This is a genomic window from Chryseobacterium sp. C2(2020), from assembly GCF_014218915.1.
Taxonomy (GTDB): Bacteria; Bacteroidota; Bacteroidia; order Flavobacteriales; family Weeksellaceae; genus Chryseobacterium; species Chryseobacterium mucoviscidosis.
The window spans coordinates 36,497-82,870 of the sequence record NZ_JACLCT010000018.1; the positions used below are offsets into that span (position 1 = coordinate 36,497).

Here is a 46,374-nt window from a genome sequence, read left to right on the forward strand (position 1 = left end):
ACCGCGGGATGGAGCAGTAGGTAGCTCGTCGGGCTCATAACCCGAAGGTCATCGGTTCGAGTCCGGTTCCCGCTACTATTTTAAAAGAGTATTGCAGATTTTTGCGATACTCTTTTTCATTTATGCGAGCCGGCAAATGCTTTTGTGGCTTAATTTGTGCAGGTATTGTGATACACTTAAATCATTATATTATGTATAAAAAAATTCTCGCAGGTTTGGGCGGAGCAATCGCATTGAACATTCTGCACGAAACCATCAGGAAAAATTTTGATAATGTCCCCGAAATCAATAAAGTGGGAGAAGAAGCGTTAAATAAAACTCTGGCGAAAGCTGATGCCGAAATTACAGATCATGATAAGCTGTATGCTGCAACCTTAGCCGGAGATATTATTGGCAACGGAATGTATTATGCAACTACTGCCACTACAGTTTTTAATATCGCTTCCGGATTGGCGATGGGAATCGGAGCCATTACACTTCCTCAAAAGATAGGTCTGGATGAAAATCCTGTTGCTGAAATTACCCAAAAGAAAGTAATGACGGTGGCTTATTATCTTTTCGGAGCCATTGTGACTAAATTTATTTACGATAAAATAAAATAATCTACTATAAAAATTTTAAAGCGGTTTCAAAGTTAAGGCAATGCTGAATTATACTTTTGAAACCGCTTATTTTTTACATTTTTTTCAGGGAAGAAGCTTTGTGAACGGCTGATTTTCCTGTTTTTTCGCTCATGACTTCGTATTGTGGTTCATCCTCTGTCGCTCTTCTCTGCTTATCCATAAATACAAAGTCTTTTTTATGAATTTTTGTAATCTTTCCGTGAGTTTCTCCGTTGCTGGAATTCCATCTCACCATGTCTCCTTTTTTTAATGTGCTCATTTTTGTTTGGATTTGGTTGTGATGTACAATTCACTTATTATGCCATATTTTAAAGTTTATAAGAGGAAGATTTGGCTGCGCTTATTTAAATCAGATAAGTCACATAAGTTTTGTGAGTTATTTAAAAATAAGGATCACATAATAGAAAATCAAAGATTTTCAAAAACTAATGTGTTCTTCTATGCTGTATGCCGATCAATAAGTTCTCATGTGACTTATGTGTTAAATTGAAATATTTCAAATTTTCAAAATAATAAAAGTCAGAGCTTTAAAAATTAATATGTTCTTCTATGCTTCATGCCGATCAAATAAAAACTCATGTGACTTATTTATTTAAATTAAAATTTACCTCCGAACCTAAAACTTTGGATTGTAAATTCATCATTAAACAAAAAAATCCCGCTTAAAAAAGCAGGATTCCGTATCATTTAATTAAAAAATAAATTATTGTGCTAACTGATTGAAAGGTGTAAGTGCATTATCATCTGCCATTGTCTGCCCGATAAAATCTTTCTTCTGATTTCCTTTCATTCTGTTGGCTGCATCATTTCCGTTAAAGAAAGACTCGCTTAGTTTTGTGGTGATTTCAGAAGGGTTAAACTCAAATTTTGTATCGCCGTCCACTCCAAGATATCCGTTCTTTCTTGTAAGATTAGTGATGTAGTTGTTATAGTTGATCAAAGTACCTCTGAACATATTATTGTGATATTCCATACACTTCTTCGCTTTTTTGGAAGAATTGTTCAGGATGCAGTTATTCATATTTCCTCTGTACAGTCTCCATTCAAGCTCTACTTTTCCGTATTCTTTTGCCAGAGCGGTTTTGCCGTTAGAAAGAATATTCGGATTGCTTTCTTTTTCACTGATCTCTTTTAAATGCTTGATCACTAATGGAACGGTATTTTCGATTTTAGTTTTAGCTTCACCTACCGCACTGAAATCTGCTGCAGGAGAACCTTTCTTTTGAGCGGTAGTAATGTTAAAAATAAGTAATAATAGTACAATTAATAAATTATATCTTTTCATGAGAAATTTTTAAAGCACTAAAATAAATATAATTTCCCGGTTTAGACAAATACATTTTAAATTTATTTAATAAAAATTAACAATTTTATAACGTAAGTGGTTCATTATTGTTAAAATGATGTTTTAAAACTTTTTATGAAAGTCATTTTTTATAATCATTCCCCAAAATTCTTATATATTTTTAATATCTTTAAGGTACACAACACATGATACTAAAATCACATTTTAAGGCTATGAATCATAAGATTGTTGCTTTTACTCTATTACTTACCACGAAGTTATTTTGTCAGCAGCTTACCTTACAGCAATGTATAGAAAAAGGAAAGCAGAATAATGTTGCTGTAAAACTGGCGGAACAGTCTTTGGAAACAAGGCAGAAAATAGCACAGTCCAGCAAAAACAATATTCTTCCCAAAGTCGATTTTCTTGGCGGATACAACTACATTGGAGAACCCATCAGAGTAAATCTTCAGCAGGTAAAAGACGGAATTGTGGAAGGTTCAGCCAGTCAGAGTGCCTATTCTGCCAATGCGGCTTATCAGCAGATCACAGGAAATCCGCTTCCGCAGCAGGTTCAGAATGTTATTTATCAGACTTCAAAAGACATCATCAGTGCGGTGTATCCCAATTACAATCCTGCCATTGCCAAACAGAGTTATTTTCTTGCCGGGATCCTTGTAAGACAGCCGATTTATCTCGGTGGAAAGCTGAATGCTTCCAGAGAACTTTCGAAACAGCAGGTGGAAAGCGGGAAAGCCAATCTGGAATCTATTCAGAATCTTAATTCTTACAATATTTCGCTCAACTATATTCAGATCATGTACCTTAATTCCATGATCAAAAAGCAGGAGAAAATGGCAGAAGCTCTGGAAAGCAATGAAAAGTATGCGCAAAATCTTCTGAAAGCAGAGATCATCCCGCCTTATCTTAAAAACTGGTCAGATATTGCCAAAATTCAGGGCGAAACTACTCTTAAGAATTTACGGCTTGAAAAGGAAAATACATTACTGACTTTAAAAGATCTGATGGGAATTCCTCTTGATGAACCTTTAGAAATTAATGAAGAATTAAATGAAAATATTGAAGTCACCAGTTTTGGTTCCTCAGATAAAAATACCGATCTGAAATTATTACAGAGTAAGAAAAAAGAAGCACAAACCACGAACGATATTACAAAATCTCTGTCTAAACCCAATATTTTTGCCATTGGAAATTACCAGTTTTTCAGAAATGATCTTCCTTTAATCACGCCGCCGTGGTTAGTGGGCGTAGAAGTTCAGTGGACACTTTTTGATCCTGAAAGAAGATCCAGAAATCAGGCTTCTGAATCTTTGGTGAAAGAGGCAGATCTTTTAATAGATCAGAAACAGAAATCGGTGGATCTTGCCGTCAGAATTTCTGAAAATAAACTCATCAGTTTTAAAGAGCAGAAAGAAACTTTGGATCTTGCGAGAAGACAGGCATATACTACCACAGAAATGGTGAGAAAAAGAATGGAAAACAGCCTTTCTTCCGTAAAAGATGTAAACGATGCTCTGCAGCTTCAGTATGAGGCAGAGAAATTGTATTACACATCTCTGGTGGCTTATCAGACGGTGGTGGCAACCTATTTTTATATTACAGGAAACGTCGAAAATATTACCAATTACATTCCCTAAACAAGATGAAAAATTTTATAAAAAATTACTGGGCAGTATGTATTCCAATTGTTGTATTAGTCATCGCGCTGATTTATCTTCTTCAGAACAAATCTTCCGAAAGCAGCAGCAAAGATGCGGTTATAGGAATGGTAGATGCTGAATTTGTGGACGTTTCGGCTTCACTTCCGGGTAGAGTTTTGGAGCTTTTGGTAAAGGAAGGCGATGATGTAAAGGAAGGACAGATTATTGCACAGATGAAAACCTCCGAGATCGAAAGCATACAGTCTCAGGTTTCAGAAGCGGTAAAAATTGCACAGAATCAACTGGATAAAGTGAATCGCGGAGTAGAACCGGAAGTGTTGAAATCAGCCGAGAATTTACAGCAGATTGCACAACAGCAGATGGATCTGATGTCTAAAACGTACAGCCGTTTTCAGAATTTATATGCAGAAGGAGTGGTTTCCGGACAGGAACGCGACGTCATTTATTTCAAATACAAAGCAGCCCAGAAAGAACTGGAAACCGCCAATCTTAATGTTCAGCTTTTGAAAAGAGGAAACAATGAAGAGCTTAAAAATTCGGCACAGTCAGTTTTAAATCAGGCAAAAAGCGCAGATGAACTTACGCAGGAAATAAAAGACAATGCTTCTATAAAAGCACCTGCTTCCGGAATAATTTCTACGGTAATTGCCAAAAAAGGAGAAATGGTAAATGCGGGTTATCCGATGATGACAATTCAGAAAGATCAGTCTTTTTTTGTCAAATTTAATCTCCACCAGAATCAGATGACGAAAATAAATAAAGGAAGTCTGGTAACCATGAAAATTCCCGGCTGTACGCCTGAAAAAGTTCAGGGAAGAGTGGCAGAACTGGCTCCGGCTTTAGGCTACGCAGACTGGGTTCCGGAAAAGCAGAACGGAGAATTTGAACTCAGAACATTTCAAATCAAAGTAAGACCGGAAAATGCAGGTTCCATCAAAGGACTTCGTTCAGGAATGACGGCACAGCTTATTTTTCAATAATTTAATTCACAAGAAGAACCTTGAAAACAATCAGCCAGATTATCATTCGGGAATGGAAACGGATTTTTTCGATTCCGAATTTCTATGTGGTTTTACTGGTCATTCCGCCCATAATATTTCTTTTTTACGGATTAATTTACCAGAAGCAGTTTGCAAAAGAACTTCCGATGGCAATTTGGGATGAAGACCAGTCTTCTGTTTCCAGACAGCTTACGGATATGATGGATCACAGCGATCTTATTCATATTACACAAAAAGTTTCAAGCAATGCAGAAATAGAAAAATTAATGAAAGAAGGAAAGATTTTCGGAGCCGTACATTTTCCTAAAAATCTGGAGTCGGATGTTAAAAAAAATCATCAGTCAAACATTACTTTGTATACCAACGGAGCGTATCTGGTTCCTGCAAAAATGATTTATAAAGGAGCCGCCGAAGTCATTATAAAAGGTGGTCTTGCCGTAGTTCTCCAGAAAGCGGAAAAGCAGGGAATGCCTGCTGAACAGGCAACAGCTTTGGTTCAGCCGATAAAACTGAATACCACAACGCTCTACAATCCGGATTTTAATTATCAGATGTATTTAACGCCCGGACTGATTACGGTTGGTCTTCAAATGGCTTTGGTCGTAGCTTCTGTTTTAATTTTAAATCTTGAATTTAAACGGAATACGGTTGATGAACTGTTAAAAATTTCTTCTTCATCGTCACAGATTATAGTCGGAAAAACGCTTGCACATCTTTGCATTTCATGGATTCTTTTTGTATTGGTCGCTTACATTGTATTTCCTGTTTTTGAACTGGGAAAACCGCAGACCGATTTCAATTTTTTCCTGATCTATACTTTAATGTCTTTAGCCTGCATCGGCATCGGAATGATGCTTTCTGCAATATCCAATAATCTGCTTTTCGTAACCGATGTGGCTTTGTTTTTTACTTCTCCAGCTTTTGTTTTCAGTGGTTTTACATTTCCGCGATGGGCAATGCCGTGGTACGATCAGTTTTATGCAGACATTATGCCTTATACGCACTTTCTGGATGGTTTTATTAAGCTTTATTTCATGGAGCTTCCATTATCATATGCCATGCCTGAGATTTTTAAACTGCTGATTTTTTCCGGAGTGACCTTTCCTTTAAGTATTGTGTTTTTTCAGAGAAAAATTAATAACTATCTTAAAGAAAAGAGCGTATGAAGGAGATTATTCAGATATTTAAAAGAGAGCTTCGGAATGTTTCGAAAGATTCGAGTCTGTTTCTGATTCTGCTTCTCGCTCCGATTCTGTACGCGTTCATGTACGGAAGTATTTATTTAAACAAAGGTGAAGAAAAGGTAAAACTGGCGTTAATTGATGATGACGGAACCTCCATTTCCAGAACATTGACGCAGCAGTTTAATTCCACTTCCATGATTGAAATCGTTCCGGCTTCAAATATTGCGGAAGGACAGGAAAAAATGTATCGGGGTGAAGTTCAGGGGTATTTTTATATTCAGTCTGGATTTGAGAGAAATATTTTATCGCAGAAACAGGCAAATGTGAATATGGTTCTCAATGCCTCTCGTTTTTTACCTTCCAGCGATTTACTCAGCACTGCGACCAAAGTATGTTTAACGGTTGGAGCAGGAGTGAGGAAAACGTACTTTAACAAACAGGGAATGGGAGAAGACGAATCCATGAAAATGACCAATCCCATCAATATGGATTACCGTCCGCTTTACAACGCAAGTATGACGTATGGAGGATTCCTGTTGCCCGGTTTATTGGCGATTATTCTTCAGCAGACACTTCTGATTGGCGTTGCGGCCGCTTTTACTTCAGAAAGAGAAGAAAATAAACTGCTGAATCTTTATGAAATTTCAAAACAGAGCATTTCTAAAATAATTTTTGGGAAAAGCATCCTTTACTTTTTTGCTTTTATGATTTTCGGATTGTTTTTCGCTGTAGTGAATTTCTCTGTTTTCGGGGTTGAAATTCGCGGAAACGCCATTGATCTTGCGGTAATTTTTGCGTTATTTATTTCTACAATTATCGTTTTCGGAATGTTGATCGGAAGTTTTTTTAAGACGAAACTGTTTGCATTTCAGGTTCTTGTATTTTCTTCTTATCCGATATTTCTGATTACGGGATATTCAATGCCGTATCAGGCGCTGCCGAAATTTGTTCAGTTTTTGTCTGATGCTTTGCCGACGTCGCCGTTTTTAAAGACCTTTATTTCTATTGTACAATCCGGAGGTTCGCTTTCAGATAATCTTCCGTCGGTCATTCATCTTATTATTTTATGGATCATTTTTGAAGGTCTTCTGATTCTGAGAATAAAATATCTGGTCAGTTCATCAGTAACAGAAAATAAAAGACAGGAGTGATCTTTATGATGGTTTGAGGATTTTTAAAACCAGGCAAATAATCATACCAAAATTTCTTTAACAAATTTTAATAAAATTTATTTATTTGATTATCAAATACTTATGTGTTTTAACCTTTTATCACTAAAAAAATAGTTGTTTGGATGGATTTTATTTCTACATTTGTATAACTAATTTCTTAGTGATATAAAATTTTCGTGAATATTTTTATGTCACGTTTAATGATAAAAATGAAAAGGATATGAAAATTCAGACTTTAACAAAAGCAGAAGAACAGGTGATGCAGTATTTATGGAAACTGGAAAAAGGATTTCTGAAAGACGTTCTTGATCTTTTCCCTGAACCGAAGCCTCACACCAATACCGTTTCTACCATTTTAAAAGTACTGAAAGAAAAAGAATTTGTAGACTATAATGTATACGGAAGACAGCATGAGTATTTTCCGTTGGTTTCCAAGGAGCAGTATTCCGGAAAAACCATTAAAAGTCTGGTGAAAAATTATTTCAAAGGATCTTACAAAAGTGCCGTTTCTTTTCTGGTCGAAAAAAATGAAATGACGGTGGAAGATCTTGAGATGCTGTTAAACGAACTTAAAAAGAAAAACTAACCATGGAAACTGTACTTCTCTATTTCGGAAAAGTTATTTTATGTTCCGGTGTAACGTTTCTGTATTATCAGTTGTCTTTAAAAGACAAGACGTTTCATCACTACAACAGATTTTATCTTTTGTCTGCGATGCTCATTTCTTTATTGCTTCCTTTAATAAAGGTTGAAGACTTTACCATTGAAGTAAGCAATGACTTGTATAAGTTGATAGATCAGGTACAGAATTTTAATACAATTAAAAACTCAAACAATGATTACATTTATTTTAGAATTATTTTTTCGGCTTTGGGACTTGTTTCTTTCTATTTTTTAGGAAGATTCGTCTATGGGATTTTCAGAATCCAAAAGCTTAAAAGTCAGTTTCAGAAAGAAAGTTTCGATGGGATTAATTTTTACCATACAAACTTATCCGAAGCTCCTTTTTCTTACTTTAAAAATCTTTTCTGGAAGAATTCCATCACGCTGAATTCTGATCTCGGGAAACAGATTTTGAAGCATGAAATGGTGCATATTGAACAGAAACACTCCTTCGATAAAATTTTTATTGAGATTATTACCTCTGTTTTCTGGTTCAATCCCTTTTTTCATCTCATCAAAAAAGAAATTAGTTTAATTCACGAATATCTGGCTGATAAAAAAGCCGTAAAACAATCGGACACCAAAGCATTTGCGCAGATGCTTTTAGCAAGCCACTTTTCCGGAAACCAGTTGCCTGCAACCAGTCCGTTTCTTAGTTCAAATCTAAAAAAACGATTAAAAATGTTACAAAAACCTAAAACCAAATTCGGGTATGCGCGTAGAATTTTTGCATTGCCGGTAGTATTTTCTGTTGCGTTTGCTTATTTGGTAAATGCTAAAAACCAAGAAATTAAAGCAACGAATATAGAAATTGAGAAAGCCGTTTCTCAGATTAAAAAAGGAGATCAAATTGTTATTAAAAAAGATACGATTACTCCAGATTCAAAAGATCGAATTGTCGTAAGTCCAAAAGTGTATAAAAAATCTGAAGACGACAAAAAAATAGCAGATTTAAGCAAAAAGATTCAGGAAAAAAGCCAGAATCTGAAGAATTTTAAGCCTGAAAGTGACGAGTACAACAAAAACCTCGAAGAAATCGGAAAACTATCCGGAGAAATCGGAAAAATTGCAAGCTCAAAAGATTTTCTGAAATCGGCAATGGTGATCCGAATGGACGGAAAGGATGTTAATATCAACGATTATTTTAAATCCAAAGAATGGAAAGATCAAATGAAAGAGCTGGAAGAACTTAATATTGAAATTCCTGATATTCCAGAAATGAATTTTGATTTTCCCGATGCACCTCCAAGTCCGCCCAATGCACCGAAAGCGCCAAACGCTCCAAAAGTAAAAGTATACTCTTTCCGTGATTCCAGAGACATGAAATGGTCGCCGGAATCTGAAAACAGCTTCAGTTTTTCCGAACCAAAAGTAAAAGAATCTGCGGCAATGGCTAAAAAAAGAGCAAAACTTGAGAAAGAAAGAGCAAAGCTGGAAGAAAAAAGAGCCAAATTAGAAGGCGAAAGAGCTAAACTGGAAGCAGAACGAAGAGCTTTGGACGGAAACAGAAAAGTGTACATTTATGGCAATACTTTCAGAGGTTTCCCTGATGAAAAAGTGTTCAGAATCCATGCAGACAATATTAAAATCGATAATAAAAATCAATCTGTTGTTGCTTCGGGCATCAAAAATCTAAACGGAGCAGGAGATATGAAGATCTATATTAACGGAAAAGAATCTACCAATGAAGAAATGCAGGCTCTGGATTCTAAAACCATTAAAAGAATGGATGTAAACAAAAGAAACATCGACGGAAAAATGCAGGGCGAAATCCGAATTCAGACTAAATAATCAAGTTTTTTAAACTCTGCTGATTATTTCAAAGCTAAATAACAGCAGAGTCTTTTTTAAAATGCAGCTTATGAAATATAAATTACTCCTCTTTTTATTGGCGGGAATTCTTGCCGATGCACAGATAAACCGTTTTTTCTATGATTACAAATTCATTCCCGATTCCAATAATAAGGAAGACGTGAAAAGCGAAATGATGTACCTTGATATTGATAAAAACGGTTCGAATTATTACAGCAGAACAAAATTTGTTGCCGATTCCACTTCCAGAGCAGAACTGGAAAAGCAGATCAAATCGTTTTCCGGAAATATCAGTGTTAACAGAAGAGAAAATCCGGGACAGGTTTCATTCAAAGTAACCAAAAGTTATCCCGATTTTAAAACATATCTTTTCAGAAGTGTTTCTTCGGATCAGTATAAAATCAGAGAAGATCAGAAACCAGAATGGAAAATTTTATCCGACAAGCAGAAAATCGGGGAATACAATACGCAGAAAGCAACCACAAGCTTTGGCGGAAGAGAATGGATTGCGTGGTTTTCTACGGATATTCCTTTTCAGGACGGACCTTATAAATTTTACGGTTTACCGGGACTGATTGTTAAAATTGAAGATACTACAGGTTCCCACATCATGACTTTGGTCGGAAATAAAAAAGTTGCCCAAGCTGCTGCTTCAGAAAAAGAACCGGAACTTCCGCAAAACATCAGGGTTTTCGGAATGGGCGGAAAAGAGCTTGAAGTAACGGAAGATCAGTTCAGAAAAGCGTGGAAAGATTATGTAAATGATCCTGCTAAAAACATGAGGGAAATGATGATGAGGAATACTGATAATTCTAAGATGACTTTTAAAGTAAAAACTTCAGACGGAAAAGAAATCTCAGATCCTAATCAGGTTTTCAGGGAAATGGAAAAGAGAACAAAAGAATCTCTGGCAAAATATAACAATCCTATTGAGCCGGATCTGGTAAAATAATAGGTTAAATATTTCTTAAAACAGGGCAAAAGTAATTTTTGCCCTGTTTTGTTTTTATTATCTTTAGAACTGCAAATCATAAAATATGACGGAAAAGGAAAAATGTGCAAAAGGACTTTTGTATAATGCCAATTACGATCAGGAACTTATTGAAGAAAGAATTAAAGTGAAAGATCTTTGTCAGGAATACAACCTCCTGAAAAATTCTGATGCTGAAGGAAGAGCGGCACTGCTTAGAAAGATTTTAGGCAAAACAAAACAGAATATCTGCATAGAACCCAGTTTCTGGTGCGATTACGGATACAATATTGAAGTGGGAGAGAATTTCTATTCGAATCATAATCTGGTAATTCTGGATTGTGCGAAAGTAACTTTCGGAGATCATGTTTTTGTTGGTCCCAACTGTAGTTTTTATACCGCAAATCATCCCATAGATTTTAAACAAAGAAACGAAGGTCTTGAATCTGCTCATCCCATTACAGTAGGAGATAACGTCTGGTTCGGAGGAAATGTAGTGGTTCTTCCCGGAATTTCTATCGGCAATAACTCGGTGATAGGAGCGGGAAGTGTCGTAACCAAAGACATTCCGGACAATGTGGTTGCAGTGGGAAATCCTTGTAAAGTGGTGAAGAATATAATGAATTAAAAATTTAAACTAAATAAAAAATATTAATGAAGAAGATCATTATTGCGTTTGCGTTGCTATTGGGAATGTTCTTTAATGCTCAAAATAAACGTTTTGTTTATGAGTACAGATTTGTTTCAGATTCTACAAAAAAAGATGTATCGATCACAGAATCCATATACCTTGATGTTTCTAAAAAAGGTTCGAAATTTTACAGCAGAGACAAATATATTTCAGATTCGTTGATCGAGGCTCAGTCGAAACATCAGAACGGAGATTTTTCTAAAATTAATTTCGGAATGGTTCCTTATGTTGTTCAAAAATCTTATCCCGACTATAATATTTTGTTTTTCAATCGTCTGGATATGGATGAGTACAAAGTTTCCGATGACAGGAAAATGGAATGGAAAATTTTACCGGAAAAAGAAAAAGTGGGTGAATTTAATGCACAAAAAGCAACCACGGATTTCGCCGGAAGAAAATGGACGGCTTGGTTTGTTGCCGATATTCCGATTCAGGACGGGCCGTATAAATTTCATGGATTACCGGGATTAATTGTAAAGCTGGAAGATCAAACGAACTCTCATTCTTATGTTTTAAAGGAAATTATAGATTTAAAAGATCGGGAATGGAAAAGTCAGGAAGAAAATCACAGATTCGGAGCATTGGTTCCTTTAAATCAGGAAAAATATAAAAAACAGTTTCTGGATTACCGGATCAATCCTACAAAAGGAATACGGCAGATGCTTTCAAGCGGAACTAAAATCATGATGACCGACGAAAAAGGTAATAAGCTGGATGTGGAAGACATGATTCGAGAGCGTGAGAGAAAAGTGAAAGAAGACAATGCAAAAGACAATAATCTTCTGGAACTGGATTTACTGAAATAATAATTACGGCGCGGAAACGAAGTTTCCGCGCCGTAATTATTATGAAATATAAAGATATATTAAGATAATTTTTGAGAATCTGCAACAAACTGCGCCAATCCGCTGTCTGTTAAAGGATGTTTCAGTAAACTCAAGATCGGAGGAAGCGGTGAAGTAATTACATCTGCTCCGATTTTAGCACAGTCGATAATGTGCATCGAATGACGGATAGAAGCTGCTAAAATTTCAGTTTCATACATATAATTATCAAAAATCAATCTGATTTCCTGAATCAGATTTAATCCGTCAGTTGAAATATCATCCAGTCTTCCCAGGAAAGGAGAAACATAAGTTGCACCCGCTTTTGCAGCCAAAAGGGCCTGTCCCGGAGAGAAAATCAACGTACAGTTCGTTTTAATTCCTTTATCTGAAAAATATTTTAACGCTTTGATTCCGTCTTTGATCATCGGAATTTTCACCACGATATTCGGGTGGATTGCTGCCAATTCGTCCCCTTCTTTAATCATTTCTTCATACGTTGTAGAAAGTACTTCCGCAGAAATATCTCCGTCTACAATTTCGCAGATGGTTTTGTAATGATTTTTAATTGCTTCAGCTCCCTGAATTCCTTCTTTTGCCATTAAAGACGGGTTGGTTGTTACCCCATCAAGAATTCCAAGATCTTTAGCTTCCTTTATTTGCTCTAAATTAGCAGTGTCAATAAAAAATTTCATTTGTTTTACAGATTTATTTTTTACAAAGATAATCATTCCTTTTTGAGTGGAAAATTAATTAAAGATGAGATTCTGCATTCAGGAAGAGTTTCTGTTTAATCAAAAGTTAAATAATAGAGAAATACAATTCCCCTCTTTCGGAGGGGTGGCAAAAAATCAAAAAATTTTTGATGGGGTGGTTAAAGATTTACAGTTTTAAAATAATCACTAATTTAGTTAGCAATAAAGTAGTAATGAAAAATCATTTCACCGCGAAACTCGAAATTATCGGAATTAATCCGTTTGTTTTTCTTCCTGAAGAAATTCTTGCCGCCGTATTGGAAAATTCAGGCAAAAATAAAAGTCCGATTCCCGTAAAAGGAACAGTGAACGGCAAAGAATTTAAGCAGAATTTAATGAAATACAAAGGAGAGTGGCGTCTTTATATCAATATGATGATGCTGAAAGATTCACCGAAAAGAATTGGCGAAACGGTAGATGTTTTTATTGAATATGATAATTCCGAGAGAAAAATTTCTATGCATCCTGACTTGGAGAAAGCCATCAGCGAAAATCCTGTTGCTTTAAGAAACTTTGAAAATTTAACCTCTTCAAGAAAATCAGAGCTGATAAAATATATCAATCATCTGAAAACTGAAAAAAGCATCCAGAGAAAAATTCAGAAAATCATTCAGCATCTGAAAGGAGAAACAGACTTTTTCGGCAGGAAAATTTATTAAAAAGAAAAAAGATCCGAAGAAATTGTCTTCGGATCTTTCACAACTATGAATTTAAAGCTTTGCTTAACTTTACAGCATCCTGATTGGTAGGATCGTACTGTAAAGATTTGGCAATATGCTCCTTTGCTTTATCAGGATTGCTCTGCTGTTCAGAGAACGCTACGTAAAAATAAGCGTATGCCAGATTTTTCTTATTCTGTTCCACCTCTTCAGGTTTTACCGTTGCAATATACTTTTCATAAGCTAGTTTTGCATTGGCATCGTCTTTCGCAGACTGATAGGCATAAGCCTGACTATAATAAGATGGCGCCCAATCCGGTACTAAAGCCGAAATCTTTTTCCATGTATCAATTGCGTTTGTCCAGTCTGAAGCATCCTGATACGCTCCGGCTAATTTTGCCAAAGCTTCGGTATCTTTCGGGTTGGCTTCGATCTGTTTTTTTAGACCGTCAATCGTTGGATTTCCTATCGACTGAGCGGTTGTTGTGGTTGTTTTTGCAGCAGTTGTACTGTCTGTCTGTGTCGTCTGCGCATTTACAAAACTTGCGGTTCCTATAAACATCAAACCTAAAAACAGGTTTTGGATATTACTTTTAATCATTTTCATAATCTTACATTTTTCAAGTTGATAATTAAAGTTCAATTATAATTCCATAAACGATTAAATTTTAGAACCTTTAAACTTTTTTGCAAAATATTAACGGGATTCTATGTTTTTTTATCATTATTTTTGATTCGCTGCAGATTCGGTTATCTTTGTAACACAACGATTATAAGACAAATTATCCGTTATGAATATCATTTTGGCATCAACTTCCACACTCTTTGGTGGAGCATATCTGGAATATCTGAGAGAAGAATTAATCAAATTATATGATGGAATCGACGAAATCATTTTCGTGCCTTTCGCAAGACCGGGCGGAATTTCTCATGACGATTATACAGCAAAAGCACGTTCTTTTTTTGAAACCATAAATATTAAAGTGAAAGGTCTTCATGAATTTGAGGATAAAACACAAGCCATAAACAGCTCGAAAGCATTTTTTACAGGAGGCGGAAATACTTTTTTACTGGTAAAAACCTTACATGAAGAAGACTTGATGAATGTTTTGAAAGAAAATGTTGAAAGCGGAAAACCTTATCTGGGATGCAGCGCAGGAAGCAATATCGGCGGACAGAATATGAAAACAACGAACGATATGCCGATTGTATATCCTCCAAGTTTTGATTGTATGGGGTTGGTTCCGTTCAATATCAATCCGCATTATCTTGATCCGAATCCTGAACTTAAACATAATGGTGAAACCAGAGAAACCAGAATCAAAGAATTTTTAACGCAGAATGATCTAAAAGTTGTCGGACTTCGTGAAGGAAACTGGATCAGAAGAATGAGCGATAAAATTACCGTTGAAGGAACCGAACTCACGAGAATTTTTGAGAAAGGGAAGGAACCTTATGAAATCGAACCCGGAACTGAACTGTAAATTTTATTTTAATTATATTTGAATTGAAGAATTTGATTTTGAATTCATATGTAAATGAAATCAGATGTTTCGCAGGTTTAGCATGATATTTCTAATACTAACTGTTTTATTTCAATAGTTTATTTGTAGCAGTGTCATGCTGAGCTTGTCGAAGCACATCAATAAAGCGATCAAAAGAATAAAAATCAAAGCTTTTTAAAAACTATGGTGAGCTTTTTCATTTATAATGATCAGCTTTAAATAAAAGTTTAGTTCTTCTTTTGTGACTTTTGCGGTTAAATAAAAGTTTAGACAGACTTAAAAACATGCTGAAAAAATAAAGCAGATTCTTCATTTCTAAAAAGACAATAAAAAGTTTATAAAAAAACGCAATGAAAAAAACATTGGCTGTTCTTACATTATCCACGCAGATTATTTTTGCCCAAAATATTACTCAGAAACTGGATGAGGCAACCAAAAACCTGATGAATTCTTCAGGGGCAATTTCATCTAACTTATCATTTTATGTTTCCGATGAAAACGGAAATTTTATTTACGAATATCAGGGAAATAAAGGACTTTCCACAGCTTCTACGCAGAAAATATTTACTGCCGGAGCAGCTTTGGAGGCTTTAGGAAAGAACTACACCTATAAGACTACTTCATCATATTCCGGAAATATTTCTGGTGGAAACCTGAACGGAAATCTTTTCATCAGTTCAACCGGAGATCCCACATTGGGAAGCTGGAGATATGAAGCTTATAAACCCGAAGTTTTTAAGCAGAAATTAATCGATGCTGTAAAAAAGTCCGGGATTAAAAAAATTTCAGGAGATCTTGTGATCGACGATTCTTACTTTGATCATCAGACGATTCCGGGAGGATGGCCATGGAATGATCTTGGAAATTATTACGGAGCAGGAGTTTGGGGGATCAACTGGCGCGAAAATCAGTTCGATATCAATATCAACGGAAATGAATTCAAAAGCTTCTCTTATCCGCTTGAAGGAGTTAACTGGCTGAATGATCTTAAAGTGGGCGGAAATTCAGATCAGAGTCTGATTTTTACAGCGCCGCATTCTGATGTTGCACTGATTAACGGAACTTTACCCGCCAAAACGGTTACGGTTTCCGGTTCGGTTCCCAATCCGCCTTTGCAGCTTGGAGCGGAAGTGAAACAATGGCTGAAAGATTCGGGAATTGATTTTTCGGGGAAAGTGGTTACCAATTCCCAACTGGAAATTGAAGGAAAAAAAGCATTGCAGGCTCCGAAAAATAATATTATTCTTACCTATGAATCGCCGACTTTGGATAAAATTATTTACTGGTTTCTGAGAAAAAGTATCAATTTTTATGGTGAAACTTTAATAAAAACGTTAGGAAAAGAGAAAAAAGGCGATCCAAGTTTTAAAAGCGGAGTGGCTTATTTAAAAGAATTCTGGAAATCAAAGGGAATCAATCCGAATATGATTAATTTTGCCGACGGAAGCGGACTTTCTCCGCAAAATTATGTTGCGGCAAAAGCAGAAGTTCAGGCTTTGCTGTACGCCAGAAAACAGCCTTGGTTTGAATCTTATTATGATGGTTTTCCAACGCATGACGGCATGAAAATGAAAAGCGGAACGATGAGCGATACCAAATCTTATGCAGGATATCACACCTCAAAAGACGGAAAAAAATATGTTTTCTCCATTATCATCAACAATTATGAAGGGAGCGGAAGTACAGAACTGCAGAAAATCCTGAATGTTTTAAAATAAATTTGCCTTGAAGAAATCCATATTTGCAAGACTTAACAACTGGATTATTTTTACGCTGATGACGATTGTTGTCTTAACGATTGTTATTGCTTCTACGATCCTTTTTAATTTCCTCCGAAAAGAAGAAGTAAAAAGGGTAGATATTTTAGTAACTGCGCTGAAATTTCAGCAGGAAGTGAAGGTTCCGAGTCTGGAAATTCAGGCATTGCTGCTGCAGATTTACAGTTCTAATACCACGATTCCGGTGATTATTCTCGATAAGGACGGACAGATTATCGAGCATAAAAATATTCCGCAGGATATTGAAAATAATTCTGCTGAAATTGTTACCTTGGCTAACAAAATGGCTAAAAATTATCCGCCGATCGAAATAAAAGTTCCCAATGCAAACAATCAGTTTGTATACTATGATAATTCCGAACTGCTGAATAATCTTCGGTATTCTCCTTATATTTTAGGGTTTTTCATTCTGTGTTATTTTCTTTTTTCATTCTGGTTTTTACGGACAATTAAAAAAACGGACGAAAGCTATCTTTGGGCAGGTCTGGCTAAAGAAACGGCACACCAGATCGGAACTCCATTATCTTCGATGATCGGCTGGATGGAAATTATGAAGCTGGATACTCCGGATTCCGAAGGCGTTCATGAAATTGAAAAAGATATCGAAAGATTAAGAACTATTTCGGAGAGGTTTTCTAAGATCGGTTCTGTTCCGGAACTGAATGATAAAGATTTCAACGCGACCATTCAGGAAAATTACGATTATCTGAAAACAAGAATTTCAAGAAAGATCAATTTCGGACTTCACCTTCCCAATTACACGATTTTGGTTCCCCATAATAAAATCCTGATGAGCTGGGTGATTGAAAATCTGGTAAAAAATGCAGTGGATGCGATGAAAGGAGAGGGCTCTATTTCTATGTCGGTTCTGGAAAGAAACAAAAATATTGTTGTTGAAGTTCAGGATACGGGAAGCGGAATGACGAAACAACAGGCAAGAAATGCTTTTAAACCTGGTTATTCCACCAAAAAACGAGGTTGGGGACTGGGATTGTCTCTTGCAAAAAGAGTGATTCAGGAGTATCACAACGGAGATATTAAAATTTCTCAGACGGAAATAGGAAAGGGAACGACTTTTAGGATTACGATTAAGAAAGAATAATGAAAAGAATAATTGTTATATTATTGATTTTAACATTTAATAGTTTCGATTCACAAATCAGAAAGGAAATTTCAATTCTTACTGACAGCATGAATAGTATTTTTGAGAAACTTCCCTATGACCATTTTTCAGAAGAGGATATTAAGCAAATTGATCTGCTTCAAAAGCTGAGACAAAAGTTTCGGTTGGAAGTAAATGATAATGAACTTGTATACATTTATAAAAATGAATTTACACCAAAAGTTAAAGATGAAGCTTTAACAGAAATTTATAAAAGAAAAAATATAGATAAAATTAAACTTTTCAAGGAAACTGTTCACTTGAAGGATACTTTAAAATTGTCTGAATATGATACTTATTTAATACAAGGTATTTTTTTTGATGCAATTACAGAAAATGATTATAAAATAACTAATTATTTAACAGATTATATTTTTAGTGCTGAACCATTAAATATCCCATTAATAGAAGATATAACGCATAGAATACCTAAAAACAAAATCTATTACGAGAAAGCTAAAAAAGTTGCTGTTGAAAATAATGCTAAATATCTTTTAAGTTATGTTGCAGAATTTAAAAATGAGAATGATATTGAACTGATTAAAAGCTATGGATCAGATTCTTATTTTGCGATTCAAAAATTTCCTTCTGAAGAATTTTTACCGTTTTTGGAATTAATGGCTGAAAAAGACAGTAAAAAATATGAATATTTAGCTACTGTTGCTAGCTTTTGTAAAAACAAAAAATCAGCTCAATTAATTGATAAAGTCTTCAAGGTATTAAACAGAGATAATTCTAACGTCAATTTATTTGAGCATTTTTTATCTGAGGTTAATAAATGTCCTATGCATAAAAAAAGCGGAGAAAATTCCCCGCTTGATTACTAAGTCCTAATTTTAATCTTAGCTGCATTTATTTTTTTCCGGTTAACCACTGATCCTGTAATTTTTGTTCAGCGGCTGTTGGATTAGATTTAAACTGAAGCGTTTCGATCGTCATTTTATCAAGAATTGCTTTTCCTTTAAGATCGATTTTCTCTGTTTTGTCACCATTCTTTCTTAAAACGGTTACCGTTACATTTTGTCCTTCCTTCACAGATTTGGCATATTCTACAAAAGACTGGATATTCTGAACATTGATGGTTTTTCCGTCGAGAGCAACGATTTTATCAGTGATTTTAAATCCGATGCTTTTTGAAAAAGGAGACAGAGCAGAACTTTCGTCGAATACAAATGCATTGTCCTTATCATCAAAACCGGTCTGTTGAGGATCTTTAATGAACCAGAAAATTGGCGGAGTTTCCTGTTTTTTTGCTTCTACACCAACAAGACTCAGATATTGTGCATAAGGCGTCGGCTGATCTCCTGCGATGTATTTATTGTAAAAGTCTTTTACCTGAGGATACCCTGTAACCGTTACCAGTTCGTCAATCAGTTTATCGTCTTTAAACGGTTTGTTTTCTCCAAATCGCTGAGACAGTTTTCTGATCATGTCACGATAGCCCATTTCTCCGTTGGACAGCTTTCTCAGTTCGATATCCAGACACATCGCAAGAAGCGCTCCTTTTTCGTAAACGTTTCTGTATTGGTCTTTGTATTCGTCTTTAAGAACATTTTTACTCATTACCGTAAAAGGCATGGTATCATTATAGTTCTTGGAGTTGGCGATTTTTTCGCTCATTCTCTGAAGGAATTCATCTTTTGTGATCAGACCTTCCTGAATCTGGAATAAATTTGCAAAATACTCCGTTCCGCCTTCATACATCCATAAATGCTGAGACATTTTCGGATCTGCATAATCGAAATAATGAATTTCTTCCGAATGCGTTTTCAGAGGATTTACCGTATGGAAAAACTCGTGAGAAACAACGTCTGTAATGGTTTTATCAATCGCATCTTTTGGCATCATTTCAGGCAGGACAACACTTGTGGATTCGTGGTGTTCCAAAGCTCCGAAACCTTTGATATGCGGTTCTTCCATCCCTGAAAGATAAAGCATGATCGCATATTTTTTGTTGGTGTTCATATCACCTAAGAATTTCTTCTGTGCAATCACCGTTTTCTCAAGATTTTCTTTGAAATCAGCGGCTTTGTATTTTCCTGTCGGAGAATAAACGCCCAATACAAGATCCATTCCTCCCGCATTGAACGTCACATAATCCGGTTTTGTGTACATTAATGGAGAATCGGTCACTTTTGCGTAATTGGCTAAAGTATAGGTATCTGTAGATTCAGATTTATCCTGATCTACCAAAGCAGTTGTTCCGTAGAAATCTGTTGGTTTCTGGATAATTAACTGATAAGGAACGTCCTGCATATTATCAATATATCCTACAAATCCGTGGGTATTGATCAGATAAACTTTTCCGGTTTCGATATCTGTTCCTGAAGGTGAAAATACTGCTTTGTGTTTGGAATCGTCCATTTCTTCATCAAAACTGTCATTCACAAGATAAGTTACTTTGCTTAAATTCTGAGCGTTTTTCAGAGCGTAAGTGTTGTCATTTACTTTTGTGAAAGCAATCTCTTTTCCTTTGTTATCTAAAAATTTAATTCCTTCCACGAATCTTCCGTAATCGTCTACAGAATAAGTTCCCGGAACCGTTTTAGGAAAATGAAACTTCACGTCACCAGATTTCATTTTTGGAAATTCCATCGTTACGGCAACCTTATCGTCTTTTACATTTACCAGATCTATCGTAGTTTTTATAGACTGTGCATTTACAAAAAACGCAGCCAGTAATCCTAAACTTAGTGCTATTTTTTTCATTGAGTTCAAATTATATCTAAGTAGTTGATGAAAAATTGATTTTGTTACTTTAAAAGTTTTAAATTTTTGTTAAAATTTACAGAGAGTAATTAATTTAATACTAATTCCTGAATAAATGAAACAAAAAAGCAAAACCGAAGAACGATTTTGCCTGTATTATTAAGATTTTACTGTACCTTTTTATAATCGATATAATAATTTTCGTTAAACTGTACCGGAGTTCCTTTTTTTAGTTTTACAGTCTGCCACTGTTCGGTTGGATTTATGGTTATTCCGTCAATAATAATAGGAAGTTTTAAATTCTTTACAACGTTTGTGTAGCGGAATTTCAGTTCTTCGCCTTTCTGAGAATATTCCAGTGTCGGAATTTTTGTGGTTCTCAGATATTGATTGAAAACACTCGAAAAATCGATTCCGGATTTCTTTGAAATGTAATTTTCGATCTGTTCGGTGGTAACCGTCTGATGATAAAAATCTTTATTGATTCCTCTTAAAATTTCTCTGAATTTCGCATCGTTATTGATGATCTGACGAATTGTGTGAAGCATACTTGCTCCTTTTGGGTACATATCGCCGCTTCCTTCATTTCTTACGCCGTATTTTCCGATAATCGGAACATCATTCTGAATACCATTGCGGATTCCCTGTGCATAAATATCCGCAGATTTTTTGTCCATATATTTTTCGGTGAACAAGACTTCGGAGTACATCGTGAAACCTTCGTGTACCCACATATCTGCCTGATCTTTTGCTGTGATATTATTCGCAAACCACTCGTGTCCGCTCTCGTGAACAATGATGTAATCCCAGTTTAATCCAACTCCCGTTCCGGAAAGATCCTGCCCCAGATAACCGTTTTGGTAAGCATTTCCGTACGCAACGTTACTTTGGTGCTCCATTCCCAAATAAGGGGAATCTACAAGCTTGTAAGAATCTTCATAGAAAGGATAGGGTCCAAACCAGTATTCAAAGGCTAAAAGCATGGGTTTTACCTGCTGAAACTGTTTTTTTGCTTTGTCTAAATTATAATCGATTACCCAGTAATCCAGATCCAGTTTCCCTTTTTCTCCGTTGAAAGTATCTTTGAAGTTCACATATTTTCCAATATTCGGAATGATAGAGTAGGCGTTAATCGGATTTTTAACTTCCCATGTGTAAGCCATTTTATCACCTTCTGCTTTTTTGCTGATTAATCTTCCGTTTCCAACCCCCACTAAATCTTTGGGAGTAATAATTTTCATCACAACTCCATTGTCAGGTTCATCGTCCCAGATATCTTTGGTAGGAAGCCAGATGGAAGCTCCGATTCCTTCATCGGCAACGCTCATCCACGGATTTCCATTTTCATCTTTTGTGAAAACCCAGCCTCCATCCCAAGGTGCTCGTTTTGCAATGGTTGGATTTCCGGAATAGGTGACGTCAATAGTATATTTTTCACCTTTTTTAAAGCTTTTATTGGTTTTGATCCAAATAAAATCGCCGTCCTGTTTATATTCTGCAACCGGAAAGCTGGCTTCCACTTTGTCCGCTTTCATTGGCTGCTGCAGATCAATCTGAAACGTAGGGTTTGTAACGTCTTTAATGATCTCAAAACTGATCTTGTTGTTTCCTTTAATACTTTTCGTGGCAAAATCCGGCTCTACGGAAAGGTCATATTTTTTGACGTCCCAAAAGTTTCGGAATTGTGTATTGGAACCTTTTAAGGTATCCTGTTTCGTAAAAACCTTATCTTTTTCGAAAAACTGTCCGAAAGAAAGACTTGCCGCAAACAAAAGCGTATATGAAAGTTTTTTCATCTGAATTAAATTATAATCGCTAAAATAGAAATTTAATAGACGTAAAATTCAGCTTATCTAAATTATTACGATCTTTTTAATTAGACGAAAGAAGTAAAAATTTGTTACATTCTTTGTCGTTATCATTTCGTAATCAATGGTTTCCCAAGTAAAATTCCCCTCCTTTGGAGGGGTGTCAAAAATTCTTCAGAATTTTTGACGGGGTGGTTAAAAAAACACAATCCGCAAAAGACTTATTATCAATATTTTCAGAAACAATTCTTTTCCACACAAAAACCCTAGCCGCGATTGCAGCAATTGTCTGAGCTCATTTCTTTGGATTCGGCGCGGCGGAGCCGCGCCGAATCCAAAGAAATAGCGAGTGCGGAAAGCGCGATAAAGCTCCTTAAAAAGAGAAATCCCGCAGAAAATCTACGGGACTATATTTTGAATGGATAAAAATTATTTCTGAACTGCAGGTAAATTTGCTGCCGCCTTCTGAACTTTCTTATAGGTATACGAACACATGATGATACTGAATTCATACAGTAAAAGCAGTGGGAATGCAGCCATCAACATACTTAAAACGTCTGCCGGAGTGATAATTGCTGCAACAACCATGATTAAAACAATCGCATGACGACGGTATGTTTTCATAAAGGTTGGTGTAAGAATTCCGATGGTGGTAAGGAAATAAATAAGTACCGGAAAAAGGAAAATTACCCCCATTCCTAAAACTACCTGTAAAAACAGAGTTGTATAATCACTTAAATCGTAAAGCGGAATGATAATATCGGAAATTTTGAAAATAACCCCAAAATTAACGGCAAAAGGAAGGATTAAATAATATCCGCATAAAACGCCCGTCATGAATAAAATCCAAACCGAATTGATGATAAAGATTGAATTTTTTCTTTCATTCGGATGAAGAGCGGGACTTATGAATCTCCAAAGTTCCCACACAATATAAGGAAAAGCCAAAACAATTCCTCCAAAAATGGAAACTGCCATCATCACATTAAACTGCTGGTAAAGCTTGCTTGCACGAACCGGAAAATCTTTCGGAAGGTGAATGCTGTCTTCGCCCAAAATCATTTTGGAAAAATGATTCACAATCTCAAAGGTGGCAAAATCATTTCGGGTAGGACCAAAGAAAACGTGATCCATAATCCAGTTGATATTGAAACCGATAATAACTGCAGCAATTATAATAGCGAGAATTGAACGGATGAGATGACCTCTTAGTTCACCAATATGTCCCCAAAAAGACATGTCTTTAGCATCACTCACAGGATAATATTTTTTTAAGATTTCAAATTTAGGAAAAAAGTTTCAGTAAAAAGAGATGTTTCATTTTTTTAAAATGCAGATGCGTGTTTATTATGAAAAAAAATAATTTTTTTCACGTATACATTCTGATTAATTAATTCCTTCATCCAGCAATTTGTGCAGATCGATAATCCCGAAATATTTTCCGTTTTCCGTTACCACAAGCTGTCCGATATTATTATCCTTTAAAATTTTCATGGCTTCCTTAGCCAGAGCGCTTCTTTCGATGGTCTTCGGATGTGCAGACATGATATCTTTAGCCAGAACTTTCGCAATATCATCACCTTTTAAAAGCATTCTTCTCAAATCACCATCGGTAATCACCCCAATAATTTCCTCATTATTCGTTACCACCGTAATTCCGTGTCGGGAACCGCTGATTGAGATGATGACATCTTTTACTGTATCATTTTCAGTAACCTGAGGTTTTTGGGATGATAGGAAATCATCTACTTTTGAAATTAAATTTTTACCCAGACTACCTCCCGGATGAAATTTAGCAAAATCATTTGCCTTAAAATCATTCATTTCCATTAAAGCAATCGCCAAAGCATCTCCCAAAGCCATTTGCAGAGTGGTTGAACTGGTAGGCGCAAGTTTATTCGGACACGCTTCCTTTTCTACATATGTATCTAAAATAATTTCGGAAAATTCAGCAAGTTTGCTGGATTTATTTCCAGTCATTCCTATTAATGCAGAAGAATAGTCTTTCAGATAAGGAACCAGATTCACGATCTCCGGTGAATTTCCGGAATTTGAAATACACAACACAACATCCTGCTTCTGGATAACGCCCAAATCTCCGTGGATGGCTTCCGAAGCGTGTAAAAACTGAGAAGGGGTTCCTGTGGAATTCAGGGTGGCAACAATCTTATTTCCAACATGCGCCGATTTCCCGATTCCCACCACGATAAGCTTTCCCTTGGCAGAATGAATAATTTCTACGGCTTTCGCAAAATCTTCATTGAGTCTGGATTTAAGTTTTTCTAATTCTGAAATTTCTATTTCTAACGTACTTTTTGCGATTGAAATAATGTCGGCTCTTTCCATTTTTACTTTTACAGCGTATACAAAAAATCTCTTAAAAAACGTTATATTTTTAAAAGGATATTTAATATAAATTTTATTTTTTATAAATTCGTTCGCTTTTATTTTAAGCGAAAAATTCATATCTTTGGGTTAGATGCAAATTTAGCAATAGAAAATTAGATGAGCGCAAAAAAAGCCAATTTATCAGGCGAATTGAAAAAATATTTCGGGTTTTCTACTTTCAAGGGACAGCAGGAGCAGATTATAGAAAACCTTTTGAACGGGAAGGATATATTTGTTCTGATGCCTACAGGAGGAGGGAAATCCTTATGTTATCAGCTTCCGGCTCTTATTTCGGAAGGTACGGCAATTGTGGTTTCTCCGCTTATAGCGTTGATGAAAAACCAGGTAGATGCCGTGAACGGGCTTTCATCTGACGATGGAGTAGCACACGTTTTAAATTCATCATTAAACAAAACGCAGACCAAACAGGTTTTCGACGATATTAAAAGTGGTAAAACCAAACTTTTATATGTTGCCCCGGAATCATTAATTAAGGAAGAATATTTGGATTTTCTGAAAGAAGTGAAGATCTCTTTCTTTGCGATTGATGAGGCACACTGTATTTCGGAATGGGGGCACGATTTCAGACCGGAATACCGAAATCTGAAATCCATTATCGATAAAATTGCCGATGTACCGGTAATTGCACTTACCGCAACGGCTACACCAAAAGTTCAGGATGATATCCAGAAAACTTTGGGAATGACGAATGCTCTGGTTTTTAAAGAAAGCTTCAACAGACCGAATCTCTATTATGAAGTACAGCCTAAGGTAAATGTAGACAAGGAAATCGTAAAGTTCATCAGTCAGAATAAAGGGAAATCCGGAATTGTTTACTGTCTGAGCCGAAGAAAAGTTGAAGAATTTGCACAGCTTCTGCAGGTAAATGGTGTAAATGCACTGCCTTATCATGCAGGTCTCGATCAGAAAATAAGGGTAGCCAATCAGGATAAATTTCTGATGGAGGAAGTGGATGTAATTGTGGCAACCATTGCCTTCGGAATGGGAATCGATAAGCCGGATGTGCGTTTTGTAATTCATTACGATTTCCCAAAATCTCTGGAAAGCTATTATCAGGAAACCGGTCGTGCAGGTCGTGACGGAGGAGAAGGTCATTGTCTCGCGTTCTACGATCCTAAAGATATTGAAAAACTGGAGAAATTCCTTGCTCAGAAGCCTGTTTCTGAAAGAGAAATCGGATTACAGCTTCTCAATGAAGTGGTAGGATACGCCGAAACTTCGATGAGCAGAAGACAGTATATTCTATATTATTTTGGAGAAAATTTTGATCCGATCAATGGTGACGGAGCAAAAATGTGCGATAATTCATCGAATCCGCCCAAATTAAAAGATGCAACAGACGATCTTAAAAAAGTTCTGGAGCTTATTAATGATACCGGAGAAAAATTTAAAGCCAAAGATCTGATCTCGGTCATCGCAGGAAAAGAAACTGCGGTTACCAAGTCTTATAAACTGGAACAGACTTCTTATTTCGGTTTTGGAAAAGAAGAAAAAGATAACCACTGGAAAACGATTTTAAGACAGGCAACGGTTCAGAATTTTTTACAGAAAGATATTGAAACCTACGGTGTTTTAAAAATTGCTGAAAAGGGAAGACTGGTTCTTGATGGCAAACTGGAACATTCTTTCTTAATTGCAGAAGACAGAGAGTTTGATTTAACGCAGACAAAAGCAGAAAGCGATCAGGTTCAGATGCAGTCCGGAGGCGGTCTGGATCAGAATTTATTCAACCAGCTTAAAGAGTTAAGAAAAAAAGTTGCCAAAAAACACGGAATTCCGCCATACACGGTATTCATGGATCCGAGTTTGGAAGATATGACGGTTCAGTATCCCATTACGGTGGAAGAAATTACCAAAATCTACGGAGTCGGAGAAGGAAAAGCCAAGAAATACGGTAAAGAATTCGCAGATTTCATTAGTAAATATGTAGAAGACAACAATATCGAGCGAACTCAGGACATGGTTCTTAAGCAGGTGGCAAACAAATCCAGTCACAAAGTTTTCATCATTCAGAGTACCGATAAAAAGATTGATCTTGAAGACATTGCAAGAGCTAAAAATCTTTCGATGGATGAATTGCTCAAGGAAATGGAGCGTATTGTTTATCAGGGAACCAAACTGAATATCGATTATTATATTGAAGATAATTTTGATGAAGATATTGTTGACGGTTTCATGGAATTCATGAATGAGTCTGAAAGCGACAGCATGAAAGTTCTTTTAGATGAATTCGGAGATGAGCTTTCGGATGAAGAGGTGAGAATGTTGAGAATAAAATTCATTAGCGATGTTGCCAACTAAATGAAAGATGTATTAAAATATCTTTTGTATATTATAATTTTCTTGATAGGATGCTATTTCCTTTTACTTCTTTTTGGGGTATTTATAGACTGGTTTCTTCAGGGAAAAAAATAAAAAAGAAGCTCTTCCCACGAGGAGTTTCTTTTTTATTTTAATAAAAAGTACTCATTTAAGTGGTATTCGTAAAGTTTGTCATTCCGTAGGAATCTAAATGTAGTACTAGAAAATTTTATGTTGAGATTCCTACGGAATGACAAACTGAACAAATGAAAAAATTAAATAGAGTTTAATTTCATACTGAAATTATTAATCAGAATGTTTAAACTTAATAGCTATAATCGTCGCAAAGACGCAAAATATTCATTAAATACGGCCTTGTCTTAAGGCGCAAAGATATTTTATCTACGATAAAATTAGGCATCAATTCTTATTGGAAATCTTTGATTTTCTTACGCCTTAAAAGTTTAAGACTAATAAAGATCTTGCGTCTTTGCGTTTTCCAATAAGTATATTTTTATTTATAAAAAAGATTAAATAAACTCTATAGGTTTGGTTTGAAGGTTAAGAAAACTTTTTACTAATTTTACAGTGATGAAAAAGATTTCTGTCATATTTATTCTGCCGGATCTGGAAACCGGAGGCGCGGAAAGAATTATTACCACCATTGCAAATCATCTCTCACGGGATCGTTTTGAGCCTAAGATATTGCTTCTGCGCAAACAGGGAGGTTATCTCAGTATTTTGAAAGATGACGTTGAAATCATTGATGTTAATACGGAAAGAATCAGATATTCCTTAAAACCTATTCTCAGGGAAATTTACCGCAGAAAGCCGGATATTGTATTTTCCGGATTTGGAGAAGTAAACGCTTATCTGTCTTTATTCATCAAAGTTTTTCCCAAGACAAAATTTATTGCAAGAGAAACCAATGTTGTTTCTCAGCACGTTACCAGAAAGGAAATTAAATTTTTCTACAACTTCTATAACAATTATGATACAATCATTGCGCAAAGTGATGATATGAAGCATGATCTGATGCTAAATTTCAAGATTAAACCTTCGAAACTCGTTAAAATAAACAATCCTGTAGATTTTGATTTCATTGATGAAAAAATTAAAATTTCCCATAAACCGGAAAGTTTTAAATACGGCTATAAAAATGTTGTCGCGATCGGAAATTTATCGGCAAGAAAAGGTTTTGATAACTTACTGAAAGTTTTCTCAAGGCTTAAAAACGAAAATATCCTGCTTCATATTTTGGGTGACGGACAGGATCGTGAAATTTTGCATCAAATGAAAGATTTTTTAGGCTTAAAAAATGTGATCTTTCACGGAAGACAGGAAAATCCTTATCAGTTTTTAAAATATGCAGACTTGTTTATTCTTTCATCACGATATGAAGGCTTTCCGAATGTGTTACTCGAAGCCGGAGCTTGCGGAACGTATTCTTTAGCCAATAATTGCCCCGGAGGAATTACCGAAATCATTCAGGATGATACCAATGGAGAAATTGCCAATATTGAAAATTATGAAGATTTTTCGCAAAAGATTATGAAAATTCTTCATGAAAATCATGAAAATGAAGCCATTAAAAATTCTATAAAATCCAGATTTTCCAAGAATATTATTTTAAATCAGTATGAAAAGGTATTGCTGGATCTGATGAAATAACCATCTTGAGTATTCAGCTAATATTTTTTAATTTTGGATTTTTAATTTCAGAAAACAATTACTAATGATTAAAATCCAGAAACTGGGATGCGCCTGCGAAAAACCGACTTCCACCTATACAGAATTCAGAACGTCAGAATTGGGAATCGATCAAACGAATGGAAGATTTGCCGAAGTAAGCATTCAGCAGTGTAAACTTTGCCAGAGAATCTGGATCCGATATTTTGTGGAATATGAAAGTTTTTCCAAATCCGGAAGATGGTACAAAGGAATTGTTTCTAAAAAAGACCGTCCTCAAATTACCCCCGAAAATGCTGTAGAATATCTCGAAAGCCTTGATTGGTATGTTTACGGAGGCTCATATTTTGAAAGCACAGGAGAATTCGGACAGGGGAAACTGAGGTTGGATTTGTAACAGGTTGGAAGTATGAAGCCGGAAGCTGGAAGATCTTACCGGATTTTTAGTTTAGTGAATAAAAAGATTAAATTTAAAAGATATTTGCAATTCTTTAAACTTCCATCTTCCATCCTCAATCATCCCTCTCAAAAATTTGACAAATCTCACTTTCTCACGTGGTAATAAATCGTTAAATTTGTAAGCATAAGAAAGTTAATAATAAACAAATTCATAAAATAACATGAGTCAATTCGATGTTACCGTAATCGGTTCCGGTCCTGGTGGTTATGTTGCTGCAATCCGTGCTGCACAATTAGGTTTCACAACAGCAATTATTGAAAAATATCCAACTTTGGGAGGAACTTGTCTTAACGTGGGATGTATTCCATCAAAAGCGCTTTTAGACAGCTCTGAGCATTTTGAGAACGCAAAACACAATTTTGCAGGTCACGGAATCATTATCAACGAGCCTCAAGCCGACATTGCAAGAATGATCGAACGTAAAAATGAGGTAATCAAACAAAATACAGACGGAATCAGCTATCTGATGAACAAAAACAAAATCACTGTTTTTGAAGGAGTGGGAAGCTTCGAATCCGCTACTCAGATCAAAGTAACAAAAAACGACGGTTCTACAGAAACGATCGAATCCAAATATACCATTATCGCAACAGGTTCTAAACCTTCTTCTTTACCTTTCATCACCTTAGATAAAGAAAGAGTAATTACTTCTACGGAAGCTTTAAATCTTAAAGAAATTCCGAAACATTTAGTCGTAATCGGAGGTGGAGTAATTGGTCTTGAATTAGGTTCTGTTTACCTAAGACTTGGAGCTCAGGTTACTGTGGTAGAGTTTATGGATAAAATTATCCCGACAATGGACGGAGCGCTAAGTAAAGAATTAACGAAAGTTCTTAAAAAGCAGGGAATGAAATTCATGCTTTCTACAGCCGTATCCGCAGTAGAAAGAAACGGAGATACCGTAAAAATTACAGCGAAAGACAAAAAAGGAGAAGAAGTAACAGTAGAAGGAGATTACTGTCTGGTTTCTGTAGGAAGAAAGCCTTACACAGACGGTCTTGGATTGGAAAAAGCTGGTGTTGAGCTTGACGAAAGAGGAAGAGTGAAAGTAAATGACCATTTACAAACTAATGTTGCGAACATTTATGCAATCGGAGACGTGGTGAAGGGAGCAATGCTGGCTCACAAAGCAGAAGAGGAAGGTGTTTTTGTTGCTGAAACTTTAGCAGGACAGAAGCCTCACATCAACTATAATTTAATTCCGGGAGTGGTTTACACATGGCCTGAAGTAGCAGGAGTTGGAAAAACTGAAGAGCAGTTGAAAGAAGAAGGAGTAGCTTATAAAGTAGGTTCTTTCCCGATGAGAGCTTTGGGAAGAAGCCGTGCAAGTGGTGATGTAGATGGTCTGGTAAAAATTATTGCAGACGAAAAAACAGACGAAGTTCTTGGAATGCACATTGTGGGAGCAAGAGCAGCAGATTTAATTGCTGAAGGAGTTATCGCTATGGAATTCCGTGCAAGTGCAGAAGATATCGCAAGAAGTTCTCACGCGCACCCGACGTATGCAGAAGCAATTAAAGAAGCAGCTTTAGACGCTACCGCGAAAAGACCAATTCATATGTAATTGATAAACAATCATATAAATAATAAAGAGAAATCAGATACTGGTTTCTCTTTTTTTTGGCATGAAAGTGGAGCTGGAGATTAAAAAAAGTGTTATGAAAAATATATTTATGAGTGTTTTGTTTCTTGTAGGAAGTTTTTCTTTCGCGCAGGAAGCAGGAAAAGCAGGTGAGCTTTTAAAAAACGAGGCTTCAAAAACAGAAATAGAATCTCCGAACGCAAAAAGAACGGAGAGCAGAAACAGCAATAATTCCGGTTTCAGAAATCAGAACAGAAATAACAATGGATTCAGAGGTAAAAATCCAAATTACCAATGGAATCAGCAGTACGGATATTCAGAAGTTTTCCTGAGAATTCCTGAACAGGGAATGTTCAGTGTGGAACTGGGAGATCAGTTTATTTCCAATAATTCCGGAAGATTCAGATTTTTTGATCTTCCTTCGGGAAGAATTCCTGTTTCAATTTATGAAAACGGTTATTTATTATACAGAACAACTTTGAATGTAAGAAACAACAGCAGATTGGTTCTTGATTTCTTTACCAATGAAGGATTGTTTTTATTAGATTCATATCCTGTTCAGAACCAGTCTTACGGATTTAATGACTGGAATGATGTCTGGAACAATCCCTACGGAAATTCGGGAGGATGGAATGATAACGTAAATTATCCTAATGTGATGGATAATCAGACATTTCAGGGATTTATGGCGATGATGAAGGAAAAGGCTTGGTTTGACGATAAAAAAATGATGTTCATCAGTCAACAGGGAAAACATGCCTTGTTTACCTCGAACCAGATCCGTATTTTGGTAAAAGATTTAAGTTTTGACAAAAATAAAATTTCTCTTGCAAAGTCTATGTTTTCAAAATGTGTAGATAAGCATAAATATTTTCTGGTTTACGATGCCTTCGATTTTGAAAGCAGCAAACGGGAATTGATGGAATTTGTACAAAATTCATAAAAAACAGTTTGAAATTAATATTAATTGATTGTCCGTTTATTAACCTAAAACTTCGACAGGCTCAGCTTGACATCGCTACAAATCAAGCGTTTAGTATTAGAGGTGTCACACTGAGCTTGTCGAAGTGCCTGTTATAAATAATTGATTTTCATATCAGTGCAAAGTAATAGGTTGTTTAACGGATATTCGAAATATTAAACTTGTCAAAACTTTTTTATCGCAAAAGATGCAAAAGATTGTAACACTTTAGCTGTTTAAGTTTAATTCCTAAATTGAAAAAAGAGCACATAAGTTAAAGAAATCAAAGATTTTTTCTCTTTGCAAACTTTTGAAATACTTTAAATAAATCCAATAAAGTCTTTTGTCTCTTTTGCGGTTAAATTTAAAATTGGTTTAAACAGCTTTATTTAAAAAATATGAGAGCATTTTTGTTAACTTTTTTTATTTTTATTTCAGGTTACACTTTTAGTCAGAATATCAAGTCAATCAGTAAAAAGGTTTCGGAAATAAATAGTATTAAAAACATCAAAATTAAAACTGTTCCTTATTCCTATTTTCTGGATAAAAATCAGACTTCAGATAACGGAATTGAGCTGAAAGGATTTTATAAAGATGGAAAACTTAAGAAAATAGAACATTTTGTAGGACTTTCGGCATGGAATATCAGTACACAATATTTTTTTTCAGCAAATGATAAACTGATCTTTGTTTTGACAAAAAAATATCAGATCATTGATGAGAATGGATATATAAAAAATCCTAAATTACTTTCAGAATCAAGATATTATTATACTGATGAAAAACTTGTAAAAGTAACAGGTATTGCTCAAAATCCCGATGTAGAAAACAGTTATTTGAAAGAGTCCAAAACCCTGAGAAGAGATTTGGAAGAATATAAATAGGTTAAAGATTTGATTTTCCTTACCTTTGCAGACTAATTTTATCATACATGCAATTCGGAAAAACTCAGACTTTAAAAATTTCAGATAAAAATAATTCGGGATGGATCTTAACAGACGAATCCGGAGAAAAGGCTTTTCTTCCTAAAATTTTCATTCAGGATGATAAGGAAATTGATGACGAAATTGAAGTTTTTGTATATCAGGATGATGGAAAATTAAAGGCAACCACAGAAATTCCTTTGGCAGAAGTAGGAGAGTTTGCCGTAATGAGCTGTGTTCAGAGCCTTCCAAGTGGAGCTTTTATGGATTGGGGAATTATCAAAGATCTGTTTATTCCTTACAAGCAGCAGAAATCTAAGATCATTGAAGGAAAAAGATATCTTGTCTATATTTATGTTGATGAAGATCTGGAACTGATTACCGGAACCACGAAATTCAAAAGAAATCCTCAATATCAGGATCTGCCTTTCCAGAAAGGAGATAAAGTGGATCTTATTATGATGAATGAAAGTGAGTTGGGTTGGAATGTAGTCATCAACAAAAAGTATATCGGACTGATCTACAATTCGGATGTATTCAAAAAGCTGTATCCGTTGTCTGAAGAATCCGGTTATATCAAAGAGATCCGCGAAGACGGAAAAATTGATGTTTCCCTACAGCCACAAGGTTTTGAAAATATTGATGAATTTAAAAAGAAAATTTTAGACAGACTAGAAGAAAACTATGGTTTGCTTCATCTTTCAGATAAATCAACTCCCGAAGAAATTAAGGACGAAGTTCAGATGAGCAAGAAGAACTTTAAAAAAGCCATCGGAGGATTGTATAAAGATAAAATTATTGATATTCTGGACGATAAAATTCGGTTATTGTAATTGTTTTTGACTCATCAAAAAGTTGTAAAGACAATCAATAAACCTTGTAAAAATAAAAAAACGAGCGGAAAATTTTCCGCTCGTTTTTGTTTAGTCTCTGTTCTTAATCAGAAGCCAGCCTGTATATACTCTGCCGTCTGAAACTTTTATCGTATACCAGTAGTTTCCTGTCGGGACAGGATTTCCGTTGAGTTTTCCGTCCCATTGCAGAGGTTTTTTAGAAATAATCTGCTTGAAAACAGGAAGACCTCTTCTGTCGTAAACGTTCACTTCGGTTCCCGGATAATTTTCCAGTCCTGCAATTTTCCATTGGTCGTTATATCCGTCTGCATTGGGAGTGAATGCATTTGGAATGTTGAATATCGAAAAAGGTTTCTGACCAATGATACAGCCTCCTTTTGTTCTTACATAAACAATATATTCTCCAATATTTAAGTTCGTGAAAATGTTAGAATCCTGCCATGTGAAGTTATCTAAAGAATATTCAAAGCTGCCTGTCGCAGAAAGGATTACTGTTGCGGAATTGTTGCTGATATTTACGGAAACAATTTCCGGCAAAACCGTATAGCTTACCTGAATGTTATCCGTACTCTGACAGCCAAAACTATTCGTTACTGTTACAGAATAATTTCCGGGAGCTGAAACGGTAATTGTCTGAGTAGTGGCTCCGTTGCTCCATAGATAAGATGAAAATCCGCTTCCTGCATCCAGAGTTACTGTTTTTCCTTTACAGAAATCAATTTTCTCAGGAAGGTTAAATATAGGTTTAGGGTTCAATGCTAAATTTAATCGTACAATCTTAAAACATCCGTCCGGTGTGGAAACCTTTACATGGATAACGGTCGCTCCTAAATTTAAAGAGTACGCAGAAGGATTGGTAATTACGTTCCCAAAATCATCCGTATAAGTAAATGTATATCCGGAAGGATTGGCAATAATATTACTTTGATACGACGTTAAATTCACAATCATAGAGTTTCCTGTCGTACTGTTACAGAACGTCGCCGAATAATCATTGGCAGGAACATTATTCGTTGAAAGTGTTACCGTAATTGCCAGTTTTTCAGATTCACAGTTGTTCAGCGTCTGTGTTACGTAGTAAACTGTTCCGTTCACCAGAGGAGTTGTAAGCGGTAAGATATTTCCTGCGGCATCATAAAACTTAAGGGAAGTTCCGGTTACAACTAAACTTGCCAAAGTAGGATTTGCCGAAGCACAAAAATCCTGAACAGCGTTTCCTGTAGGTTTTGGAGTTTCATTCACGGTAACCTGAACAGCGATTTTATCACTTTCGCATCCGTTAATCGTTTGGGAGGCATAATAGGTCTGTCCGTTTACCAGAGCCGTTGTTGAAGGCAAAAGATTTCCGGCTGCATTGTACCATTTGATATTCTGTCCTGTAATCTGAATATTGGCAACCGTTGGATTGGTGCTTTTACAGAAGATTTGCTGAAGATTGGTTGTTACAGGTAATGCCGTTGCTGTTACCGTTACATTTTGGTTTTGTGCCGAAACATTTCCATTTCCGTCATTATAAGTCCAGTGAATCACATAAGTTCCCGGAACAGAATAGGAAAGGGGATCGGTAGTGGTTGCCGTAATAATTCCGACACAATTATCCGTTGCCTTTGGAAAATTGGAAATCGTAGTATGACAGTCTCCTATTATATTAGGAAGATTTGTTACATTAGGAACTGGCGGAGTAATATCACCAACAATTACATGCACAGAAAAACTTCCGTCGCATCCATTATTAGATCCTGTAACCTGACAAGTATATATTCCAGAGTTTGTTGTTGTTGAATTGAGAATTGTAGGATTTTGCTGATTTGAAGTAAATCCATTTGGCCCAGTCCAGTTATAGGTTGTTCCGCCAGTTGCATTCAACTGAATATTTGCACCTAAACAAATGTTCATGCTTGAATTTTGAGGTAAATTATTACATCTTTCTAGTTTTAACAAGTAACCATCATCATTAGTTGTTGATGTGTTTATTGTATTTAAAAAATACTCATTGGCAGAAGGGTCAAAATCACAGTTCCAGTGAAAAGTTCCGACATAATAATAACTGTCATTAAGATTTACTGTTTGATAAACTCTTGCATACGCATTTGGTTTATAGGCATTCGTAGATCCTATTCTGAAAGACGTTTTATATTCTCTATTAGGGTTAAAAGTTATCGAACAGCCTTCTGAATATCCGCTTCCGAATACAATATTATTTACTCCCAAGTCAGGATTGGCATCGAAAGTTTTATCGAAATATCCATTGACATGCAGGTTATTATAATCATCACAACTTAAACCCTCTATAGATAAAGGAAAATGCTGTCCGTTATTTAAATATTTTTTTACATCAAGTAAATTATTGTTAGTATCGAACCACAATAAATAAAGGCTGATATAAGTATTGGAAGGCAATAAATATTGATTACTTGAAGGATCTACGTCAATAGGTAAAAACTGAGCCATCCATTGACCTGAAACAATAAGATTATCATTTTTATCAACAAGAATATCAGAATAACTTTGGTCTTCTTGAATTCCGGACCAAAGCAAAGTCCCGTTAGTGTTGTATCGCTGCAATGTATACCGAGACTGACCATATATATTATTCATCGCAAAATAGACATCATTATTAGAATTTAAAACCAATTTATTTTCGATTCCGTTGGTAACTTTTTTTAGCCATTGAACCTGTAAAGAAGAATTAAATTTAATAATGTACGAAGCCGCTGTAGAGTTTGTATCATTAAAAGCTGTATTTGCAGCTTGTTGAAATACAAGATCATAAAAAGTAAAAGTACTTAGATATACATTTCCGTTGTTATCAACATCTAATGAATTTGGATTTGAGTTTGTTACCTGCGTTTCATTAATAAGGTTTCCATTAAGGTCTAAAGTGGTAATTGTAGCATAGCCATTAATATAATTTCCTTGATAAACAGATTTATTGGTGAGTGCATACACTTTTCCGTTTTTAACCTTCAAATCGTACTCAATATCATTATGTACATTACTTATTTTGTAACTCCACAGATAATTACCATTACTATCCAGTTTAATGATAAAGGTTGTTCCTGATCCTCCTGAACTTATATAATTTGTTGGAATTAAAAGATTTACACCTGGTCCCGGATCTACATCAATTCCACTGAAACTAAGGGTCTTACCTAAAAGATACATATTTCCATTATCATCTTTTTGGACTTTTGAAATATGATCAGCATAGTCTGTATAGCTTCTGAATTGTTTTACCCAAGAAAAGTTCTGAGAAAACAAAAATCCACAGCAGAAAACTTTGCATAGAAACAATATTTTTCGCATTGGTTACTAATTTTTCGGCAAATATATTAAAATCCGCTATTTCAAAAAGATTAATAAAACGCAATCTCAGAATAAGATTTAAAATATGATGCAAATCATACAAAATTGTTTAATAATTTTGTTTAACAATTTTGTCAAAAATAAAATTTGATTTACATTTGCACAAATTTGTTTAACAAAAATGTTAAATCAAGCAAAAAAAGACCAAACACAGGAATTAATTAAAGACACAGCAAAGAATTTATTCTTTGTGAAAGGTAAGTTTGACGCTACTACTCAGGAGATTGCAGATGAAGCCGGTGTCAACAGAACGCTTATCAACTATTACTTCCGCTCAAGAGATAACCTCATCCAGATTATTTTTGATGAAGCTCAGAAAGTGGAAAAAGAAAAATCTGAAATTATCATGAATTCTGATCTTCCTCTGAAAGAAAAGATCAGCCAGTTCATAGAAGGAAGTTTATCTACAAGTCTTCAGTATCCTTATCTGGAAACCTACATCGTTTCGCAGATCAACAAAGGAAACTGTCATAAAAAAGATATTGAAAAAGATGAACTTGATCGCTTGTACAGAGATATAGAAGCCGAAATGGAATTAGGAAATATTGAAAAAATGAAACCCATACAGTTTGTTTTAAATATGGTTTCGCTTTTGGTTTTTCCGAGTGCAGTAAGACCTCTTTTTATGGAAAATTTAATGATCAGCGATAAAGAGTTTGATAAAATTATTTCCGAAAGAAAAGAAATCATATTAAATATGTTATTCAAAAACTAAAAAAGAGTTAAAGTATTTTAAGAATTCATTCGTCATTCGGAATAATATCATTTACCAGAATAATTACATTAAAAAAAATAAACGAAGTATAATATTATGAAAAAACGTGTAACTGCAAACAAGCTAAAAGTAGGAATAGCGGCTGCATTTATAATGTTCGGTTTTTCATGGGTGTCTGCACAGCAACAGGTTTCCTTACAGGAAGCCATTAAACAGGCACTTCAGAATAAAGCGGAAGCCAAAAAGGCAGCTTTACAGATCAAAAAAGCCGAATATAAGATTGATGAGGCAAAAGCAGGAGCTTTACCACAGATTTCCGCAACAGCAGGTCTTACCTACAATCCCATCATTCAGGAGTCCCTTCTTGAGTTTGGAGGAGAAAAAATCAGAGCACAGTTCGGTCAGCCGTGGAACTCTACCGCTTCGGTACAGCTTCAGCAGGCAATTTTCGATCAGAGAGTTTTCACCGGACTGAAAGCGGCAAAATCTACCAGAGAATTTTATGTGCTTAATGCACAGCTTACCAACGAACAGATCATTGAAAATGTAGCATCCGCTTATTATCAGGTTTTTGTTCAGGAAGAAAATCTTAAAACCGTAGAAGCAAGCTATGCGAATACGGAAAAAGTAAGAAATGTAATTAAAAGTTTGGTAGATAACGGTTTGGCAAAATCCATTGATCTGGACAGAACCAATGTTCAGCTTACCAACATCGGATCAAACAAACAGACATTAATTAATTCTGTGCAGCTTGCTAAAAACGCACTGAAGTTCTACATGGGGGTTCCGATTGAATCTGATATTGAACTGGAAGAAAAAACAATTGAACCAAAACCGGAACTGGTTTCAGGAAATTTAAACCTTGACAACCGTACCGAAATCAAAGTTTTAAACAAAAACAGAGAACTTTTAGTGTTCAATAAAAAAGCGACAGAAGCATATCTTTACCCTACAGTAAGTCTGGTTGCCAATTACGGTTGGGGTGCAAACGGAGCAAAATTTCCATTAACCAACGGACTTAAAAATGGTGTGCTTTGGAGCGATTACTCTGCAATTGGATTAAATATTAATATCCCGATTTTTACCGGAGGAGCTACAAAAGCAAAGATCAATCAGGCAGAAATCGATATTCAGGATCTTGATCTGGATATACAGAATACACAGTTAAGCCTTAATTTAGATTATAAAAATGCCATTACCAACATAGAAAATGCTTTAATTAATATTGAAAGCATGAAAGACAACGTAGGATTGGCAGAAAGAGTTCAGAAAAATACACAATCCAACTACCAGTACGGTTTAGCAACACTTACAGAAGTTCTGGATGCAGAAAATGCTTTAACGCAGGCAAAACAGAATTACGCTAATGCTTTGTTGGATTACAAACAGGCTGAAATCAAGCTAATTAAAGCAAAAGGAGAATTAAATACACTACAAAACCCGTAATAAACTATGAAAAAAACTTTAATATATATCATCGTAGCAGCCGTACTGGTTGGTTTGGCAGCTTACAAGATTGCCGGAAATAAAGAAAAGCAGACGCAGGAAGTAAAAGAAGTTGCAAAGCAGGTAGATAAGATCAATGTAAACGTGGTAACGGTTTCCAGAGAAAATATTGATACAGATTACAGTGCAAACGGAACATTTATCCCGAAGCAGGAAATGAACCAGTCTTCTGAAATTTCAGGACGCGTGGTAAGCGTTTTGGTAAAAGAAGGCTCAAGAGTGGGAGCAGGACAGGTTTTGGCAACCATTAAAAGAGATGCCATTGAAGTAGATGTTACTCAGGCTCAGAACAATTTACAGAATGCGATTGCAGACAACCAGCGTTATGAAAATGCCTTCAAAACAGGAGGTGTTACCAAACAGCAGCTTGATAATTCAAGATTACAGCTTAAAAATGCTCAGGCTGCGCTAAGAGCTCAAGGCGTAAAAGTAAACGATACAAGCATTCGTGCAGGAATCAGCGGCACCATCAATAAAAAAATGGTAGAGCCGGGAATGGTGGTTGCTCCGGGGACAGGACTTTTCGAAATCGTAAACATCAACAGCTTAAAACTTTCAGTTTTGGTTGATGAAAGCCAGATCGGGAAAATTCAGTTAGGACAGGAAGTTCCGATTAAAGTAAACGTTCTACCCGAAGATTCATTTGTGGGAAGAATTACATTTATTGCCCCTAAAAGTGATGCTTCTTTAAATTTCCCTGTTGAAATTGAAGTTCAGAACAGAGGAAACCTGAAAGCCGGGATGTATGCAACAGCAACATTTAAAACAAACAATGGCGCAGAAACACAGAATATGTTAACGGTTCCTGCGGAAGCATTTGTAAACGGAGTAAGTTCCGGACAATTATTTGTTGTACAGAATGGCGTTGCAAAACTCATCAAAGTAACCGTTGGAAAAGTATATGGCGATAAAGTTCAGGTTTTAAGCGGACTGAATGGCGGAGAACAAGTGGTTACCAGCGGACAGATCAATCTGGATAACGGATCTAAAGTAAATATCGTAAAGTAGAAGATTTATGAAGTTAGCAGAAATATCGATTAAAAGACCATCGTTGGTAATCGTACTGTTTACGATTCTTACGTTGGGAGGTATCCTGAGTTATACACTCATGGGATACGAATTGATTCCGAAGTTTGAAACCAATATGGTAACCATTTCTACGGTGTATCCGGGAGCTTCACCCGCAGAGGTGGAAACATCCGTTACCCGAAAAATTGAAGATGCCGTTGGTTCTTTGGAAAACGTGAAGAAAGTAGAATCTTCTTCCTACGAAAGTTTATCCGTGATTATGGTTCAGTTGAATGACGGAGCCGATGTAGATTATGCATTGAATGATGCCCAGAGAAAGGTAAACGCCATTCTTGCAGACCTTCCGGATGATGTGGATGCACCGTCTCTAAACAAATTCTCTCTGGATGATTTACCGATCATCACGATGAGTATTTCTTCAGACAAATTAAACAATAAGGAGCTCTATGATCTTTTAGATAAAAAAATTGAGCCGATTTTCTCCCGTGTAAACGGTGTTGCTCAGGTTGATCTTGTAGGTGGACAGGAAAGAGAAATTCAGGTAAATCTTGATGAGAAAAAACTGCAGGGTTACGGACTTTCCATCGGAGATGTTCAACAGGCAATTCTCTCTTCAAACTTAGATTTCCCGACAGGTAGTCTGAAAACCAGAACCTCAAAATCTACCATCAGATTATCCGGAAAGTATAAGTCTGTAGCAGAAATGAACAATCTTGTGGTTTCCAATAAAAACGGAGCACAGGTTCGTTTGTCTGATATTGCTACGGTTTTCGATTCTCAGAAAGATGTGGAGAAAGTAGCGAGATTCAACCAGTTTCCTACGATCTTAATGCAGGTTAAAAAACAATCTGATGCCAATGCGGTTGCGGTATCTGAAAGTGTTGAGAAAACCATTGAAACCGTTCAGGAAGCGTACAAAGTTCAGGGTGTAAAGGTGAAAGTGGTAAACAATACTACAGACTTTACCCTTGAATCTGCCAACCACGTAATTTTCGACTTATTCTTAGCGATTATTTTGGTAGCAATTGTAATGTTACTATTCCTTCACAGCATCAGAAACGCATTCATTGTAATGGTTTCCATTCCTGCTTCATTGGTGGCAACATTCATCGGAATGAACTTAATGGGATATACGCTGAATTTGATGAGTTTACTGGGACTTTCCTTAGTGGTAGGTATTCTTGTGGATGACGCGATCGTTGTATTGGAAAATATTTACCGTCACATGGAGATGGGGAAAAGCAAAATCAGGGCAGCCTACGACGGAGCTTCGGAGATCGGGTTTACCGTTGCAGCGATTACTTTGGTAATTGTGGTGGTATTCTTACCGATTGCGATGAGTTCAGGTTTGGTAGCGAACATTCTGGCTCAGTTCTGCGTCACGGTGGTTATTGCGACATTGCTTTCATTGGTCGCATCATTTACCATCATTCCGTGGCTTTCTTCAAGATTTGGTAAGCTTGAGCATTTAACAGGGAAAAACTGGTTCGAAAAATTCATCCTTTGGTTTGAAGGTTTAATTGATAAATTCACACACTGGATCACAGGAATTCTTGAATGGTGTTTAAAAACCACATTAAGAAGAATTTCCACAGTCGTGATTACTTTCATCGTGTTGATTTCTTCATTCATGTTAGTAGCATTCGGATTTATCGGAGGAGAATTTTTCCCGCCGATCGACAGAGGGCAGTTCCTTGTTCAGATGGAATTACCGAAAGATGCAACCGTTGAAAAAACCAATCAGCTTACGTTAGATGTTGAGCGATTTTTAAGAAATGATAAAGATGTTGTAGATTTAATTACAACAGTAGGACAGCAGTCAACAGGTTTTGGTGGAGCTCAGGCGACAACTTATCAGTCGGAAGTTCAGGTAAATTTAACAGATAAATCCGAGCGTTCTGAAAGCACCAACATCAAAGCTGCAAAAATAAAAAGAGCTTTAGAAGAGAAATTTACAGGAGTAGAATTCAAAACTGCCCCAATAGGAATCATGGGTGCTGAAAATGCACCGATCGAAATGGTGGTAACCGCTCCGGATAATGCAACAGCCGTAAAAGAAGCAACAAGAATCTTAGAATTGCTGAAAAAAGTTCCGGGAGCAGTAGATGCGGAATTATCTACCGATTCAGGAAATCCTGAAGTTCAGGTAAATATCGACAGAGATAAGATGGCTTCTTTAGGTTTGAATCTTTCCAGTGTAGGACAGACAATGCAGACGGCATTCAACGGAAATACAGACGGGAAATTCAGAGCAGGAGAGTACGAGTACGACATCAATATCCGTTTCGGAGATGCGAACAGACAGTCTATTGATGATGTTAAAAACTTAATGTTTACAAATCCTCAGGGACAGCAGGTACGTCTTAGTCAGTTTGCTGAGGTTAAAATGGGATCAGGACCGAGTTTGCTTGAGCGTAGAGATAAATCACCTTCTGTAAAAGTAAGAGCTAAAGCAGTAGGTAGACCTGTAGGAGACGTTGCCAACGAATGGGCAAAACAGTTCATGGACAGCAAGAGCAAACCTGTAGGAGTAGATTACATCTGGAGTGGAGATATGGAAAACCAGCAGGAAGGTTTCGGTACGTTGGGAATCGCTTTATTGGCGGCTATTGTATTGGTTTACCTTGTAATGGTTTCATTGTATGACAGTTTTGTGTATCCTTTCGTGGTATTATTCTCAATTCCTCTGGCGATGATCGGGGTAATGGTAATTCTTGCCTTAACAGCAAATTCACTGAATATCTTTACGATGTTAGGGATGATTATGTTGATTGGTCTGGTTGCGAAGAATGCGATTTTGATCGTTGACTTTGCCAATGCCAGAAAAGCAGCAGGATCTAATACACACGACGCTTTGGTACAGGCGAATCATGCCCGTCTTCGTCCGATCCTTATGACAACGATTGCGATGATCTTCGGGATGTTGCCGATCGCATTGGCAACAGGAGCAGGAGCGGAGATGAACAAAGGTTTGGCATGGGTAGTTATCGGTGGTTTAACATCGTCTCTATTCCTTACCTTAATTATTGTACCGGTAGTTTACTCTTTATTTGATTCAATTCTTAGAAGAATGGGTAAACATGAAAAAGTAGATTATGAAGCTGAAATGAAAGCCGATTATGAGCACAGAGAACTAAGTGAAGACGGTTTTACGCCAAAACATTTAGACTAATATAACACCTTAATTAACCGAAAACCGTATCAGCAATGATGCGGTTTTTTTATGTCATTGCGAACAGACTGAAGACCTGCAAACGTAGTTCTGAAGCGACGACGCAATCTTAAAAAAGAAAAGAAATATGATTGCTCATTTGCTGAGTAAAACGCCTTTTCGACCGAAAAGTATGTTCAATAATTTAAAAAAGACTAGCGACCCTTTTGCGTTAAAATTAAAGTTTAATCAAAAGTTTATTTAAACTAATTTTAAATGTAACCGCAAAAGAGACAAAAGACTTTGTTGAGTTTATTTAAAGTATTTCAAAAGTCTACAAAGAGAAAAATCTTTGATTCTTTAACTTATGTGCTCTTTTTACATTTAAGTATTAAACTTAATAACTAAAGTGTTGCAATCTTTTGCGGTAAAAAAAGTTTAGACAAGTTTCAAATAAAAAAAGCTTCCAAAATTAATTGAAAGCTCTTATTTATTTGTAAATAGGGGATTATTCCGCCATTGCCTCACCGGCTTTTCTGTACACAAAACTTCCGTAAATATGTCTTCTTGCAAAACGGCTCGGAGAATCGGAATTCACCATTTTGATGTAGGTATTTTTCGGAACTCCAAGATATTCGTACATATTTCCGTTCAGGTGCTGTACTTTAAGAACCGATTTTTCCAGATAAAAATCCTGAATATTAGATTTCGTAATGGTTTCGGTATATTCTTCTTTGTATTTTTCCTGCGTTTCCGGATTGATGCTTACCAGAAAATGATAGGCTTCAATCACAGATTTGCTTTTTTCTTCTGCTTCCTGCTTTCCCGCCTCATCATTGATGAATTTATCAGGATGGGTATCTTTCATCGTATTCCTGTAGATGGTTTTTAATTCCTTCAGTGTTACATTTTTATCAACTTCGAGAAGCTTTCTGTATTCGCCTAATTTTTTCATAATGGATGATCCTTATTTCGGGGTGCAAAATTAAGGTTTTTAATTGAGAAAGTGTAAGTTTTTGATTATTAATTTGTTTTGTTTGAAAGATCTATATAAAGTGAATATCGCTTTAATTTATAATTTTTTTTCTTAAAAATCATTATTGTGCGCAAAGAAAATTTAAAATAAATTTGTAACCAATGTCTAATGTTGTCCAATATGGTTATTAAAGAATATTACACAATATCCGAAGCCGCAGAAATTTTAAATAAAAGTACAAAAACACTAAGAAGATGGGATGATGAGGGAAAGTTGGTTGCTGTGAGAGAGCCAATGAGTAATTATAGGGTTTATCACAGAAATGATATAGAAAACTTATTTCCAGATTTTTTAATTGATAATAATAAATCAACAGATAACTATGCTAAAGCTGAAAATGAATATAAAGTTTTAGAGTTGTTTGCAGGAGCAGGCGGTTTAGCAATTGGTTTAGAAAAAGCAGGTTTAAAATGCGAAGCATTAAATGAAATCGATAAATTTGCCTGTCAGACTTTAAGAAAGAACAGACCACATTGGACAGTTCTGGAAGGTGATATTAAAAACTTTAGCTTTACACAATATAACGGAAAAATAGATGTTGTAACCGGAGGTTTTCCTTGTCAGGCATTTAGTTATGCAGGTAAAAGATTAGGTTTGGAAGATGCAAGAGGAACTCTTTTTTATGAATTTGCAAGAGCTGTTCAGGAAGTTAACCCTCCAATTTGTATAGGTGAAAATGTGAAAGGGCTTCTAAGTCATGATGGTGGAAATACTTTAAGAGGTATGATTTCAATCTTAGATGAGATAGGTTATAATGTAGTTCCTGTAGAAGTTTTAAGAGCTATAGATTTCAAGGTTCCGCAAAAAAGAGAAAGATTAATTTTAGTAGGTATCAGAAAAGATATAAATATTAATTTTAGCTATCCTCAAGCCTATTCTAAAATATATAATTTGAAGGATGCTTTAAAAAAAGGTGAATTATTCGATGTGATGTTCCTGTTTCACATGGAGCAACATATCCTAAAAGTAAAAAAGATGTATTGGATTTAGTCCCTCCAAAAGGTTATTGGAGAGATTTGCCTCTTGAAATCCAGAAAGAATATATGGGCGGAAGTTTTTATTTAGGAGGAGGAAAAACAGGAATGGCAAGAAGAATAGGATGGGATGAGCCTAGCTTAACACTCACTTGCAGTCCGGCGCAAAAGCAAACTGAAAGATGCCATCCTGATGAAACACGACCTTTTACGGTGCGTGAATATGCGAGAATTCAAACTTTTCCAGATGATTGGGATTTTGCAGGTTCTATGGCTCAGCAATATAAACAAATAGGAAATGCAGTTCCTGTTAATTTGGCTAAAGAGGTTGGATATTCGATTATTAAATTTTTAAATTCCTATTATAATTCTTTAAAATTAAAAAGTTGAGAACTAGCGATTTCTTCGGCTAGTTTTTCAACACCCTCATTTATTAAATTTTGAGTGTCAATATTTTCAATAAGTAAATGCAGTTCCTCAACAAGACCATCATAGAATTTTGGAAAGCCAGTTACTCTATGCCAAAAATCTTTACCTATAACAACAGGGTGAGTCTTGTCGATAACCTTATAATGCATACTTAATTCGCTTTGTTCACCGTATAGTACACCAACAATAAAATCTGTATTATTTACATTAGTGAATGCTCTATTGGTTCTGGCTAAATTTATTGTATCTGTAAATTTTTTTATTAATGGTTTTACATCTTCTGAATTAATTGTATTTGGTCCTGATTTTAATTGGCACCATTTTCTACGATTATCAATTTTATCAATAAATTCGATATCCATTCCCTTAATTAATGAGCCTTCTGCAATTTGTAAATCTACAAACATATTTTGTATCCTTGTTCCAAAAGAAGTATTTATTGACGTTCCCAAAACTCTGGGATAAAATAATGCTTTAGCAACACCAATTGATGTGTAACTATTTTCTAAAACCTTTGATAAATATTTAACAACAATAGGATTTATATTATAGCTCTTTAATTTTGAATGTGTATTTAAAGAGGCTTTGATATGATTATCAAAAATATAAACTTTAAAATATTCTACAATTTGGATATGCAAATAAAAATTCCAGTATAAGTTAAGCTACATTTTGATAAATTTTGTTTTGATTGTTAAACTCTTCA

37 protein-coding genes, 1 tRNA gene and 1 pseudogene are annotated in these 46,374 nt (G+C 35.7%); 28 read left to right on the top strand and 11 right to left on the bottom strand.

What is annotated here, in order from left to right; all coding sequences use genetic code 11:
- Positions 1-2: 2 nt before the first annotated feature.
- Positions 3-75: transfer RNA gene (locus tag H6W52_RS11755), tRNA-Met, on the top strand.
- A gap of 116 nt (positions 76-191) precedes the next feature.
- A complete protein-coding gene (locus H6W52_RS11760; protein WP_116098558.1) occupies positions 192-602 on the top strand; it encodes a hypothetical protein in 411 nt (136 codons plus the stop codon).
- Positions 603-675: 73 nt separating this feature from the next.
- On the opposite strand, the gene H6W52_RS11765 is transcribed toward H6W52_RS11760, so the two are convergent.
- Together H6W52_RS11765 and H6W52_RS11770 are read right to left on the bottom strand one after the other, a co-directional pair.
- Positions 676-882 carry a DUF2945 domain-containing protein gene (locus H6W52_RS11765; RefSeq protein WP_108409756.1) on the bottom strand — a complete coding sequence of 69 codons (207 nt, stop codon included), beginning with the start codon at positions 880-882 and terminating at the stop codon, positions 676-678.
- A gap of 444 nt (positions 883-1,326) precedes the next feature.
- Positions 1,327-1,908 carry a hypothetical protein gene (locus H6W52_RS11770; RefSeq protein WP_076389907.1) on the bottom strand — a complete coding sequence of 194 codons (582 nt, stop codon included), beginning with the start codon at positions 1,906-1,908 and terminating at the stop codon, positions 1,327-1,329.
- Positions 1,909-2,141: 233 nt separating this feature from the next.
- Between H6W52_RS11770 and H6W52_RS11775 the strand changes: the two genes are divergently transcribed.
- The 9 genes from H6W52_RS11775 to H6W52_RS11815 all read left to right on the top strand — a co-directional run bounded on the left by H6W52_RS11775 (position 2,142) and on the right by H6W52_RS11815 (position 11,889).
- Entirely contained in the window at positions 2,142-3,566 is a 1,425-nt protein-coding gene (locus H6W52_RS11775; RefSeq protein WP_185144416.1) for a TolC family protein, read from the top strand.
- Between the two features lie 5 nt (positions 3,567-3,571).
- Positions 3,572-4,570 carry an HlyD family secretion protein gene (locus H6W52_RS11780; protein WP_116098556.1) on the top strand — a complete coding sequence of 333 codons (999 nt, stop codon included), beginning with the start codon at positions 3,572-3,574 and terminating at the stop codon, positions 4,568-4,570.
- A gap of 20 nt (positions 4,571-4,590) precedes the next feature.
- Positions 4,591-5,757, top strand: coding sequence for an ABC transporter permease (locus tag H6W52_RS11785; protein ID WP_116098555.1), 1,167 nt, complete (start codon positions 4,591-4,593; stop codon positions 5,755-5,757).
- The gene (locus H6W52_RS11790; RefSeq protein ID WP_116098554.1) at positions 5,754-6,926 is read left to right on the top strand and encodes an ABC transporter permease; all 1,173 of its coding nucleotides are present in this window, start codon (positions 5,754-5,756) and stop codon (positions 6,924-6,926) included. Before H6W52_RS11785 ends, H6W52_RS11790 begins: the two co-directional genes overlap by 4 nt.
- A gap of 241 nt (positions 6,927-7,167) precedes the next feature.
- A complete protein-coding gene (locus H6W52_RS11795) occupies positions 7,168-7,533 on the top strand; it encodes a BlaI/MecI/CopY family transcriptional regulator (protein ID WP_076389915.1) in 366 nt (121 codons plus the stop codon).
- A gap of 2 nt (positions 7,534-7,535) precedes the next feature.
- Positions 7,536-9,401: a M56 family metallopeptidase gene (locus H6W52_RS11800; RefSeq protein ID WP_116098553.1), complete on the top strand. Its 1,866-nt coding sequence runs from the start codon at positions 7,536-7,538 to the stop codon at positions 9,399-9,401.
- A 70-nt stretch (positions 9,402-9,471) separates the two neighbouring features.
- Positions 9,472-10,374: a GLPGLI family protein gene (locus H6W52_RS11805; protein WP_116098582.1), complete on the top strand. Its 903-nt coding sequence runs from the start codon at positions 9,472-9,474 to the stop codon at positions 10,372-10,374.
- Positions 10,375-10,459: 85 nt separating this feature from the next.
- Positions 10,460-11,020: a sugar O-acetyltransferase gene (locus H6W52_RS11810; RefSeq protein ID WP_116098552.1), complete on the top strand. Its 561-nt coding sequence runs from the start codon at positions 10,460-10,462 to the stop codon at positions 11,018-11,020.
- Between the two features lie 26 nt (positions 11,021-11,046).
- Entirely contained in the window at positions 11,047-11,889 is an 843-nt protein-coding gene (locus H6W52_RS11815) for a GLPGLI family protein (protein ID WP_116098551.1), read from the top strand.
- 59 nt (positions 11,890-11,948) lie between these two features.
- On the opposite strand, the gene fsa is transcribed toward H6W52_RS11815, so the two are convergent.
- Positions 11,949-12,602 (bottom strand): fructose-6-phosphate aldolase, encoded by a 654-nt coding sequence (gene fsa, locus H6W52_RS11820; RefSeq protein WP_116098581.1) that lies wholly within the window; start codon positions 12,600-12,602, stop codon positions 11,949-11,951.
- A 233-nt stretch (positions 12,603-12,835) separates the two neighbouring features.
- Here fsa and H6W52_RS11825 point away from each other — a divergent pair, with 233 nt between their 5' ends.
- Entirely contained in the window at positions 12,836-13,321 is a 486-nt protein-coding gene (locus H6W52_RS11825; RefSeq protein ID WP_116098550.1) for a YdeI/OmpD-associated family protein, read from the top strand.
- A gap of 43 nt (positions 13,322-13,364) precedes the next feature.
- Here H6W52_RS11825 and H6W52_RS11830 read toward each other — a convergent pair whose 3' ends face one another.
- Positions 13,365-13,928: a hypothetical protein gene (locus H6W52_RS11830; RefSeq protein WP_116098549.1), complete on the bottom strand. Its 564-nt coding sequence runs from the start codon at positions 13,926-13,928 to the stop codon at positions 13,365-13,367.
- Between the two features lie 184 nt (positions 13,929-14,112).
- Here H6W52_RS11830 and pepE point away from each other — a divergent pair, with 184 nt between their 5' ends.
- The 4 genes from pepE to H6W52_RS11850 all read left to right on the top strand — a co-directional run bounded on the left by pepE (position 14,113) and on the right by H6W52_RS11850 (position 18,593).
- Positions 14,113-14,805: a dipeptidase PepE gene (gene pepE, locus H6W52_RS11835; protein ID WP_116098548.1), complete on the top strand. Its 693-nt coding sequence runs from the start codon at positions 14,113-14,115 to the stop codon at positions 14,803-14,805.
- A gap of 371 nt (positions 14,806-15,176) precedes the next feature.
- Entirely contained in the window at positions 15,177-16,544 is a 1,368-nt protein-coding gene (dacB, locus tag H6W52_RS11840) for a D-alanyl-D-alanine carboxypeptidase/D-alanyl-D-alanine-endopeptidase (protein WP_116098546.1), read from the top strand.
- Positions 16,545-16,551: 7 nt separating this feature from the next.
- Entirely contained in the window at positions 16,552-17,706 is a 1,155-nt protein-coding gene (locus H6W52_RS11845) for a sensor histidine kinase (RefSeq protein ID WP_228457570.1), read from the top strand.
- Positions 17,706-18,593: a hypothetical protein gene (locus H6W52_RS11850; RefSeq protein ID WP_116098544.1), complete on the top strand. Its 888-nt coding sequence runs from the start codon at positions 17,706-17,708 to the stop codon at positions 18,591-18,593. Before H6W52_RS11845 ends, H6W52_RS11850 begins: the two co-directional genes overlap by 1 nt.
- A gap of 25 nt (positions 18,594-18,618) precedes the next feature.
- Here the strand turns inward: H6W52_RS11850 and H6W52_RS11855 are convergent, their stop codons facing one another.
- From H6W52_RS11855 to H6W52_RS11870, 4 genes are all read right to left on the bottom strand, one after another.
- Positions 18,619-20,475 carry a PDZ domain-containing protein gene (locus H6W52_RS11855; protein ID WP_087710516.1) on the bottom strand — a complete coding sequence of 619 codons (1,857 nt, stop codon included), beginning with the start codon at positions 20,473-20,475 and terminating at the stop codon, positions 18,619-18,621.
- A 167-nt stretch (positions 20,476-20,642) separates the two neighbouring features.
- A complete protein-coding gene (locus H6W52_RS11860) occupies positions 20,643-22,271 on the bottom strand; it encodes a M1 family metallopeptidase (RefSeq protein ID WP_116098543.1) in 1,629 nt (542 codons plus the stop codon).
- 441 nt (positions 22,272-22,712) lie between these two features.
- A complete protein-coding gene (gene tatC / locus H6W52_RS11865) occupies positions 22,713-23,540 on the bottom strand; it encodes a twin-arginine translocase subunit TatC (RefSeq protein WP_185144415.1) in 828 nt (275 codons plus the stop codon).
- Between the two features lie 129 nt (positions 23,541-23,669).
- On the bottom strand, positions 23,670-24,629 hold the full coding sequence (locus H6W52_RS11870; RefSeq protein WP_116098579.1) for an SIS domain-containing protein: 960 nt from the start codon (positions 24,627-24,629) through the stop codon (positions 23,670-23,672).
- A gap of 159 nt (positions 24,630-24,788) precedes the next feature.
- Between H6W52_RS11870 and recQ the strand changes: the two genes are divergently transcribed.
- The 7 genes from recQ (at position 24,789) to H6W52_RS11905 (ending at position 33,441) form a co-directional block, all read left to right on the top strand.
- On the top strand, positions 24,789-26,993 hold the full coding sequence (gene recQ / locus H6W52_RS11875) for a DNA helicase RecQ (protein WP_116098542.1): 2,205 nt from the start codon (positions 24,789-24,791) through the stop codon (positions 26,991-26,993).
- 591 nt (positions 26,994-27,584) lie between these two features.
- Positions 27,585-28,664 carry a glycosyltransferase gene (locus H6W52_RS11880; protein WP_116098541.1) on the top strand — a complete coding sequence of 360 codons (1,080 nt, stop codon included), beginning with the start codon at positions 27,585-27,587 and terminating at the stop codon, positions 28,662-28,664.
- Positions 28,665-28,728: 64 nt separating this feature from the next.
- Positions 28,729-29,079, top strand: a complete 351-nt coding sequence (locus tag H6W52_RS11885) for a hypothetical protein (protein WP_116098540.1) — start codon at positions 28,729-28,731, stop codon at positions 29,077-29,079.
- A gap of 223 nt (positions 29,080-29,302) precedes the next feature.
- A complete protein-coding gene (gene lpdA / locus H6W52_RS11890) occupies positions 29,303-30,706 on the top strand; it encodes a dihydrolipoyl dehydrogenase (protein WP_087710504.1) in 1,404 nt (467 codons plus the stop codon).
- Between the two features lie 94 nt (positions 30,707-30,800).
- Positions 30,801-31,667, top strand: a complete 867-nt coding sequence (locus H6W52_RS11895; RefSeq protein ID WP_157967249.1) for a DUF4476 domain-containing protein — start codon at positions 30,801-30,803, stop codon at positions 31,665-31,667.
- Positions 31,668-32,083: 416 nt separating this feature from the next.
- The gene (locus H6W52_RS11900; RefSeq protein ID WP_116098538.1) at positions 32,084-32,569 is read left to right on the top strand and encodes a hypothetical protein; all 486 of its coding nucleotides are present in this window, start codon (positions 32,084-32,086) and stop codon (positions 32,567-32,569) included.
- A 47-nt stretch (positions 32,570-32,616) separates the two neighbouring features.
- The gene (locus tag H6W52_RS11905; RefSeq protein ID WP_116098537.1) at positions 32,617-33,441 is read left to right on the top strand and encodes a S1 RNA-binding domain-containing protein; all 825 of its coding nucleotides are present in this window, start codon (positions 32,617-32,619) and stop codon (positions 33,439-33,441) included.
- 90 nt (positions 33,442-33,531) lie between these two features.
- Here H6W52_RS11905 and H6W52_RS11910 read toward each other — a convergent pair whose 3' ends face one another.
- Entirely contained in the window at positions 33,532-36,768 is a 3,237-nt protein-coding gene (locus tag H6W52_RS11910; protein ID WP_116098536.1) for a T9SS type B sorting domain-containing protein, read from the bottom strand.
- A gap of 181 nt (positions 36,769-36,949) precedes the next feature.
- Here H6W52_RS11910 and H6W52_RS11915 point away from each other — a divergent pair, with 181 nt between their 5' ends.
- From H6W52_RS11915 to H6W52_RS11930, 4 genes are all read left to right on the top strand, one after another.
- Positions 36,950-37,543 carry a TetR/AcrR family transcriptional regulator gene (locus H6W52_RS11915; RefSeq protein WP_185216725.1) on the top strand — a complete coding sequence of 198 codons (594 nt, stop codon included), beginning with the start codon at positions 36,950-36,952 and terminating at the stop codon, positions 37,541-37,543.
- 93 nt (positions 37,544-37,636) lie between these two features.
- Positions 37,637-38,989 carry a TolC family protein gene (locus H6W52_RS11920; RefSeq protein ID WP_185216727.1) on the top strand — a complete coding sequence of 451 codons (1,353 nt, stop codon included), beginning with the start codon at positions 37,637-37,639 and terminating at the stop codon, positions 38,987-38,989.
- 6 nt (positions 38,990-38,995) lie between these two features.
- On the top strand, positions 38,996-40,057 hold the full coding sequence (locus tag H6W52_RS11925; protein ID WP_087710491.1) for an efflux RND transporter periplasmic adaptor subunit: 1,062 nt from the start codon (positions 38,996-38,998) through the stop codon (positions 40,055-40,057).
- 7 nt (positions 40,058-40,064) lie between these two features.
- A complete protein-coding gene (locus H6W52_RS11930) occupies positions 40,065-43,250 on the top strand; it encodes an efflux RND transporter permease subunit (protein WP_116098533.1) in 3,186 nt (1,061 codons plus the stop codon).
- Positions 43,251-43,737: 487 nt separating this feature from the next.
- Here H6W52_RS11930 and H6W52_RS11935 read toward each other — a convergent pair whose 3' ends face one another.
- Positions 43,738-44,184 (bottom strand): KTSC domain-containing protein, encoded by a 447-nt coding sequence (locus tag H6W52_RS11935; protein WP_087710487.1) that lies wholly within the window; start codon positions 44,182-44,184, stop codon positions 43,738-43,740.
- A gap of 201 nt (positions 44,185-44,385) precedes the next feature.
- Here H6W52_RS11935 and dcm point away from each other — a divergent pair.
- Positions 44,386-45,629, top strand: a pseudogene (gene dcm / locus H6W52_RS11940) (DNA (cytosine-5-)-methyltransferase).
- Here dcm and H6W52_RS11945 read toward each other — a convergent pair.
- A complete protein-coding gene (locus H6W52_RS11945; protein WP_116098531.1) occupies positions 45,602-46,309 on the bottom strand; it encodes a PmeII family type II restriction endonuclease in 708 nt (235 codons plus the stop codon). The pseudogene dcm and the gene H6W52_RS11945 sit on opposite strands and share 28 nt — an antisense overlap.
- Between the last annotated feature and the right edge of the window lie 65 nt (positions 46,310-46,374).

Bases quoted from the DNA above. Each gene is read 5' to 3' on its own strand.
- H6W52_RS11760 (WP_116098558.1), top strand. From the start codon at position 192: ATGTATAAAAAAATTCTCGCAGGTTTGGGCGGAGCAATCGCATTGAAC.
- H6W52_RS11765 (WP_108409756.1), bottom strand. From the start codon at position 882: ATGAGCACATTAAAAAAAGGAGACATGGTGAGATGGAATTCCAGCAAC.
- H6W52_RS11770 (WP_076389907.1), bottom strand. From the start codon at position 1,908: ATGAAAAGATATAATTTATTAATTGTACTATTATTACTTATTTTTAAC.
- H6W52_RS11775 (WP_185144416.1), top strand. From the start codon at position 2,142: ATGAATCATAAGATTGTTGCTTTTACTCTATTACTTACCACGAAGTTA.
- H6W52_RS11780 (WP_116098556.1), top strand. From the start codon at position 3,572: ATGAAAAATTTTATAAAAAATTACTGGGCAGTATGTATTCCAATTGTT.
- H6W52_RS11790 (WP_116098554.1), top strand. From the start codon at position 5,754: ATGAAGGAGATTATTCAGATATTTAAAAGAGAGCTTCGGAATGTTTCG.
- H6W52_RS11795 (WP_076389915.1), top strand. From the start codon at position 7,168: ATGAAAATTCAGACTTTAACAAAAGCAGAAGAACAGGTGATGCAGTAT.
- H6W52_RS11800 (WP_116098553.1), top strand. From the start codon at position 7,536: ATGGAAACTGTACTTCTCTATTTCGGAAAAGTTATTTTATGTTCCGGT.
- H6W52_RS11805 (WP_116098582.1), top strand. From the start codon at position 9,472: ATGAAATATAAATTACTCCTCTTTTTATTGGCGGGAATTCTTGCCGAT.
- H6W52_RS11810 (WP_116098552.1), top strand. From the start codon at position 10,460: ATGACGGAAAAGGAAAAATGTGCAAAAGGACTTTTGTATAATGCCAAT.
- H6W52_RS11815 (WP_116098551.1), top strand. From the start codon at position 11,047: ATGAAGAAGATCATTATTGCGTTTGCGTTGCTATTGGGAATGTTCTTT.
- fsa (WP_116098581.1), bottom strand. From the start codon at position 12,602: ATGAAATTTTTTATTGACACTGCTAATTTAGAGCAAATAAAGGAAGCT.
- H6W52_RS11825 (WP_116098550.1), top strand. From the start codon at position 12,836: ATGAAAAATCATTTCACCGCGAAACTCGAAATTATCGGAATTAATCCG.
- H6W52_RS11830 (WP_116098549.1), bottom strand. From the start codon at position 13,928: ATGAAAATGATTAAAAGTAATATCCAAAACCTGTTTTTAGGTTTGATG.
- pepE (WP_116098548.1), top strand. From the start codon at position 14,113: ATGAATATCATTTTGGCATCAACTTCCACACTCTTTGGTGGAGCATAT.
- dacB (WP_116098546.1), top strand. From the start codon at position 15,177: ATGAAAAAAACATTGGCTGTTCTTACATTATCCACGCAGATTATTTTT.
- H6W52_RS11850 (WP_116098544.1), top strand. From the start codon at position 17,706: ATGAAAAGAATAATTGTTATATTATTGATTTTAACATTTAATAGTTTC.
- H6W52_RS11855 (WP_087710516.1), bottom strand. From the start codon at position 20,475: ATGAAAAAAATAGCACTAAGTTTAGGATTACTGGCTGCGTTTTTTGTA.
- H6W52_RS11860 (WP_116098543.1), bottom strand. From the start codon at position 22,271: ATGAAAAAACTTTCATATACGCTTTTGTTTGCGGCAAGTCTTTCTTTC.
- H6W52_RS11870 (WP_116098579.1), bottom strand. From the start codon at position 24,629: ATGGAAAGAGCCGACATTATTTCAATCGCAAAAAGTACGTTAGAAATA.
- recQ (WP_116098542.1), top strand. From the start codon at position 24,789: ATGAGCGCAAAAAAAGCCAATTTATCAGGCGAATTGAAAAAATATTTC.
- H6W52_RS11880 (WP_116098541.1), top strand. From the start codon at position 27,585: ATGAAAAAGATTTCTGTCATATTTATTCTGCCGGATCTGGAAACCGGA.
- H6W52_RS11885 (WP_116098540.1), top strand. From the start codon at position 28,729: ATGATTAAAATCCAGAAACTGGGATGCGCCTGCGAAAAACCGACTTCC.
- lpdA (WP_087710504.1), top strand. From the start codon at position 29,303: ATGAGTCAATTCGATGTTACCGTAATCGGTTCCGGTCCTGGTGGTTAT.
- H6W52_RS11895 (WP_157967249.1), top strand. From the start codon at position 30,801: ATGAAAAATATATTTATGAGTGTTTTGTTTCTTGTAGGAAGTTTTTCT.
- H6W52_RS11900 (WP_116098538.1), top strand. From the start codon at position 32,084: ATGAGAGCATTTTTGTTAACTTTTTTTATTTTTATTTCAGGTTACACT.
- H6W52_RS11905 (WP_116098537.1), top strand. From the start codon at position 32,617: ATGCAATTCGGAAAAACTCAGACTTTAAAAATTTCAGATAAAAATAAT.
- H6W52_RS11910 (WP_116098536.1), bottom strand. From the start codon at position 36,768: ATGCGAAAAATATTGTTTCTATGCAAAGTTTTCTGCTGTGGATTTTTG.
- H6W52_RS11915 (WP_185216725.1), top strand. From the start codon at position 36,950: ATGTTAAATCAAGCAAAAAAAGACCAAACACAGGAATTAATTAAAGAC.
- H6W52_RS11925 (WP_087710491.1), top strand. From the start codon at position 38,996: ATGAAAAAAACTTTAATATATATCATCGTAGCAGCCGTACTGGTTGGT.
- H6W52_RS11930 (WP_116098533.1), top strand. From the start codon at position 40,065: ATGAAGTTAGCAGAAATATCGATTAAAAGACCATCGTTGGTAATCGTA.
- H6W52_RS11935 (WP_087710487.1), bottom strand. From the start codon at position 44,184: ATGAAAAAATTAGGCGAATACAGAAAGCTTCTCGAAGTTGATAAAAAT.